Annotated in this window: 47 protein-coding genes and 2 tRNA genes (1 of these 49 running past the window's edge); 28 read left to right on the plus strand and 21 right to left on the minus strand. The window is 70.9% G+C overall.

Features of this window, described 5'->3' with window-relative positions:
• Window positions 1–115: 115 nt before the first annotated feature.
• Window positions 116–3,430 (minus strand): S8 family serine peptidase, encoded by a 3,315-nt coding sequence (locus I5Q34_RS01970; protein ID WP_199890306.1) that lies wholly within the window; start codon window positions 3,428–3,430, stop codon window positions 116–118.
• A gap of 522 nt (window positions 3,431–3,952) precedes the next feature.
• Here I5Q34_RS01970 and I5Q34_RS01975 point away from each other — a divergent pair.
• From I5Q34_RS01975 to I5Q34_RS02005, 7 genes are all read left to right on the plus strand, one after another.
• Entirely contained in the window at window positions 3,953–5,710 is a 1,758-nt protein-coding gene (locus I5Q34_RS01975; protein WP_199890307.1) for a TIGR03767 family metallophosphoesterase, read from the plus strand.
• Window positions 5,711–6,459: 749 nt separating this feature from the next.
• Window positions 6,460–8,025 (plus strand): AbfB domain-containing protein, encoded by a 1,566-nt coding sequence (locus tag I5Q34_RS01980; protein ID WP_199890308.1) that lies wholly within the window; start codon window positions 6,460–6,462, stop codon window positions 8,023–8,025.
• Window positions 8,026–8,081: 56 nt separating this feature from the next.
• Window positions 8,082–8,600 (plus strand): RICIN domain-containing protein, encoded by a 519-nt coding sequence (locus tag I5Q34_RS01985; RefSeq protein WP_199890309.1) that lies wholly within the window; start codon window positions 8,082–8,084, stop codon window positions 8,598–8,600.
• Window positions 8,601–8,631: 31 nt separating this feature from the next.
• A complete protein-coding gene (locus I5Q34_RS01990; RefSeq protein WP_199890310.1) occupies window positions 8,632–9,198 on the plus strand; it encodes an RICIN domain-containing protein in 567 nt (188 codons plus the stop codon).
• Window positions 9,195–10,283, plus strand: a complete 1,089-nt coding sequence (locus tag I5Q34_RS01995) for a hypothetical protein (RefSeq protein WP_199890863.1) — start codon at window positions 9,195–9,197, stop codon at window positions 10,281–10,283. The genes I5Q34_RS01990 and I5Q34_RS01995 overlap by 4 nt, the downstream gene beginning before the upstream one ends.
• A gap of 158 nt (window positions 10,284–10,441) precedes the next feature.
• On the plus strand, window positions 10,442–14,344 hold the full coding sequence (locus I5Q34_RS02000) for a hypothetical protein (RefSeq protein ID WP_199890311.1): 3,903 nt from the start codon (window positions 10,442–10,444) through the stop codon (window positions 14,342–14,344).
• 5 nt (window positions 14,345–14,349) lie between these two features.
• Entirely contained in the window at window positions 14,350–14,613 is a 264-nt protein-coding gene (locus I5Q34_RS02005) for a hypothetical protein (RefSeq protein ID WP_199890312.1), read from the plus strand.
• Window positions 14,614–14,697: 84 nt separating this feature from the next.
• On the opposite strand, the gene I5Q34_RS02010 is transcribed toward I5Q34_RS02005, so the two are convergent.
• Together I5Q34_RS02010 and pepN are read right to left on the minus strand one after the other, a co-directional pair.
• Window positions 14,698–15,726 carry a hypothetical protein gene (locus I5Q34_RS02010; protein ID WP_199890313.1) on the minus strand — a complete coding sequence of 343 codons (1,029 nt, stop codon included), beginning with the start codon at window positions 15,724–15,726 and terminating at the stop codon, window positions 14,698–14,700.
• Window positions 15,727–15,817: 91 nt separating this feature from the next.
• A complete protein-coding gene (pepN, locus tag I5Q34_RS02015; protein ID WP_199890314.1) occupies window positions 15,818–18,424 on the minus strand; it encodes an aminopeptidase N in 2,607 nt (868 codons plus the stop codon).
• Between the two features lie 132 nt (window positions 18,425–18,556).
• On the opposite strand from pepN, the gene I5Q34_RS02020 reads away from it, so the two are divergent.
• Together I5Q34_RS02020 and I5Q34_RS02025 are read left to right on the plus strand one after the other, a co-directional pair.
• The gene (locus I5Q34_RS02020; protein WP_199890315.1) at window positions 18,557–19,207 is read left to right on the plus strand and encodes a DsbA family protein; all 651 of its coding nucleotides are present in this window, start codon (window positions 18,557–18,559) and stop codon (window positions 19,205–19,207) included.
• 238 nt (window positions 19,208–19,445) lie between these two features.
• Window positions 19,446–20,072 carry a hypothetical protein gene (locus I5Q34_RS02025; protein WP_199890316.1) on the plus strand — a complete coding sequence of 209 codons (627 nt, stop codon included), beginning with the start codon at window positions 19,446–19,448 and terminating at the stop codon, window positions 20,070–20,072.
• A 126-nt stretch (window positions 20,073–20,198) separates the two neighbouring features.
• Here I5Q34_RS02025 and I5Q34_RS02030 read toward each other — a convergent pair whose 3' ends face one another.
• From I5Q34_RS02030 to I5Q34_RS02040, 3 genes are all read right to left on the minus strand, one after another.
• The gene (locus tag I5Q34_RS02030) at window positions 20,199–20,840 is read right to left on the minus strand and encodes a superoxide dismutase (protein WP_199890317.1); all 642 of its coding nucleotides are present in this window, start codon (window positions 20,838–20,840) and stop codon (window positions 20,199–20,201) included.
• A gap of 175 nt (window positions 20,841–21,015) precedes the next feature.
• Window positions 21,016–22,431, minus strand: a complete 1,416-nt coding sequence (locus I5Q34_RS02035; RefSeq protein WP_199890318.1) for an amino acid permease — start codon at window positions 22,429–22,431, stop codon at window positions 21,016–21,018.
• Window positions 22,432–22,603: 172 nt separating this feature from the next.
• Window positions 22,604–24,010 carry an amino acid permease gene (locus I5Q34_RS02040; RefSeq protein WP_199890319.1) on the minus strand — a complete coding sequence of 469 codons (1,407 nt, stop codon included), beginning with the start codon at window positions 24,008–24,010 and terminating at the stop codon, window positions 22,604–22,606.
• Window positions 24,011–24,267: 257 nt separating this feature from the next.
• Between I5Q34_RS02040 and I5Q34_RS02045 the strand changes: the two genes are divergently transcribed.
• Window positions 24,268–24,861: a biotin transporter BioY gene (locus tag I5Q34_RS02045; protein ID WP_199890320.1), complete on the plus strand. Its 594-nt coding sequence runs from the start codon at window positions 24,268–24,270 to the stop codon at window positions 24,859–24,861.
• A gap of 273 nt (window positions 24,862–25,134) precedes the next feature.
• Here I5Q34_RS02045 and I5Q34_RS02050 read toward each other — a convergent pair whose 3' ends face one another.
• Window positions 25,135–26,583 (minus strand): amino acid permease, encoded by a 1,449-nt coding sequence (locus tag I5Q34_RS02050; RefSeq protein ID WP_199890321.1) that lies wholly within the window; start codon window positions 26,581–26,583, stop codon window positions 25,135–25,137.
• Window positions 26,584–26,746: 163 nt separating this feature from the next.
• Here I5Q34_RS02050 and I5Q34_RS02055 point away from each other — a divergent pair, with 163 nt between their 5' ends.
• The 4 genes from I5Q34_RS02055 (at window position 26,747) to I5Q34_RS02070 (ending at window position 30,215) form a co-directional block, all read left to right on the plus strand.
• A complete protein-coding gene (locus I5Q34_RS02055; RefSeq protein WP_199890322.1) occupies window positions 26,747–27,235 on the plus strand; it encodes a ribose-5-phosphate isomerase in 489 nt (162 codons plus the stop codon).
• A 93-nt stretch (window positions 27,236–27,328) separates the two neighbouring features.
• The gene (locus I5Q34_RS02060) at window positions 27,329–28,138 is read left to right on the plus strand and encodes an Fpg/Nei family DNA glycosylase (RefSeq protein WP_199890323.1); all 810 of its coding nucleotides are present in this window, start codon (window positions 27,329–27,331) and stop codon (window positions 28,136–28,138) included.
• Window positions 28,139–28,437: 299 nt separating this feature from the next.
• A complete protein-coding gene (locus I5Q34_RS02065) occupies window positions 28,438–29,583 on the plus strand; it encodes a PP2C family protein-serine/threonine phosphatase (RefSeq protein ID WP_199890324.1) in 1,146 nt (381 codons plus the stop codon).
• A 137-nt stretch (window positions 29,584–29,720) separates the two neighbouring features.
• The gene (locus tag I5Q34_RS02070; RefSeq protein WP_199890325.1) at window positions 29,721–30,215 is read left to right on the plus strand and encodes a hypothetical protein; all 495 of its coding nucleotides are present in this window, start codon (window positions 29,721–29,723) and stop codon (window positions 30,213–30,215) included.
• Here I5Q34_RS02070 and I5Q34_RS02075 read toward each other — a convergent pair.
• Window positions 30,133–31,296: an acyltransferase family protein gene (locus I5Q34_RS02075; RefSeq protein ID WP_199890326.1), complete on the minus strand. Its 1,164-nt coding sequence runs from the start codon at window positions 31,294–31,296 to the stop codon at window positions 30,133–30,135. The genes I5Q34_RS02070 and I5Q34_RS02075 overlap by 83 nt on opposite strands.
• A 238-nt stretch (window positions 31,297–31,534) precedes the next feature.
• Between I5Q34_RS02075 and I5Q34_RS02080 the strand changes: the two genes are divergently transcribed.
• Window positions 31,535–31,729 (plus strand): hypothetical protein, encoded by a 195-nt coding sequence (locus I5Q34_RS02080; protein WP_199890327.1) that lies wholly within the window; start codon window positions 31,535–31,537, stop codon window positions 31,727–31,729.
• 67 nt (window positions 31,730–31,796) lie between these two features.
• On the opposite strand, the gene I5Q34_RS02085 is transcribed toward I5Q34_RS02080, so the two are convergent.
• Window positions 31,797–31,867 (minus strand) — tRNA-Gly (locus tag I5Q34_RS02085).
• Window positions 31,868–32,039: 172 nt separating this feature from the next.
• On the opposite strand from I5Q34_RS02085, the gene I5Q34_RS02090 reads away from it, so the two are divergent.
• The 5 genes from I5Q34_RS02090 (at window position 32,040) to clpX (ending at window position 36,818) form a co-directional block, all read left to right on the plus strand.
• Window positions 32,040–32,116: transfer RNA gene (locus tag I5Q34_RS02090), tRNA-Pro, on the plus strand.
• A 141-nt stretch (window positions 32,117–32,257) separates the two neighbouring features.
• A complete protein-coding gene (tig, locus tag I5Q34_RS02095; protein ID WP_199890328.1) occupies window positions 32,258–33,628 on the plus strand; it encodes a trigger factor in 1,371 nt (456 codons plus the stop codon).
• A gap of 357 nt (window positions 33,629–33,985) precedes the next feature.
• A complete protein-coding gene (locus I5Q34_RS02100; RefSeq protein ID WP_199890813.1) occupies window positions 33,986–34,591 on the plus strand; it encodes an ATP-dependent Clp protease proteolytic subunit in 606 nt (201 codons plus the stop codon).
• A 69-nt stretch (window positions 34,592–34,660) separates the two neighbouring features.
• Window positions 34,661–35,329, plus strand: a complete 669-nt coding sequence (locus tag I5Q34_RS02105; RefSeq protein ID WP_277965313.1) for an ATP-dependent Clp protease proteolytic subunit — start codon at window positions 34,661–34,663, stop codon at window positions 35,327–35,329.
• A gap of 199 nt (window positions 35,330–35,528) precedes the next feature.
• A complete protein-coding gene (gene clpX, locus I5Q34_RS02110; RefSeq protein WP_199890330.1) occupies window positions 35,529–36,818 on the plus strand; it encodes an ATP-dependent Clp protease ATP-binding subunit ClpX in 1,290 nt (429 codons plus the stop codon).
• A gap of 287 nt (window positions 36,819–37,105) precedes the next feature.
• Here clpX and I5Q34_RS35435 read toward each other — a convergent pair whose 3' ends face one another.
• From I5Q34_RS35435 to I5Q34_RS02125, 4 genes are all read right to left on the minus strand, one after another.
• Window positions 37,106–37,240, minus strand: a complete 135-nt coding sequence (locus tag I5Q34_RS35435) for a hypothetical protein (RefSeq protein ID WP_267911893.1) — start codon at window positions 37,238–37,240, stop codon at window positions 37,106–37,108.
• Window positions 37,241–37,288: 48 nt separating this feature from the next.
• Window positions 37,289–38,131 (minus strand): hypothetical protein, encoded by an 843-nt coding sequence (locus I5Q34_RS02115; RefSeq protein WP_199890331.1) that lies wholly within the window; start codon window positions 38,129–38,131, stop codon window positions 37,289–37,291.
• Between the two features lie 47 nt (window positions 38,132–38,178).
• The gene (locus I5Q34_RS02120) at window positions 38,179–38,880 is read right to left on the minus strand and encodes a hypothetical protein (protein ID WP_199890332.1); all 702 of its coding nucleotides are present in this window, start codon (window positions 38,878–38,880) and stop codon (window positions 38,179–38,181) included.
• A gap of 68 nt (window positions 38,881–38,948) precedes the next feature.
• Window positions 38,949–39,335, minus strand: coding sequence for a DUF6415 family natural product biosynthesis protein (locus tag I5Q34_RS02125; protein WP_199890333.1), 387 nt, complete (start codon window positions 39,333–39,335; stop codon window positions 38,949–38,951).
• 461 nt (window positions 39,336–39,796) lie between these two features.
• Between I5Q34_RS02125 and I5Q34_RS02130 the strand changes: the two genes are divergently transcribed.
• Together I5Q34_RS02130 and I5Q34_RS02135 are read left to right on the plus strand one after the other, a co-directional pair.
• A complete protein-coding gene (locus tag I5Q34_RS02130; RefSeq protein WP_234428239.1) occupies window positions 39,797–40,885 on the plus strand; it encodes a hypothetical protein in 1,089 nt (362 codons plus the stop codon).
• Between the two features lie 15 nt (window positions 40,886–40,900).
• Window positions 40,901–41,482, plus strand: a complete 582-nt coding sequence (locus tag I5Q34_RS02135) for an N-acetyltransferase (protein ID WP_199890335.1) — start codon at window positions 40,901–40,903, stop codon at window positions 41,480–41,482.
• A gap of 231 nt (window positions 41,483–41,713) precedes the next feature.
• Here I5Q34_RS02135 and I5Q34_RS02140 read toward each other — a convergent pair whose 3' ends face one another.
• From I5Q34_RS02140 to I5Q34_RS02150, 3 genes are read right to left on the minus strand one after another with little or no spacing between them, the layout of a single operon-like run.
• Window positions 41,714–42,637, minus strand: a complete 924-nt coding sequence (locus I5Q34_RS02140) for a hypothetical protein (RefSeq protein ID WP_199890336.1) — start codon at window positions 42,635–42,637, stop codon at window positions 41,714–41,716.
• Window positions 42,638–42,668: 31 nt separating this feature from the next.
• Complete coding sequence (locus I5Q34_RS02145) at window positions 42,669–43,403, minus strand: hypothetical protein (protein ID WP_199890337.1); 735 nt, start codon at window positions 43,401–43,403, stop codon at window positions 42,669–42,671.
• Window positions 43,404–43,410: 7 nt separating this feature from the next.
• Entirely contained in the window at window positions 43,411–44,301 is an 891-nt protein-coding gene (locus I5Q34_RS02150) for a hypothetical protein (protein ID WP_199890338.1), read from the minus strand.
• A 626-nt stretch (window positions 44,302–44,927) separates the two neighbouring features.
• On the opposite strand from I5Q34_RS02150, the gene I5Q34_RS02155 reads away from it, so the two are divergent.
• Window positions 44,928–47,549, plus strand: a complete 2,622-nt coding sequence (locus tag I5Q34_RS02155) for a valine--tRNA ligase (RefSeq protein WP_199890339.1) — start codon at window positions 44,928–44,930, stop codon at window positions 47,547–47,549.
• 201 nt (window positions 47,550–47,750) lie between these two features.
• On the opposite strand, the gene I5Q34_RS02160 is transcribed toward I5Q34_RS02155, so the two are convergent.
• The 5 genes from I5Q34_RS02160 to I5Q34_RS02180 form a co-directional block, all read right to left on the minus strand.
• Complete coding sequence (locus I5Q34_RS02160) at window positions 47,751–48,923, minus strand: hypothetical protein (RefSeq protein ID WP_199890340.1); 1,173 nt, start codon at window positions 48,921–48,923, stop codon at window positions 47,751–47,753.
• Window positions 48,924–49,067: 144 nt separating this feature from the next.
• Window positions 49,068–50,432 (minus strand): glycosyltransferase, encoded by a 1,365-nt coding sequence (locus I5Q34_RS02165; protein ID WP_199890341.1) that lies wholly within the window; start codon window positions 50,430–50,432, stop codon window positions 49,068–49,070.
• 48 nt (window positions 50,433–50,480) lie between these two features.
• A complete protein-coding gene (gene wecB, locus I5Q34_RS02170; RefSeq protein WP_199890342.1) occupies window positions 50,481–51,605 on the minus strand; it encodes a non-hydrolyzing UDP-N-acetylglucosamine 2-epimerase in 1,125 nt (374 codons plus the stop codon).
• 131 nt (window positions 51,606–51,736) lie between these two features.
• Window positions 51,737–52,435, minus strand: a complete 699-nt coding sequence (locus I5Q34_RS02175; protein ID WP_199890343.1) for a response regulator transcription factor — start codon at window positions 52,433–52,435, stop codon at window positions 51,737–51,739.
• The gene (locus tag I5Q34_RS02180) at window positions 52,432–53,610 is read right to left on the minus strand and encodes a HAMP domain-containing sensor histidine kinase (protein WP_199890344.1); all 1,179 of its coding nucleotides are present in this window, start codon (window positions 53,608–53,610) and stop codon (window positions 52,432–52,434) included. The genes I5Q34_RS02175 and I5Q34_RS02180 overlap by 4 nt, the downstream gene beginning before the upstream one ends.
• A gap of 130 nt (window positions 53,611–53,740) precedes the next feature.
• Here I5Q34_RS02180 and I5Q34_RS02185 point away from each other — a divergent pair, with 130 nt between their 5' ends.
• The 5 genes from I5Q34_RS02185 to mreC form a co-directional block, all read left to right on the plus strand.
• The gene (locus I5Q34_RS02185; RefSeq protein WP_199890345.1) at window positions 53,741–55,255 is read left to right on the plus strand and encodes a folylpolyglutamate synthase/dihydrofolate synthase family protein; all 1,515 of its coding nucleotides are present in this window, start codon (window positions 53,741–53,743) and stop codon (window positions 55,253–55,255) included.
• 3 nt (window positions 55,256–55,258) lie between these two features.
• On the plus strand, window positions 55,259–55,609 hold the full coding sequence (locus I5Q34_RS02190; RefSeq protein WP_199890346.1) for a DUF4233 domain-containing protein: 351 nt from the start codon (window positions 55,259–55,261) through the stop codon (window positions 55,607–55,609).
• A gap of 95 nt (window positions 55,610–55,704) precedes the next feature.
• Window positions 55,705–56,118, plus strand: a complete 414-nt coding sequence (ndk, locus tag I5Q34_RS02195) for a nucleoside-diphosphate kinase (RefSeq protein WP_199890347.1) — start codon at window positions 55,705–55,707, stop codon at window positions 56,116–56,118.
• A gap of 285 nt (window positions 56,119–56,403) precedes the next feature.
• Window positions 56,404–57,423: a rod shape-determining protein gene (locus I5Q34_RS02200; RefSeq protein ID WP_004950903.1), complete on the plus strand. Its 1,020-nt coding sequence runs from the start codon at window positions 56,404–56,406 to the stop codon at window positions 57,421–57,423.
• Window positions 57,424–57,537: 114 nt separating this feature from the next.
• A protein-coding gene (gene mreC, locus I5Q34_RS02205; protein ID WP_199890348.1) for a rod shape-determining protein MreC crosses the window boundary here: on the plus strand, window positions 57,538–57,671 show its 5' portion. 802 nt of this gene lie beyond the right edge of the window; 134 of the gene's 936 nt are visible here — the first part of the coding sequence; it begins with the start codon at window positions 57,538–57,540; its stop codon lies off the right edge, out of view.

The raw sequence follows: 57,671 nt of genomic DNA on the forward strand, positions 1-57,671 counted from the left end.
TGGCACGGTTCCCATCATGCGGGGGTACCCGGCCCAAAAGTCCAATCGTTTGTCCAGGGATCGGGACGGGGCGGGCACCCGGTGTCCGGACGCCGCCCCCGCCGTCGTCATCCGGTCAGGAGACGACCTTCTCGATCTTCACGCTGCCGCTGCCGGCCACCGTGCCGCGCTCGTTCACCAGCCGCACCTCGCCGGCGAACGTACGGCCCTCGGGAGCCGCGCCCGCGACCACGACATCGGCCTCGACCTGGGCGGACTCGCCCGCGCCGAGCTTGACCGTACGACCCGCGTCCACCTTCACCTCGCCGAGCGACGGGGCGTAGTAGACGTCGCGGTAGTCGTACGCGGTCTTCCCGGACGGGACCGAGTAGCCGGCGACCTCGACGGTGTACTCGCCCGCGGCGGGGTTGGCCAGCACGACCTGCTCGTCGGAGCCGCCGCTGGTGGAGGAGCCGACCGGCTTGCCGTCCTTGTAGACGACCAGGTCCAGGTCCGCCTTGGCGTCGGCCGTGCCGCCGATCGCGGCCTCGAAGCGGGTGACGCCCGCGCCGAGCGTGACCTTGGCGGTCTGCTTCTGGCCCTGGGTGATTTCCGGCCGCGTGATCTTGGACGAGCCGAGGCGGCCGCCCTGGAGCTTCCCCTCGAAGGGGGCGTAGCCGTTGGTGGCCTTCCAGGTGACCGGGACCGGCGTACCGGCCTTGGCCTCGGCGACCGTGGCCGTCGCGGGCTCGAAGGAGGCGCCCAGCACCGTGGCGGACACGGTGTACGGGTTGTCCAGGAGCGGCGACGTGCGGCGCGACTCGACCTCGATCTCCCACACGCCGGGCAGCGGGTTCGCGTACGAGCGCACGTCCGGGCGGCAGGTGTTCTTGGGGTTGTCGTAGTTCGGGTAGCAGTTGACCGTGGAGGTGGGGTCAACCGGCATGCCGTAGGAGTTGATGGCGATGAAGCGCGTCTGGCTGCCCTTGGCCAGCCCGTCGATCGCGACCTGAAGCGACTTGGCGCCCTTGGGCACGGTCACGAAGTACGAGGTCGTGGCGTTGCGCTGCACCGTGCCGGACTTCTTCACCGCGTACGACGGCTTCGCCAGCGGGTCGGCGACCACGACGGTGGTCATGATCTGCTTGTCGACGCCCTCGGTCCGGTCGTCGTCCACGGAGAGGATCCCGCTGTGGATGCCGGCCGACTTTGCCTTCGCGACGACCTTGACGGTGACCGGCTCGTTCAGCGGCAGCCGCACCTCGTCGGAGCCCGCCAGCTTGAACGTTCCGTCGTTGTTGCGCCACTTCAGCTCGTGCCAGACAGCCTTGGCCGGGCCGGAGGTACGGGTGATCGTGACGTCGTACGTCCGCGACTCGCCCGCCTTGAGGCCGCCCTCGCGGTCGTAGAGGCCGGTGCCGAAGCCGGGGGTCTTGAGCGAGCCCGAAAGCGCCGTGGAGACGGGGGCCTTCACCGCGTACTCATGGGCGGTCGCGCCGTGCCGCAGCGCGTCCCACGCCTCGTTGACGTCGATCAGGCCGGAGCCCTGCTCGTACGCCTGGAAGCCCTTGATCTTCTTCGCCGTGCCGGTGAGCGCCGTGCGCAGATCGGCCGGGGTGAGCTTCATGTGCTTCTGCTTGGCGGCCGAGATCAGCAGCGCGGAGGCGCCGGCGGCCTGCGGGGCGGCCATCGAGGTGCCCTGGAGCATGCCGTAGCCGGGCGGCAGTTCGTAGCCGGACTCGGCGACGGGGGCACCCGGCTCCCAGGTCGGCGTGGTGTTGACCGACGCGCCCGGGGCGGTGACGACCGGGGTGAAGCCGCCGTCCTCGCGCGGGCCGCGGGAGGAGAACGGCATCATCGCGTACTTGGTCCTCACCTCGGACCCGTAGTTGGCCGCCCAGGTCTCCTTGGAGACGGACGCGCCGACGCTGAGGACCTTGTCGGCCAGGCCGGGATCACCGATGGTGTTGGCGCCCGGGCCGCTGTTGCCCGCCGAGACGACCAGCTGCACGCCGTAGGTGTCGATGAGCCGGGTGTAGAGCTCGGAGCGGGCGTTGTTGCCGTCGTTGAGCGCCGGCAGGCCGCCGATCGACATGTTGACGATGTCCACGCCGCGGTTGACGACGAGGTCGATCATGCCCTCGGTGAGCGCGACGTTGGTGCAGCCGCCGCTCCAGGTGCAGGCCCGCGAGGAGACCAGCTTGGCGCCGGGCGCCGCGCCGTTCATCTTCCCGCCGAACAGCCCGTTGGCCGCCGTGATGCCCGCGACGTGCGTGCCGTGCTCCGACTCGATGACGCCGATGTTGACGAAGTCGGCCTTCTTGCCCACCCAGTTGGGGCCGGCCGGGTCCAGCGGCACGTCCTTGCGGATCTGCACCACGAAGGGGATGCGCTCGGCGATCGGGGTCTTCGGGTCGTCCTTGCCGAAGTACCCGACCTGGAAGCCGTCCTTGTACGGCTTCATCTCCTCGTCGTTCCCGAAGTCGCCGTTGTCGTCCAGGTCGACGCGGACCGTGCCCTTGGCCTGGTCGTAGAGGACCGCCCAGGTGTCGGTGGTGTCGCCGTCCCGGTTGAGGTCGCCCTTCATGTCGCCGCCCGCGGTCGCGTTCTCGGCGAAGAGGGCGACGCGGTAGTCGCCCGCGGGGGCCTTGTAGCTGCGGCCGTTGAAGGAGAAGGAGGGGCCCGAGACCTTCTGCGTCACCGGCAGCCAGGTGTCGTCGCCGTCGACCAGCGGGTCCGTCGAGGTCACCCAGTCGACGATCTTCCGCTCGCCGGTGGAGGTCTTCCGCAGCGCCGGGTGGCCCAGGTCCACCCCGGAGTCCAGGATGCCGATGGTCACGCCCCGGCCGTCGGCCTTGGGGTGGTCCTCGACGAAGTCGACGGCACCGGTCTCGAAGGCCGGCTGGTACGGGTTCTTGGCCGGGGTCCGCCTGTCCGGCGCGGGGTACGCGCGCTTCTCCGGGCCCTTGGCACCCGCCACCGCGTCGGCGCGCGGCGTGGGGTCGGGGAGCTTGATCTCCTGCTTGAGGTCGATGCCGTGCACCGACGGGAGCCGCTGCGCCTCGGCGATGGCCGCGTCGGCCCGGTCCGTGGGGACGGTGGCGCGGACGTAGCCGAGCTTGCCGTACTCCTTGCCGACCGAGGCGCCCTTGATGGCGTCCAGCCTGCCGGCGATCTGGCCGGTCTGTCCCGGAGCGGTGGCGATCATCATGGTGACGGTGCGCTCGCCCTTGGACTTGGCCTTGGCGAGCAGCTCCGCACCGTGCGAACCGAGCTTGTTCTTCGGCGACTTGACTGTCCCGGCCGGCTTGACCGGTCCGGGCGACGGGGGCTGCGGCCCGTCGGCGAAGGCGGGAGCGGCGCCCGTGGCGGCGAGGGCGACCGCCGCGGCGGCCGCGACGGCTATTCGGCCGGCACGTCTCGCGCCGCCGCGGGGGGAGGGGGTGGTCATGGAGGTCCCTGGCTCGTTGAGGTAACGGCTGCCGGTGGCAGGTCCGGATATCGGAACCGGATGACGCATCACTTTTATGGAAGTGACGGGCGTTTGGGGAGAGTTGCCGGGACGGGAGAATAAAGATGGCGTAAACCCGCCAGCCTTCGCACCGGGAGGAAGCAGGACGGACACCGTGAACCGGTCGCGACCCGGTTCGCGCACCTTTCCCGCAGCTCAGCCGGGTGGGGCACGGGTAGGGCAAACGGACTACAGCGGGGCCGGCGGGGCCATAGGGTTCCCTGTGCCGTTCCCCGGGCCGTCTTCCCCGTCGGGTGAACGCTGAGTGAGCCTCAGTGCTCGAGGGGACGAGTGATATATGTCGGTTCGCAGTAGCCAAGATCGATGTGAGGTGATCGGCGGCGACCGTTGCCGCCCTGTTCACGCCCAGGTCATTCGCGCTGCCAACGATCCTCGGTGACAGCAGCCGCAGACCGCCTGCACGCCCGTTCGCCTTCGCGTTCGCACTCGGGGAGACCGCCCATGCCCAGCAGATCCGAAAGATCCGCAGCTACGCACCTCGACCGCCGCGGGTTCCTGGCCGCCGCGGGCGCCGTCGGCACGGCCACCGGAATCGGCCTCGCCCTGGGGGCCGCCGCCCCCGCCCTCGCCGGGCAGGTGCCGCCCGGCACCACGGGCGGCGGCACCGGCGACCCCGTCCCCGCCGGCGCCCCGCAGGGCGCCGGGGCCGCGGAGGCGGCCCCGACGGGCGCCGGCACCACCCTCGTCTCCGTCGCCGCCCCGATCGGCGGCAGCGGCTACCGGCGGCTCGGCGACGGCCCCGGCTGGCCGCGGGTCGTCCGCACGGACCTCGCCGACGCCCGGGACGACCGCGACCGCCGCCGTACCACGATCGCCTCGTTCGTGCAGTTCACCGACCTCCATCTGACCGACGTCCAGCACCCCCTGCGCTACGAGTTCTTCCGGGCCGGCGGCGAGGGGGCGTGGCGGCCGCACGAGGCGCTGACCCTGCCCGGCGTCGTCTCCCTGGTCGAGCGCGTCAACAAGCTCCGCCGCGGCCCGGCCACCGGCAGCCCGCTGAAGTTCGTCATCACCACCGGCGACAACGGCGACGAGAACGCGAAGATCGAGGCCGAGTGGTTCCTCACCGCGCTCAGCGGCGGCCGGATGGACCCCAACACCGGTGACCGGCACCGCTACGAGGGCGTCCAGAACAGCGGCCTGAAGCTCTACTGGCACCCCGACAGCTCCCTGCGCGACCAGGACAAGGCCCTCGGCTACCCGCGCATCGACGGCTACCTCGCCGCCGCCGTGCGCCGCGTCCACAGCCCCGGCCTGAACATCCCCTGGTACTCCACCTTCGGCAACCACGACCTGCTGTCGGGCGGCTGTTACCCGGCCGCCGGGTCGTTCATCTCCGACGTCGCGGTGGGCGGCAAGAAGCTCTACACCATCTCCGCCGACGAGGCGAAGTGGCTCATGGACGGCGAGGCGCACGGCGTCGATCCCAGGGGCGAACGCATAGAGGAGCTGCTGCGCAAGCACAAGAAGGAGCTGCGCAGCGTCACCCCGGACCCGCGCCGCGTGCCGCTGACGCAGCGTCAGTACGTGGCGATGCACCTGGAGCGGAGGTTCACCGGGCACGGGCCCGTCGGGCACGGCTACACCAGGGCCAACCTCGACTCCGGCCGCCTCTACTACAGCTTCCGCGTCTCGGACCGGGTCATCGGCATCAGCCTCGACTCCACCGACCCCGGCGGCCACTACCAGGGCTCCCTCGGGACGGCCCAGCTCGACTGGCTGGACCGCACCCTGAAGGCCCACCGGGACGACTACGCCCTCGTCTTCAGCCACCACCCGAGCTGGAGCATGGACAACTTCACCCCCGACCCGAACCGGCCGGACGAGAAGCGGCACGGCGGCGCGGAGATCATCGCCCTGCTCCAGCGCCACCGCAACGTCCTGGCCTGGATCAACGGGCACAGCCACCGCAACCGGATCCGCCCGCGCGGCACGTTCTGGGAGATCGCCACGGCGTCCCACGTCGACTACCCGCAGCTCGCGCGCGTCATCGAGATCACCGACAACCGCGACGGCACGATCTCCCTCTACACGACCCTCGTCGAGTCCGCCGCCCCGCACCGCACCGACTACCACGACCTGTCCCAGACCGGACTGGCCTCCCTCTACCGGGAGTTGGCCTTCAACGCGCCGGGCAAGGACGGGTCGCTGGCGGGTGACGCGAGGGATCGCAATACGGAGCTGTTGCTGAGGCGGTGAGTCCTTCGGGTCCTTCGGGTCCTTCGGATCACGGGTCGGATTCCGGGAACCGGCCTTCCGGGTTTTCACGTCCGGAAGGCCGGTTCCCTTTTGCGCGGGACCGGCCGGACCGGGTGCGCAGGTGACACATTCGGGCCGCGCATTCACCGGGTTCGAGCCCGCCTGTGCCGCCGGGGGCCAGTGGAAGAACTGCGATTCGGCCAGGGCGCGGACCGTTCCGGCCGGTCGGCCGGAACGGCCGTGCGGCCGGAGTTGTCCGACGGGCCAGATCTTCGATTTACCGGGTAACGCCCTTTTCGCTTCCGGTGCTTGGCCGCCTATTTCGATTCCGTTTGTGCGTGAACAATGAATTCCGGTTTTCGGGCGAGGGCCGCGATCCGGCTCCGGAGCGGTGAATTCCAGTGGCGGAAAGACGATCATTGCCGTGGATGTGCGCGGCGGTTAGGTTCTCCGGGGGAACAGCTCCGGCCACATCGGCGGGGCTGGAGGGGGGAAGCGGTGAACCGCACATCTGCGCGCCCGGATGCGACAGCGTCCGTCGGCGTCATGCCGGCCCGTGGGGTGCGGCGTCCGGAGAAGAGCTCCGGCTTATAACCGGGCGCGGCCGTACGGGCCGCCCGGAATGTCATTGCCTTGGACGAACTCGCGGCAATTCGCGTCGCCTTGACGCGCCCATGCCCCTGCGAGTGTTCGCCGCCTGCACACATCACGTCGCCCCCGCGCGACGTCAGAGGGGTTTCGGAACCACCATGCACAAGAGACATCTCGCCTCCGCGCGCGTCCGGAGGATCGTCACACGCGGCCTCGTCACCACCACCGCGCTCGCCGCCGTGACCGGCGTCGTCGCGCAGGACGCCGCCCTCGCCGCGCCGTCGGGCGCCGTCGCCCAGGCGGACGCCATCGGGACCGACGGCGAGCAGCGCGTCGCGGCCGCCGCTGTCATCGACTTCTTCCCGAGCAACGCGAACCTGCAGCTCAGCGACTACGAGTTCATCCGCCTGCTGTGGCAGAAGGCCGGCGAGCCGGGCGAGAAGTGGACCGTGGTGCGCACGGCGGCCGAGGCGGCCATGGCCAGTTCCTCCGCCGAGGACCACGTGCGGTTCATCGTCACGGGCATCGTCGAGGCCGGGAAGACCGACAAGAAGCGCCAGGACGACAAGGCCGAGGCCGACCGCGCGGCCCGCCTCGCCAAGTCCCAGGCGCTGCTGGCCGTCGGCATCCCGAGCACCCCGGAGCTCCTGGGGCTGAGCGACGACAACTTCATCCGGGCCGTTGTGAACCACTCGGCCGCCGGGCCGGAGGTCCGGAAGGCGGGCATCAAGGCGCTGGCCGGGGGTGCCGCCGACTGGCGGGAGTTCATCGTCAACGGCGCCCGGGAGGCGCACGCGCGCGACTGGGCCAACCACCTCAAGGAGCTGGAGGAGAAGGACCGCAAGGAGGCCGAGCGGCGCCGGGAGCTGGCCGCGCGGACGGCCGCCGCGGCGCTCTTCCGCACGGCGCCGACGGAGGCGATGCTCGCCCTGGGCGACGACAACTTCATCCGGGAGCTGCTGCGCACGGCCCCGGACGATCTGCGCGGCAGTGAGCTCTACGCGGCTGCGCAGCGCGCGGTGCTGAGCTCCGACCCGGCGGAGTGGAAGAAGTTCATCCACTCCGGCGCCGAGGAGGCGTACAAGCGCGACGACGAGATCCGTCGGAAGACGCTCGCGGAGGAGAACCGCAAGGCCGTCCTGCGGATCCAGGCCTTGGCGGAGAACGGCGGGCTGAACCCCAACCTGGTGGCCGCCGCGAAGAAGGCGCTGTCCGGTACCGACGAGGAGGTCGCCGAGTTCCTCAAGAAGGACAATCAGTACCGGGCGCGGCGGCAGTCCTTCCGGGTGAGCGGCGGAGAGTGGGCGGGCTGGTACATCCGCCGGTCCGGTGCGGACGGCGACGAGGCGTTCCTCGGTCCGGTGGACTCCGGGAGCAAGCAGGCCGTCCGCGAGGACGCCACCTGGGTCATCGTGCCGGCGCTGGCCAACAACCCGGGGTGCTTCTCCTTCGAATCGGTGAGCAAGTCCGGTCACTACCTGAAGCTCAAGCACGGGACCGACGACGTGCGGGTTTCCCCGGACGACGGCAGCCGGGAATCCCGGGAGGACGCCACGTGGTGCCCCCGCGAGGGCGCCACCGGGTCCGGGAACTCCTTCGTTTCGGCGAGCGATCCGGACAAGTGGTTGCAGTCCCACAAGGGTGTGCTCCACGCGACCGATCGGATCGGCACCGCTTTCGCGGACGCGGCGACCTGGAACGTCTCTTCCCCGCTCGCGCGCTGACCCGCTCCCTCACCGAGTTCACCCCTGAAAGAACGGATGCCACGATGTTCCGGACCATGCGAGCCGCGCTGGCCGTCGGCGCCAGCATCGCCGCGCTGGCCGGCGGTGCGACCACCGCGTACGCAGACCCCGCCGACACCTCCTCCTACGTACGGTTGCGGGCGGAGCACAGCGACAAGTGCCTCACCATCGAGAGCGCCAGGATCGGCGAGGGCGCGAACGCGGTCCAGCAGTCCTGTGCCGACGACTTGGACAACCAGCTCTTCGGGCTGAAGTCCGTCGGCTCGGGGACCCTCTCCGTGCGGGCCAAGCACAGCGGTCGGTGTCTCGGCGCCGGGCAGTCCACCGACTGGGACGTCCAGCAGCTCTGGTGTGCCGACGACTCCTCCAGCCAGCGCTGGCGCGTGATGCTCGTCGAGGTCGGCAAGGGCCTGTACGAACTGCGCCCGGTGGACGCCCTGGAGTACTGCCTGACCATCCCCGGCTACAGCCAGGACGAAGGCGCGAAGGCGTCGATCTACAGCTGCAACGGAGCCTCCTCCCAGCGCTGGCGCATGGTGCCCGCCTCCTCCTGACGCCCACTGTCGATCAGAAACGGATTTCACGATGGCACGGATCATTCGATCCGCACTGGCGCTCGGCGCCGGACTCGTCGCGCTGGCCGGCGCCACGACCACCGCACACGCGCAGGGACGGGCCGCCGCTCCCGCTGCCGCCGCCGGGGACACGGTCGTCCAGATCGAAGCGGGGGACAGCAACCGGTGCCTGGCCATCCCCAGCGACCCCAACGTCAAGAACGGCGGGCGCGCCCACCTCGACTTCTGCGTGGACTGGGCGTGGACGAAGTGGCGCGTGGTCCCCGTCGACAACTCCTCCGTCGAGCTCCGTTCGGTGAAGGACGGCCGGTGCCTGGAGGTGGAGAACAGCGGTACCCAGGTCAAGGCCGTGGTCCAGTCGTGGGACTGCTCCGGGGGCAAGCAGATGCGCTGGCAGATGGACCTCGTCGATCCCGTCCGCCAGCTCTACCAGCTGCGTCCCACGCACGTTCAGGACCGCTGCCTCGACGTGCCCGACGAGGACGTCGTCGAGGGCAAGCCGCTGTGGCAGTGGTACTGCAACCAGAGCTCGGCCCAGCTCTGGCGGATCAAGCCGGTCGCGGAGAAGGCGTCGTGAGAGGCCGGCGGTGGGCCGTACCCGCGCTGACCGTCTGCCTGCTGGCCGGCGGCTCGTTCGCGGGAGCGGCCCCCGCCGGGGCCGCCGCGGCCGCCGGCCAGCAGGCCGAACCGTCCGCGCCCGCCCTCATCTCCGCGGCCGCCGCCGAGGACGCCCGCAACCGGGTCCGCAAGATGGCCATGTCGTCCCTCCCGGACGAGATCCGCAGCTCCGCCTGGCTCGCCCTGCGCAGCAGCCGCGGCGACGCGGCGATCGCCGAATGGCTGGCGCCCGGCGGCGGATTCCAGAAGGCGCTCCAGCGGATGCGCACCACCCAGAACCTGAACCGCGCGTTCTGCGAACGGGTGCTGCTCACCCACCCCGCCTCGTTCTCCCCCGAGGTGCACGCCGCGGCCGAGCGGGCCGTAGCGGGAACGCCCGTCGACCAGGCCGCGTTCGTCAGGTCCGGCTACGACGCGGCCCTGAAGCGCGACCGGGCGGCCCGGGAGGCCGACGAGAAGCGCGAGGCCGAAGTCGCCGCGAGGGACCGGGACTTCGTCCGGAACATCGCGGAGAACGACCCGGGCGAGCAGGTGCGGGTCGCCGCGCGGTGGGCGCTGCGGCCCGGGGCCGGTGACGCGGACGTGGCGGAGTTCTTCGGCTACGGCTGGACCACCGGCGCGACCCTCGACCTCGAGGGCTACCGGATGCGCATCGCGGACGCGGAGGTGGCGCGGCACCACACCCTCTCCCTCCTGCTGGAGAAGGCCACAGCCGCAGAGGAGGCCCTGAAGAGCGCGGCCGACAAGGCCAAGGCCCGCGCCGAGGCCGAACGGGCCTGGGGCGAGGTGGCCGACCACGCCGACGCCGCGCGCAAGGCGTGGCTGGCCGAGCGGGACACGGCCGTGGCGCAGGCGGAGAACTGGCGGAACGTCGCCAAGGCGTCCAAGGACTCGGCCGACCGGCTCTGGAAGAACATCGGCGACGCCGCCGCGGCCAACCAGGACTCCTGGACCGGGGAACAGACGGAGGCGGCCGGTACGGCCGGTTTCTGGAAAGACATGTTCGACCGGGCCCAGGACAGCGAGGACCGCGTGAAGGGCTGACCCGCCCCGCGCCGGTCCCGCTTCAACCCCCCGACCCCTGCCCGCAGATGAAGGGCAGGGGTCTTTCTTTTCCCTTTCATTCCTTTCATTAGGAGGATCCTGTGATGGGTGGATTCCGGCCGAGGGCCGGAAGACCGCGCGGTGGTGTGACCCGCGCGGTGAGAACGGCGGTGTCGACGGCGGTGGCCGTGGCGCTGCTGGGCGGACTGACCGGGCAGGCGGCCGGCGCCGCGGAGAGGCCCGAGCGCCTCTCCGGGATCGCCCTGTCCGCCCCGGCGGCCGCACCGGTACCTCGTCCGCAGGCCGCGTTCGAGCGCCGGGCCGATGACGGCGACCGGCAACTCGTCGAGGTCATGGCCGAGTTCGACGAGGACGAGGAGGTCAAGGCGGCCGCGAGGAAGGCACTGGAGAGCAGCGATCCGAACGCGGTCCGGGAGTTCCTGGAGCACGGCGAGGCCGAGGCCCGCAAGCGGTCCCAGGAGAAGAAGGACGCCGCCGACGCCGGGAACCGGCGCAAGATCGAGGCGATGCGCGGGACCGGCGGTCCGTACTTCGAGCAGGAGGTGGCCCGGGTCCTCAAGGGCTCGGCGCGCGACCGCGCCGACTTCCTGGCGTTCGGCGCGGAGATAGCCCGGCAGCGGGACAAGAAGACCGACGAGAACGACAAGAAACAGGCGGCGGAGAACCGCAAGCGCGTCGAGATGCTGGCCGCCGCCGGCGGGCCGGAGGTCAAGAAGGCCGCCCGGGCGGCGCTGGCCACCGACGACGACAAGGTGATCGCGGAGTTCCTGGAGAAGGGCTACCAGGAGGCCGCGAAGAAGGACGCCGACGCCCGCGCGGCCCACGAGAAGGCCGAGAAGGAGGCGCGGGAGGCCGCCGAGAAGCTCAAGGAACTGGCGGAGAAGTCCGCCCGCGCCGCGGAGGCCCGCACCAAGCTGATCGCGGCCCACGGTGACGCCGTCAAGGCCCTCAAGAACGCGTCCAACGCCATGAGTTCGGCCGCCGCCGCGTCGCGGCAGGCGGACCGGATGCTGGCCGCCGACCGGGCCGGCAAGCGGCTGTCCGACTACGACGGGGTCAAGGCCGAGGTCGCCCGCCAGGTCGGCAACGCGAACGACGCGGCCAAGGCGGCCGAGGTCGCCGCGCGGCAGGCCAAGGCACAGGCCGACGTGCTCGTGGAGACCGGGCTGACGCACGGCGTGCAGTGGTCCGAGGTCGCCCAGGGCATCAAGGCGGCGGCGGACGCGGCCGTCAGGGCGAGCGAGACCGCGCAGCACGCGGTGGACGCCACGGCGGCCGACGCGGCCGGGCTGAACGCCAAGAACGCCACCGAGCTGCACGAGCAGCAGGCCAGGCAGTGGCGGGCCAACGCCGAGGAGCACGCCCGGGCCGCTGCCCGGCTGGCCGAGGCCGCCGGCAAGCAGGCCAAGGTCGCCACGGACGCTGCCGCCCGGGGCAAGCAGGCCCGCGTCGACGCCGAGAAGGCGGAGGCGGAGGCGTGGGACCACGCCCGCAGGACCCGCGAGGCGCGGGTCGAGGCCCAGCGCCAGGCGAAGATCGCCGCCGAGCAGCGGGCGATCGCGGAGCACGAGCGCGCCCTGGCCGCCGAGGCCCGGGCGCGGGCCGAGCGCGAGCGGGACGCCGCCGCGGCGGCGAAGGCACGTGCCGAGGCCGAGGCCCGCATCGCGTCCGCGAAGCGCGCGGAGGCCCAGGCGGCCGCCGCCGACGCGGCCGAGAAGCGCGCCTGGGCGGCGCGGATGGAGGGCAAGGCCGCGAGCGCGGACGAGCGGGCGCGCGGCGACGAGACGAAGGCCCGCGAGGCCCGGGACAAGGCGTACGAGGCCGAGCGCGACCACCGCGCCGAGGAGGCGCGGGCCAAGGCGTCGGAGGCCATGGAGGCCGCTACCAAGGGCACCGAGGATGCCGCCCTCACCCGTTCCTACGCGGATGCGGCGCGGGCCGATGCCAAGGCGGCGGGCGAGGCGGCCGGCCGGGCGCGCGGCGCCGCCGACGCGGCGAGCGGCGCGGCGATGCGGTCGCGTTCGGCGGCCATCGAGGCCGCGGGCGCGGCGGCCAGGGCCCGGGCGGCGGCCGCGGAGGCGAGCGCGCACGCCGCGCGCGCCGACGAGGCCGCGAACAGGGCCGAGTCGGCCGCTTCCGCGGCGAACGCGGCGGCGAACAAGGCCCAGGGCGAGGCGTCCGCCACCCACGCGGCGGCCCGCCGGGCCGACGCGAAGGCCGCCGAGGCCACGGCGCAGGAGGCCCGCGCGGGCCTCGCCTCGCACGAGGCGGCGCGGCTGGCCGGGCTGGCCGCGGTCGAGGCGAGCGGCGCCCTGCAGGCGGCCAACCGCACCAAGGACGAGGCCGGCGGGGCGACCCGTGAGGCCGCCATGGCGCAGCTCCAGGCCACCGTCGCCGTCCAGGCGTCGCTGGCGGCGCGTTCCACGGCGGCCGGCATCGCCGATCCCGCCAACACGGCCATCGAGCTGACCGCGCCCTTCGCGGGCACGGACGTCGACGCCGACTTCGCGGCCGAAGTGGCCAGGGCCGCACAGGAGATGGGCGCGAAGGAGGTCGCGTCCGCCGACGCGAAGGCCGCCGAGGCGGTCAAGGCCGCGGAGGCGGCCGAGGCTTCGGCCCAGCGGGCCAATGAGCAGGTGGCGCCGGCGTTCAAGGCGGCCGCCGCGGCGGCGCGTTCGTCCGCCGACGCCGCTCGCTCCTCGGCGGCGGCCATGAAGTCCGCGGCACAGGCCGCGGAGGAGGGAGTCAAGGCGCGGGCGGCCGCGGCCCGGGCGAAGGACGCCGACGCCCAGGCCCAGGCCGACGCGAAGGAGGCCCGTGAGGCCGCGAACCGCGCGTACGAGGACGCGGCCGCGGCCCGTACGGCGGCCACGCAGGCCGAGGCCGAGGCGGAACGGGCGCGCGGCGCGGCGGCGGAGGCGGAGAACCAGGCCGCCGCGGCCAACAGCGCCGCCGCGCGGGCCGAGAAGGAGGCGGCAACCGCCCAGGCCGCCGCGACCCAGGCGGCGAAGGACGCCGAGGACGCGAAGAAGCTGGCGGACTCGGCGGAGGAGCACGCCAAGTCGGCGGAGGAGGCGTCCAAGAACGCGGACAAATACGCGAAGGAGGCCGACGAGGCGGCCAAGAAGGCCGAGGAGTACCAGCGCGAGCAGGAGCGCAAGGCGCGCGAGGAGGCCGCCAGGAAGGCCGAGCGGCAGGACGGGCCCGAGGGTTCGAACCTGGACGAGGCCCTGGAGGAGTCCGCGCTCACCAAGGAGGAGTACAAGGAGCTTAAGCAGCTCTCGTCGAAGGACCTCCTCGACTACCTCACGGAGAACGGCGCCGAGCTCCTGGTCGAGATGTTCGCCGAGGACATCAAGGAGTGCATCGACGACCCGGACATCCCGACCTGCCTCTGGGCGATCGTCCAGAACATCGGCCCGATCAAGGCCATCAAGATCGGCAGCAAGCTCCCGAAGATCGGGAAGGCCATCTGGGGCATCAACAAGTTCCTCGACAAGACCGCCGCGGCGCGCAAGAAGCTCAAAAAGGTCGAGGAAGCCCTGGAGAAGGTCGAGCGGAGGCTCCCCGCGTGCCTCCGGGAGAAGGTGAAGGACAAGGGCAAGGTCAAGAAGGCCGGGTTCGCCTCGGCGTTCGCGCTGCGGGCGGCCGACGGGAAGCGCGAGGACGACGACTGCCTGAAGGTTCCCTTCTCCATCTTCCGGACCCCGAAGATGGTCGACAAGGACTACGAGCTCGCTCGCGGCCCGAATCCGGCGATGCGCGTCCCGGGCGGCAACGACCTCATCTACTTCGGCGAGTTCAGCGTCGCCCGTGAATATGTGGGCACCGGCAAGGGACCGTACGCGGACGGAATGATCCGGTACGACATGGACGCGACGTTCCTGGCGAAATTCATGGACACCATGGCGCGGTACGATACGCAGGGTCCCGGGGGCTCCCCCCGAATAGAGTTCGAGATCCCGTTCAGCCGGCTCGACGAGTTCAACTCGCTGACGACGAAGCGTACGTGGCTGCCCATGAAACCCAAGGGAAGTTGACAGACATGAGTTTCGTGCTGCATCAAGAAGCCGACGTGACGGTGGTCGCGATTCGCCCCTGGGGGCTGGATGTCGAATCCCGGGACGGAAACCGAGGGTTGATCGACAACACCAAGGATCCGGCGTGGCCTTCGGGCGACCGGTCCGCCGTCGTGGGCAGTGTCCTCCACATCGTGGTGATCGACGACCAGCGCGACCCGGCCCGGCTCAGTGCGCTTGACGTGGATCTCGAAATCGCCCGCGAGCTGAGAGCGGCGGACGGGCGCTGACCGGCGCGCGTCGAGCAGCGGAGGCCCCACCGGATCCCGTCCGGTGGGGCCTCCGTGGTTCCGCGCCGGCCCACGCGGCACCCCTCACCGCGGCACCACCACCACGTACGCCCCCGGCGCCCGCTCCGCCGACGCCACCAGCGTCGCCCGCACCGTGTCCGCCAGTTGCTCCGGGGACTCCCTCAGCTGCTTCGGGGTCACGGCCACCACCGCCAGGCCCAGCTGCTCCAAGTGCTCGTGCTTGCGGGTGACTTCGTCGCGCAGGATGTTGTCGCGGCGGGACCGCGTGCGGGTGTCGATCTCGACGACCACGCCGTGGTCGGGCCAGTACGCGTCCACGGCGCCCAGCGACGGGCCCCCGGGCAGGAGGAGTTCGACGTTCCAGAGCGGGGAGGGCAGGGCGGCCTCGGAGACCATGGCGTACAGGCGGTCCTCGGCGGCGGCGCGGCCCTCGGCCAGGAGGGCGTCCATCACGGCGGCGACGGGCGCGCGGTCCAGCAGCCGGGCGCGGGTGAGTTCGCGCAGCAGCCGGGCCGGCTCGCAGTGGCCGCCGCGGACGGCCTCGGTCAGGAGGCGGCGGACCCGGTCGGGGTCCGTGAGCTGGGCGACCGCGTCCGCGACCGCACGCGGGACGGGCGCGACCGGGATGCCCGTCAGCAGCCGCGGGCGCGGGACGGAGTGGGCGCGGACCGGGCGGACGAAGCCCGTGGCGCGCAGCCGCCGGGTGTGCGGGACGAGGACGTCGATGTGCTCCAGCCGCAGCAGCGGGGGAGCGCTGGTGAAGCGGTGCAGGGCCAGGGCCGCCAGGCCGGTGATCATCGCCTCGCCGTAGGGCGCCTCCGCGCTGCGCGGCGCCTGGGCGGGGATGCCGTGGGCGCGGGCCCGGGTGTACATCAGGGCGGCGTGCAGCCGCTCCTCGCTGGTGGCCGGGCCCCGGTGGAGCAGGTGGACGCCGGGCAGGATCTGCTGCCAGGGGCCGCCGGGACGGCAGCGTCCGCTCACCTCGGAGGCGGGCACGCCGTGTTCGCGCAGCTGACGGGAGGTCATGACGCGGTGGCGGACGTCGGAGAGGTGGTGGAGCGGGCGGGGGGAGAGGGGGGTCTCGTGGTTCATGACCCGCCCATTCCCGCCCCGCGCCCGCTCCCTAACCGCTGTTACGGGTTCGTGGACGACTGCGGACAACCCCGTGGTGATGTACGGCCGTTCAGCCCGCCGCGGTGTCGCACTCCTGCGCCCGCAGGGCGCGCGCGAGGTCGTCGCGCGCCTCCCGGACCAGGCGCCGCAGCGCCGGTGCCGCGTCCGGGTGCTCCGCGAGCCAGGCGTCGGTGAGCTCCAGCGTTTGCCGGTCGTCCTGGAGGACCGGGAACAGCCCGCGCACGATCGCCATCGCGATCTCGATCGACCGCTCGCGCCAGACGCGCTCGAGCGACGCGAAGTAGGGCTCCACGAACGGCTTCAGCAGCTCCCGCTGCCCCGGCTGGTCGAAGCCGGCGACGGTGGCCTCGGTGAGGGCGTTGGACAGGACGTCGGAGTCCACGACCCGCTCCCAGGCCTCGGCCTTGACCTTGGCGTCGGGCCGGGAGACGAGGCAGCGGACCTGGTGGCGGCGGCCGGACGCGGTGTCGTCGCGGGCCAGTTCGGCGTCGACGAGCGCCTCGTCGGCCGCGCCGCCCGCCGCGAGGGCGGCCAGCAGCGCCCAGCGCAGCTCCTGGTCGACCTCCAGCCCGTCGATCCGCGCGGTGCCGTCCAGCAGCCCGCGCAGCAGCTGGAAGTCGGCCTGCGTGACGGCGACCTGGGCCAGGAAGCGCGCCCACGCCAGCTGGTGGCCGCTGCCCGGCTCGGCCAGCCGCAGCTCGGCGAGCGCCGTCCGGGCCAGTGCCGCGGCGCCCTCCGCGCGCCGGGACGGCGCCGCGTAGTGGACGAGGGCGCCCCGCGCGCAGCTGTGCAGCATCTGCAGGACGCCGATGTCGGTCTCGGCGCCGGCGAAGCGCTGGACCAGCTCCAGGTAGTCGCGCGCGGGCATCAGCCCGTCGCGGGTCAGGTTCCACACGGCCGACCAGCACAGGGCGCGGGCGAGCGGGTCCGTCAGGTCGCCGAGGTGCGCGCGGAGCGTGGCCAGCGATGCCTCGTCGAAGCGGATCTTGCAGTACGTCAGGTCGTCGTCGTTGACGAGCACCAGCTCGGGGCGGTCCACCCCGGCCAGTTCGGCGACCACCGTGCGCGGCCCGGCGACGTCCACCTCGGCGCGCGCGTAGCGCACCAGCTCGGTGCCCTGCCGGCGGTAGAGGCCGACGGCCACCCGGTGCGGGCGCAGCTCGGGGTGCCCGGCGGGTGCCTCCTGGAGGACGGCCAGCTCGGTGACGCGGTCCTGCGCGTCACAAGTGATCTGCGGGGTGAGGGAGTTGACGCCGGCGGTCTGGAGCCAGGAGCGGGACCAGGCGGCCATGTCGCGGCCCGAGGTCTCCTCCAGCACGGACAGCAGGTCGGCCAGGCGCGTGTTGCCGTAGGCGTGGCGCTTGAAGTAGCGGCGGGCGCCCTCCAGGAAGGCGTCGCGCCCGGCGTAGGCGACGAGCTGCTTGAGGACGGAGGCGCCCTTGGCGTAGGTGATGCCGTCGAAGTTGAGCTTGGCGTCCTCCAGGTCGTGGATGTCCGCCGTGACCGGGTGGGTGGAGGGCAGCTGGTCGGCCCGGTAGGCCCACGCCTTGCGCTGGTTGGCGAAGGTGACCCAGGCGTTGGTGTAGCGGGTGGCCTCCACCTGCGAGAAGGAGCCCATGAAGTCGGCGAACGACTCCTTGAGCCACAGGTCGTCCCACCACTCCATGGTCACCAGGTCGCCGAACCACATGTGCGCCATCTCGTGCAGGATCACATTGGCCCGGCGCTCGTACGCCGAGCGCGTGACCTTGCCGCGGTAGACGAACTCCTCGCGGAAGGTCACGCAGCCCGGGTTCTCCATCGCCCCGATGTTGTACTCCGGCACGAACGCCTGGTCGTACTTGCCGAAGGGGTACGGGAAGTCGAAGTGCTCATGGAAGAAGTCCAGGCCCTGCTTGGTGACGGTGAAGATCTCGTCGGCGTCGAAGTGCCGGGCCAGGCCCTTGCGGCAGAAGGCGCCCAGCGGGATCTCCAGGGTCGTGCCGTCGGGCAGCGCGCGGCTGTAGTGGTCGCGGACGACGTGGTACGGGCCGGCGACGACGGCCGTGATGTAGGTGCCGATGGGCTTCGTCGGCATGAAGCGGCGCGTCGACGAAGGCACGGCGGCGTCCTCGTCCACCGGCTCGTCCGGCCCGTCCTGCGCGCCGTTGCTGATCACGGTCCAGCCGGCCGGGGCCGTGACCGAGAAGGTGTAGGGGGCCTTGAGGTCCGGCTGCTCGAAGTTCGCGAACACCCGGCGGGCGTCGGCCGGCTCGTAGTGGGTGTAGAGGTAGACCTCGCCGTCCTCGGGGTCCACGAAGCGGTGCAGGCCCTCGCCCGTCCGGCTGTACGCGCACTGCGCGTCCACGACCAGCTCGTTCTCGGCGGCCAGGCCGTCCAGGGCGATGCGGGCGCCGTCGAAGACGGCCGCCGGGTCCAGCGCGCGGCCGTTGAGCGTCACGGCCGTCACGGAGGGGGCGATCAGGTCGGCGAAGCTGGAGGCGCCGGGCTCGGCGCAGCGGAAGCGGATCGTGGAGACCGAGCGGAAGGTGCGCGGGCCGTCCCCGGCGTCCGGGCCGACGGCGGACCGCACGTCCAGGCGCACCTCGTAGCCGTCCACGGTCAGCAGCGCGGCCCGCTGCCGGGCCTCCTCACGGGTCAGGTTCTCACCGGGCACGGCAGGGCTCCCTCGGGATGTCAAAAGTCGGTGACTCTCGGATCATCAGGAATCATGGCATGCGCGCCTTTGTTGAAAGTGTGAACACTTCGTCGTGGGCGCCTCGTCCCACGCTGCTCCCTGGAGAACCACATGAGCACTACCCGCACCGACGCCAGGACCCCCGCCGACTTCTGGTTCGACCCCATCTGCCCATGGGCCTGGATGACCTCCCGCTGGATGTACGAGGTGCAGAAGGTGCGCCCGGTGGAGGTGCGCTGGCACGTCATGAGCCTGGCGGTGCTCAACGAGCCCCGGATGGACGAGCTCCCCGAGGAGTACCGCGAGAAGATCGCCGATGCCTGGGGCCCGGTGCGGGTGTGCGTCGCCGCCGCCGTCGAGCACGGCGAGGAGGTGCTCGGCCGGCTCTACACCGCGCTCGGCACGCGCTTCCACAACCAGGGCATGCCGCGCGAGCGCGCCACGATCGTCGAGGCCCTGAAGGAGGCCGGCCTGCCGGTGTCGCTGGCGGACGCGGCCGGCACCGACGCCTACGACGCGGAGGTGCGCGCCTCCCACAAGCTCGGCATCGAGAAGGTGGGCGAGGACGTCGGCACCCCGGTGATCGCCGTCCCCGGCGAGAACGGCACCGAGGCCGAGGTGGCCTTCTTCGGGCCGGTGGTCACCCCGGCGCCCAAGGGCGAGGCGGCGGGCCGGCTCTGGGACGGGACGCTGCTGGTCGCCTCGACCCCCGGCTTCTTCGAGATCAAGCGCACGCGCACGCTGGAGCCGGTCTTCGACTGAGGGCCATGTGCCGGGGGATGGGCACAGGGCCCGTCCCCCGGAGGGTTGCCGCCGAGCGGCGTGGGCTGCGGACCTCGCCTAGGGTCCGAACCGTGACTCCGCCCCGCCCGGGGGCTTTCGACCCGGGGGTTGCGGTCCGGCCCGGACCGGCCCCTCGCGGGGCGCGAGGAACGCACCACAGGCCAGGGAAGCGATTCCCCCACTGGCCAGAGCCGGTGGTCCCCTCGCTAGGAGACTGATGGGCCAGACCGACCTCTCCCGGCCCCTGGGCCGCGACGGCGGCTGGGCCGACGCCGAGCCGCCGTGCGGCAACGCCGCCTTCGCCGAGCTGCCCGTGCGCCCCTACGACTTCCTCACCCTCGCCGTGTGCCGCGCCCTGCCGCCGCTGTGGTCCCTGTGCCGGCTGCGCAACGCGGCGGGCATGATGCGGCACTACCTGCGGGCCGACGGGACGCCCGTCCGGATCGACGCCGCGGACCTCCTCGCGCTCCCGGCCGTCCGCGCGGCCGCGGACGAACAGCTGGCGCACTGGCGGGCCGAGGCCCTCGACCGCTGGCGCGCGGGCCCCCGGGCACCGGCCGCCTACCCCGCGGACAGCGGCTGGCGCGACGTCCTGATCACCCGCCGGATCAGCGCCGACTGGTGGCTGGCGCTGCGCTGCGCGGAGTTCCGGCTGACCGGCACCGTGCGGGTGGACGGCGACGGCGCGACGGCCGTCGACTACCGCTTCGCCCTGCACAAGGGCTGGAACTTCGACCGGGGCGGGTCGGAGCTGGGCGTTCCGTTCACCCCGTTCGCCCGGCTCCACGAGACGGGCCTGGCCCGGGAGTTCGCCGTGACGGGCGAGGCGTTCGGGCACGCCTGAGCCGGGGCGGTGGGAGCATGGGGAGGGCCCCCGCGCGAGTCGACCGCGCGGGGGCCCTCCGTGTGCCTGCCGCGTGACACGGGTGAGAAGACGATCACGAGCAGGCCGACTGCGGTGTGCCGTGGCTCAGGGGGCGAGCAGCAGCGCGTTGCCGCGCTCCTTGGCGGCGGCGTAACGCTTCGCCACATCCTGCCAGTTGACGACCTGCCACATGGCCTCGATGAAGTCCACCTTCTGGTTCTTGTACTGCAGGTAGAAGGCGTGCTCCCAGGCGTCGAAGACCAGGATCGGGGTGGAGCCCTGGCCGACGTTGCCCTGGTGGTCGTAGATCTGCTCGACGATCAGCTTGCCGCTGATCGGCTCGTAGGCGAGGACGCCCCAGCCGGAGCCCTGGGTGGTGGCCGAGGCCTTGGTCAGCTGGGCCTTGAACTTGGCGAAGGAGCCGAAGGACTCCGCGATGGCGTCGGCCAGCTCGCCCACGCCGTCCTTGTCCAGCGGCTCGCCGCCGCCCTCGCCGGTCATGTTCTGCCAGTAGATGCTGTGCAGGATGTGGCCGGAGAGGTGGAACGCGAGGTTCTTCTCCAGGCCGTTGATCGAGCCCCACTGGTCCTTGTCACGGGCCTCGGCGAGCTGCTCCAGCGTGTCGTTCGCACCCTTGACGTACGCCGCGTGGTGCTTGTCGTGGTGCAGCTCGATGATCTTCGCGTCGATCACCGGCTGGAGCGCCGCGTAGTCGTACGGAAGTTCAGGAAGTGTGTAGATGGCCATGCCGAGCCCTCCGACTGCTTATTGCAATTAACTTGCAGGTAGACGCTACCAGCAAGTGCGCGGCATGCGCCGGGAGAGGGTCCGGATGAGTCATGTCTCGTCCCAAAGACCGAGGCGGGGTCGGCCCTGGTGATCAGGACCGACCCCGCCTCGGGAGGGGGAGGGTGGCGGGACGTCAGCTCCGGCGGGCCGCCGCGACGCGCTGGCGCACGTAGCCGACGAGGGCGAGCGCCGCGGTGAGCCCGGCCGTGGCGTACAGCTGGACGGCGGTGTCCTTCTCGCGCAGCATCAGGCCGAGCGTGCACAGGATGCCCAGCAGGGCGACGACGGTCAGGAAGGGGAACCACCACATCCGGACCACCAGCCGCTCCGGCTGCTCGCGCTCCAGGCGGTGGCGCATCATCAGCTGGGTGACGGCGATGAAGCCCCACACCACCAGCACCGCCGCGCCCGTCATGTACAGCAGCCATTTGAAGACGGTGTCGGGCCACCGGTAGCTCAGCAGCACGGCGACGAAGCCGAACGCGGAGGAGGCCACGACGGTCCGGCGCGGCACGCCGCCCGTGACCTTGCCCAGGAAGCGGGGGCCCTCGCCGCGCTCGACGAGCGAGTGGGCCATGCGGGACGCGCCGTAGATGTTGGCGTTCATGGCCGACAGCAGCGCGATCAGCACGATGACGTTCATGATCTCGCCGGCCGCGGGGATGTCGAGGTGCTCCAGGACGGCCACGTACGGGCCCGTCAGGATCGACCTGTCGGTCCACGGGATCAGGGTGACGACGACGAGCATCGAGCCGACGTAGAAGAGGCCGATGCGCCACATCGCCGTACGGACCGCACTGGCGACGCCCTTGACCGGGTGCTCGGACTCCGCCGCGGCGATCGTCACCGTCTCCAGGCCGCCGTACGCGAAGACGGACGCCAGCAGGCCGGCGACGAGGCCGTCCGTGCCGTTGGGCAGGAAGCCGCCCTGGCCCGTGAGGTTCGAGGTGCCCGGGGCGGAGGTGCCCGGCAGCAGGCCGCAGATGGCGAGTACGCCCAGGACGAGGAAGATGCCGATCGCGGCGACCTTGAGGGCGGCGAACCAGAACTCGAACTCGCCGAAGTTGCCGACCGCCGCCAGGTTCATGCCGCAGAACATGACCATGAAGAGCAGGACCCACATCCACGAGGACGTGGCGGGGAACCACTGGACCATGATGGCCGCCGCGCCGAGCGCCTCCACGGCGATGGCCACGCAGAGCTCTATCCAGAACACCCAGCCGGCGGTGAAGCCCGCCCAGGGGCCGATGGCGCGCTCGGCGTGGACCGAGAAGCTGCCGGACGCGGGGTTGGCCGCCGCCATCTCGCCCAGCATGCGCATCACGAGCATCACGAGCAGCCCGGACACCGCATAGGCGAGCACGATCCCCGGGCCGGCGGCGGCGATGCCCGCCCCCGAGCCGACGAAGAGGCCGGCGCCGATGACCCCGCCCAGGGCGATCATCGACAGATGACGCTGCTTGAGGCCGTGCGACAGGGAGGTGCCGGAGTCCGGCGGCTCTTCGGTGACCGCGCGCTCGGGCGCGGAGCTCGCATCTGTCCGAGTCATGGTCGTGTCTGTCCCCGTGAGTGAAAAGGAGTGGTGATTGTTGAAACAACTCCGAAAAGTTGCCTCAGTGTGGGGGTGATGTTCGCTCAGGACAACACTTGTCACACAGATGTCCGATATTCAGACGCGGCGATGACTCTCCGCATCCGAAATATCGCCAGAATCAGGTTTTTTATCGGCCGGAGCGCTCGGTACGGCGCAGCCGCAGCTCCCGGAGGCCCGCCACCGCCAGCACCGCGCCCGTGGCGGCCGCCGACCACAGCAGCTGCGGACGGGCCCCCTCGTCGCTGATCATCAGGACCAGGACCCCCGCCATGCCGACCAGAGCGGCCCAGGTCAGATAGGGGAAGCACCACATGCGCAGGGTCAGCCGCTCCGGCATCTCGCGCTCGATCCGGCGCCGCAGCCGCAGCTGGGAGGCGGCGATCAGACCCCAGACGAAGAGCAGGACCGCGCCCACCGAGTTGAGCAGATAGCGGAAGATCGAATCCGGCCAGTAGAGATTGAGGACGACCGACGCGAAGCCGAACGCGACCGAGGCCAGCACTGCCCGGACCGGCACGCCGCCGCGCGAGACCGCCAGCAGCGCCCGCGGCGCCTCGCCGCGCTCGGCGAGCGAGAAGACCATCCGCGACGAGCCGTAGAGGTTGGCGTTGAGCGCCGACAGCAGCGCCACGAAGATCACGATCTGCATGATCTGCCCGGCCGACGGCACCCCGATGTGGTCGAGGACCGCCACGTACGGGCTCTCGCCCGGCTTCAGCGACGACCACGGCAGCAGGGTCACGATGACCAGCATCGAGCCCACGTAGAAGAAGAGGATGCGCCACACGGCGCTGCGCACCGCCCGGCCCACCGCGCGCTCGGGGTCCTCGGACTCGGCGGCGGCGATGGTGACGACCTCCAGGCCGCCGAAGGCGAAGGCGACCGCGAGGACGCCGGAGATCACCCCGTGCCAGCCGTTGGGCAGGAAGCCGCCCTGGCCGGTCAGGTTGGCCATGCCCACGGCCTCGGTGTCGGGCAGCAGCCCGAAGATCGCCAGCAGGCTCAGACCGAGGAAGAGGAGAATGGCGCCGATCTTGAGCGCGGCGAACCAGAACTCGAATTCGCCGAAGTTCTTCACGGCGGTGAGATTCGCGGTGGTGAACACCACCATGAACACCAGGACCCAGGCCCACTGCGGCATGCCCGGCACCCAGCCGTGGGCGATCTGCGCGGCGGCCGTGGCCTCCACGGCGAGCACGATCACCAGCAGGAACCAGTAGAGCCAGCCGACCGTGAACCCGGCCCAGCGGCCCAGCGCGCGCTCCGCGTGCACCGAGAACGAGCCCGAGGCCGGCATCGCCGACGACAGCTCGCCGAGCATCCGCATCACCAGCATGGCGAGGGCGCCCGCTATCAGGTACGAGACGATGATCCCGGGACCCGCGACGGAGATCCCGGCCCCCGAGCCCACGAAGAGGCCGGCGCCGATCACCCCGCCCAGCCCGAGCATCGTCAGGTGCCGCTGCTTGAGCCCCGTGGACAGCGGCTCTTTCGCGCCGGCGAGGGACTCGTCGGCGGAGGGTGCGTCGTGCATGGGGCTCGTAACTCTCGGTCGGTGCGGTGCGGGGCCGTGCGCTGGTGCGCGTACCTTGCCCCCATTCTCCCGACCGGGGGGCCGGAACCAAGCCGCCCGGACACTCCCGTGACCAGCATCACTGTCCGGTGAAACCCGCCAAAGCACCCCCGGGCGGCTTTGTGACGCGCGCCCATGCCTATTCGGGCGGGCTGGGCTAACGTCACGGTGTTCTTACGCGTGCCTGATTTCCTGTCCCTTCTTCCAGCGGAGTACCGATGGCCACCGCCGCAGTTGCTGCCCCCCGGACCGGTACGGTCCTCGCCGATCTCCTGCCTGCCTCGTCCGCCCGCGTCCGGGACGCCGTCCTCGTCGTCGGCGGCGCGGCGCTCACCGGCGTCGCCGCCCAGCTGGCCGTCCCGGTCCCGGGCTCCCCGGTGCCGGTCAGCGGCCAGACCTTCGCGGCCCTCCTCGTCGGCACGGCGCTCGGCGCCCGCCGCGGCTTCCTCTCCCTCGCGCTGTACGCCGTCGCCGGCATCGCGGGCCTGCCCTGGTTCGCGGAGGCGAAGTCCGGCGCGGCCTTCCCCTCCTTCGGCTACGTCCTCGGCATGCTGCTGGCCGCCACCGTCGTCGGCGCCCTGGCCCGCCGCGGCGGCGACCGCTCGGTGCTGCGCACGGCCGGGACGATGGCGCTGGGCTCGGCGGTCATCTACGCGGTGGGGGTGCCGTATCTGGCGCTGGCGCTGCACGTCTCGTTCGGCGAGGCGGTCGCGCTGGGGCTGACCCCGTACCTCATCGGTGACGCGCTCAAGGCGGCGCTGGCGATGGGCGCGCTGCCGGCGGCGCGGAAGTGGCTGGAGCGGCGCGGCTGAGCGCGCTCTCGCGCGGCGAAGGGCCCGCACCGTCGTGGTGCGGGCCCTGATTTCTGCCCCTGCCCCGCCCCTTCACCGTTTCCCGGGGAGACCCCGGACCCCGTCCGCCCTTCGGGCGGAGTCCTCAAACGCCGGACGGGCTGAATGATCAGCCTGTCCGGCGTTTGAGGACAGACCGCGCGGAGCGCGTGAGAAACGGTGAAGGGGCGGGGCAGGGGCACAACACAAAGGCCCGCACCACCCAGGGTGCGGGCCCTCGCCATCCGGGAGGCGCTACTTCGCCGCCACGCCGCGGCGCCGCCGCTCCCGCACCAGCCCGATCGCCAGCACGAACACCGCCACCAGCACCGACAGCAGCACCTGCTGCCGGTTGTCGCCGCCGTCGTACACCATGTAGCCGAGCACGAAGAGGATCATGCCGATCGTGGCCCAGGTCAGGTACGGGAACAGCCACATCCGCACCGTCAGCTTCTCCGGCGTCTCGCGCAGGATGATGCCGCGCATCCGCAGCTGGGTGAAGCAGATGACCAGCCAGACGAACAGGGCGACCGCGCCCGAGGAGTTCAGCAGGAACTTGAAGACCGTGTCCGGCCACATGTAGTTGAAGAAGACCGACAGGAAGCCGAAGACCACCGAGCCGAGGATCGCCGCCTTGGGCACCCCGCGCTTGTTGACGCGGGCGAACGCCGCCGGCGCGTCACCGCGCTGACCGAGCGAGAAGGCCATGCGGGAGGCCGTGTAGAGGCCCGAGTTGAGGCAGGAGAGGACGGCGGCCAGGACGATGACGTTCATGACCTGCCCGGCGTGCGGGATGCCGATCGAGTCGAGCGCCGCGACGTAGCTGCCGTCCTTGAGGATCGCCTTGGAGTCCCAGGGCAGCAGGGTGACGACGACGAAGATCGAGCCCAGGTAGAAGACCGCGACGCGCCAGATCACGCTGTTGGTCGCCTGCCGGACCGCGCGCTGCGGGTTCTCCGACTCGCCCGCGGCCAGGGTGACGATCTCGCTGCCCATGAAGGAGAAGACGACCATCAGGACGCCGGTGAGGATCGCCCCGGCGCCGTTGGGCAGGAAGCCCCCGTGGTCGGTGAGGTGGGCCAGCCCGGCCGCCTCGTTGTCCGAGCCCGGCAGCAGGCCGAAGACCGCGAGGCCGCCGATGACCACGAACGCGGCGATGGCGACGACCTTGATGCCCGCGAACCAGAACTCGAACTCGCCGTACGAGCTCACCGAGGCCAGGTTGGTCGCGGTGAGCACGACCATGACGAGCAGCGCCCAGGCCCACTTGGGGACATCGGGGATCCAGCTGTTGAGGATGGAGGCGCCCGCCGTCGCCTCGACGGCCAGCACCACGACCCAGAAGAACCAGTAGAGCCAGCCGATCGTGAAGCCGGCCCAGCGGCCCAGGCCCCGGTCCGCGTAGGCGGAGAAGGAGCCCGAGGTCGGGTTGGCGGCGGCCATCTCGCCGAGCATCCGCATCACCAGGACGACCAGGACGCCCACCAGGGCGTAGGAGACGAGGATGCCCGGACCCGCCGCGGCGATGCCGGAGCCCGAGCCCACGAAGAGGCCGGCGCCGATCACGCCACCGATGGCGATCATGGAAAGGTGGCGGTTCTTGAGCCCGGCCTGAAGGCCGCCACCGTTCTGCGCGGACGTGGCGGCGTCTGCGGGATCACCGGACGTCGACGCCTTTGTCACGGTCGGCGGTATCGCGCTCATGGACAGTTCCTTAGGTTCTCGGGGCACTCGGGTCACGAGTCCCCGCATTAGAACGTCACCCGGCCTTATTTCGGAAGACCCGAATCCATATCGTTGCCTTTACAACCAGTGACCCCGCTGCCCGGTGCCGCGGCCCCCTCCAGGACGTGCCACACTCGGACGCATGCGCGTGTACCTCGGCTCCGACCATGCCGGTTACGAACTCAAGTCCCACCTCGTCGAGTGGCTCAAGGCCCACGGTCACGAGCCCGTCGACTGCGGTCCCCACATCTACGACGCCCAGGACGACTACCCGCCGTTCTGCCTGCGCGCCGCCGAGCGGACCGCGGCGGACGAGGGCAGCCTCGGCATCGTCATCGGCGGCTCGGGCAACGGCGAGCAGATCGCCGCGAACAAGGTCAAGGGCGTGCGCGCCGCGCTCGCCTGGAGCGAGCAGACCGCCGAGCTGGGCCGCGAGCACAACAACGCCAACGTGATCGCCGTCGGCGCCCGGATGCACTCGCAGGAGGAGGCGACCAAGTTCGTCGAGATCTTCCTGGCCACGCCGTACTCCGGTGAGGAGCGTCACACCCGCCGCATCGAGATGCTCAGCCGCTACGAGACCACCGGCGAGCTCCCCGAGATCCCGGCGCACCACCCGCAGCAGGGCTGACCCCTCCCGACGCCCGGGCCCGCCGCATCGCGGCGGGCCCGCACCTGTATCCCAAACCTGTCCCGAACCCGCATGAGGACATAAGGACTTCCGATGCCCGAAGGGCACACGATCCACCGCCTGGCCGCCGACCACCACGCCCTCTTCGCGGACCGGCCCGTCCGGGCGACGAGCCCCCAGGGCAAGTTCGCGGGCGGCGCCGCCCTCGTCGACGGGCGCCCGCTCGCGGAGGCCGAGGCCCACGGCAAGCACCTCTTCCTCGGCTTCGAGGCCGCCGGCTGGATCCACGTCCACCTCGGCCTGTTCGGCAAGTACACCCTCGCCGCCGCCCCCGCGCCCCCGGCGACCGACACTGTCCGGCTGCGCCTGGCCACCGCGGACGCCTACGCCGACCTGCGCGGCCCCACCACCTGCGCGCTGCTGACCGACGGCGAGAAGCAGGCGATACACGACCGGCTCGGCCCCGACCCGCTGCGCGCGGGGGAGGACCCCGAGCCCGCCTGGCGGCGGATCTCCCGCAGCAGGACCAGCGTCGCCGCGCTCCTGATGGACCAGAAGGTGATCTCCGGCGTCGGCAACGTCTACCGCGCCGAGGTCCTCTTCCGGCACGGCATCGACCCCTACCGCACCGGCCGCGACCTCACCCGGTCCGAATGGGACGCGATCTGGACGGACCTGGCCGGCCTCATGCGCGAGGGCGTCCGCAACAACCGCATCGACACCGTCCGCCCCGAGCACACCCCCGAGGCCATGGGCCGTCCGCCGCGCGTGGACGACCACGGCGGCGAGGTGTACGTCTACCGTCGCGCCGGCCAGCCCTGCCACCTGTGCGGCACCGAGGTGCGCACCGCCGGCCTCGCCGCCCGCAACCTCTTCTGGTGCCCCGGGTGCCAGCGGCGCTGATCACCCCGGGGCGCCACCGGGCAGCGCGCGCACGGCAGTTGGCGCGCCGCCCGTGCGTCACGCGCGGGCCCGGGCTCCTATGCGTGGCAGGCCGCCCTCGCCGTCCCTTTCGTCCCCGCGATGGCCGAAGGGCGGCACGGCCTGGCCGATTCCACCGCTGTACAGGCATGCGGACCCGCGTATATCCGATCAGGCGGACGGCTTTCGCATAGGGTTGCTCCCCAGGTGCCCTGCGGGCAGCCGTGTCGGCGCGGCGTGAATCGACGCGCCGCCGAATGGGTGGATAAGGTCCCGAAGCAATGACTGGCGGTGCGGAGACCCCGACGGCCCGGATGCGCAAAGCACTGCACCGGGTCCGCACGAGCGTGCGCAAGGCGGGGGTCGACTACTTCCGCGGCGACGGCTCCGACTGGCTCGCCCTGTCCGCCCTGCTGCTCTCCGTACCCGCCCTCGCCATCGGCACCATCGCCGAGCCCGAGTGGTGCGCCCCCGCCGCCCTCGTCCTGCCGATCGTCGCCGGCGGCCTGCTCCTGCGCCCCGCCAGCCTCCTGGGCCTCTACGCCGCCGCGGCCACCGCCCTCATCGTCGAGTCCGCCGTCCTCGACCCCTACGCCTACGGCGCCGACCGCGTCACCCCCGGCACCATCCTGGTCGTCGCCGCCGTCGGCTTCCTCGGGCTGCTGATCGCCCAGTTCCGCAGCCGCGTCGGCGTGCCCTGGCGGCGCGGCGGCACCATGCTCTTCGACCTCCGCGAACGCATCCGCGTCCAGAGCAAGCTGCCCAAACTGCCGCGCGGCTGGCACCGCGAGATGGCTCTGCGCCCGGCCGGCGGCCAGTCCTTCTCCGGCGACTTCGTCGTCGCCGCACGCACCAACGCCGGCCGCACGCTGGAGGTCGTCCTCACCGACGTCTCCGGCAAGGGCATGGACGCCGCCTCCCGCGCCCTGCTGCTCTCCGGCGCCTTCGGCGGACTCCTGGGATCGCTGCCCCCGCACTCCTTCCTCCCCGCCGCCAACGGCTACCTCCTGCGCCAGGACTGGGACGAGGGCTTCGCCACCTCCGTCCACCTCGTCCTCGACCTCGACAGCGGCGACTACGAACTCTTCTCCGCCGGCCACGTCCCCGGACTCCACCTCAGCGCGGGTTCCGGACGCTGGGAGGAAATGGCCGCCGAGGGGCCGCTGCTCGGCGTCTACGACGGCGCCGAATTCCACTCCGTGAAGGGCAGGCTCCGCCCCGGAGACGTCCTGATGCTCTTCACCGACGGCCTGGTGGAAACCGCCGAACGCGAACTCACCGAGGGCATGGACCGGCTCACCGGCGAGGCCGACCGCTATGTCACCACCGGATTCGCGGGCGCCGCCTGGCATTTGATCGAAGCGGTCGCCAAGGACGTCAACGACGACCGCGCACTGCTGCTCATCTGCCGCGACCGGCGCGACTGAAGCAATTCCCGGGGCCATCGCCCGGATGTGCGATGCGGTCCGCCGCGGTCTATTTTGTAAGGCCGCCGGAACGCCGCACGTATTGCCGTGCGCCGTCCGGCATTTCTCATGCTCGACCGCACGACGGGGGAATTCCTGTGACCACTCCTCAGCAGCCGCAACCGCCCTACGGGGCGGACCCGTATGACCGGCAGCACAATCCGTACGCCCAGCAGCCCGGTGCCCACTCGGCCCCGCCGCAGCACGACAACTGCCGGATATGCGGCGGATTTCCGGCGGTCGACGTCACCATCCGCGGCCACCAGGGCTTTCTCATCCTGATGCGATTCCTCAAGCAGGAAGGCCGGTTCTGCCGCACCTGCGGCACCGCGCTGCGCCGCGATATGACCGCCAAGACCTTCTGGCAGGGCTGGTGGAGCCCCTTCTCGCTGATCTTCTTCACGCCGTTCACCCTGATCTGGAACCTGGTGGTGCGGTCCAAGCTGGGCAGGCTCCAGGCGCCGGTTCCCGGTACGCACAGCGCGCAGCCGGACCCCGGCGCCCCGCTGCTCAGGCGTCCGGTCGCGCTGGTCCTGCTGCTTCCGCTGGGGTGGTGGATCGCGCTGCTGACGCAGATCCTGCTGCACCTGTAGCCGCCGGCGCCGGGCCGCGGAAGGCCCAGTCCATCCGCGGCTCGACGACGCAGCGGAACACCCGCCGCACCGGAGCGGTGCACAGCACGGTGACCAGGGCGACGGCGAGGACCGACACCAGGACCTCGCCCAGCGGGCCCCGGATCCACGCGTACAGGTCGTACCACTCGCGCCAGCGCGAGATCTTGATCACGAAGCCGTGCAGCAGGAAGCCGTACATGGTGCCCGTGCCCAGGACCGTGAACCAGGTCCGGCGGCGCGGCACCCACGCGAGGAAGCCCGCCGTCAGGGCGAGGGCGCACAAGGACAGCGCGAGCACCATCACGGGCCCCGTCCACAGCGGTTCGCCCAGGTCCTGCACGGAGGAATTGCGGTAGAACCAGCCGCTGTCCAGCCGCGGCGCCAGCCAGTACGCGGTCGCCACCGCGCAGGTGAACAGCGGCACCGCCGCGATCCGCACCCAGCGGCGGCGCAGCAGCGCGAAGTGGCGCGGCTCCAATTGGAGCCCGATCACGAAGAACGGCAGGAACTGCATGACCCGCATCACGTCGAACTCGCTGCCGACTTCACGGGTCACGGTCGCCATCACCGCGATCGCGAAGGCCACCGGGACCGGCCACCGGATCGTCCGCCAGATCGGCGTGGTCAGCCGCCAGACGAACAGCGCGGCCAGGAACCAGTTCAGGTACCAGGGCTCCAGCAGCGTGAAGGGATCCGGCTCCGACCCCTCGTCGAAGAGGTGCTGGAACTCGACGTAGGCCAGCTGGAAGACCAGATACGGCACCAGGACGCTCGTGATCAGGCGCTTGAGCTTCGGCGGGCTCAGGTCGAAGCCCCGCGAGAAGTAGCCGGAGATCAGCACGAACGCCGGCATGTGGAAGGTGTACACGGTCAGATAGAGCGCCGTCGCGGCCCGGCTGCTGTGGGTGAGCGGCTCCCACGCGTGACCGAGGACCACGAGGACGATGGCCAGGTACTTGGCGTTGTCGAAGAAGGGATCGCGGGCCTTGGGGACGCCCGGACCCGGCTGGGGAGGGACGGAGGCCACGGAACGTGCCGGGGACGTGGCAGTGGGGGGCATTCGAGGCACCCTAGCCGGGCCTGGCGGGGCGCCGGGTAAAGCGGTGGCAAGGACTCCGGTCCGTCCCGCCCGCCGCCCGGCCGGAAACCGACGGCCCGAAGGGCCGGATCATCACCCGACGAATCGTCACGGCACCTGCCAGGGCGGCCAGTTGATGGCACGATGGTGCGATGGGAGGCCTGCGGGGCGGCGCGTCCGGAGCCGGGCCAGGTGTCTTCGACCGAGGGTGTGATCAGTTGTGGCCATATCGGTGTCAGCGGTGCTGCTCTTGGCGATCATCCTGGTGATGATGATCCGCGGCGGGAAGATCAAGGCCGGCCCGGCGATCGTCGCGGCGCTCTTCGGATTCTTCCTGGCCTCGTCGGGGATGGCACCGTCGATCCACCGCTTCCTCAACTCGATCGCCCAGACGATCAGCGGCATCAAGCTCTGAGCCGTTCCGGCCCGCGAGCCGTCGCGGCAAGCGAAACGCCCCCGGCCGGAGCCGGGGGCGTTGAACGAGCGGGCGACGGGAATCGAACCCGCGTAGCCAGTTTGGAAGACTGGGGCTCTACCATTGAGCTACGCCCGCGCGTGCCGTCCGCACGTTGAGGTGCCCGGCACTGACGTGCATCGTAGCGGGTCGGACGCCCTCACCGCACACCCCGCCCCCGGGCAGCGCCCGCCGAGCGTTCCCCAAGGTCATAGGCCGGTCAAACGTCGGCCGGCACTCCGGCGGGCATGTACCCTACGACTCGCACCGACGGGGTGTGGCGCAGCTTGGTAGCGCGTCCGCTTTGGGAGCGGAAGGTCGTCGGTTCGAATCCGGCCACCCCGACCATCAAGATCACCTTGTGGGGCTCATCCCGCGTGCGGTTACTATGCAGGTTGCGCGTCTGTGTCTCTCTACCGGGCGCGATCCGCTGGACCTCAGCAGAGAGCTCAGCAGAAAACCCGAAGTCAGCCCCAAGGAGACCGAACCGTGAAGAGCGCCGTGGAGACCCTGAACCCGACCCGGGTTCGGCTCACTGTCGAGGTGCCCTTCGAGGAGCTCAAGCCCAGCCTCGACGCGGCGTACAAGAAGATCAACCAGCAGGTTTCCATCCCTGGCTTCCGCAAGGGCAAGATCCCGGCTCGTGTGATCGACCAGCGGTTCGGCCGCGGCGCCGTGCTGGAGGAGGCCGTCAACGACGCGCTCCCGAAGTTCTACACCGAGGCCGTCAACGAGGGTGAGCTGAACCCGCTGGGCCAGCCCGAGGTGGACATCACCGAGCTGAAGGACGGCGAGCTGCTGACCTTCACCGCCGAGGTGGACATCCGTCCGGCCCTGGAGATCCCGGACTACTCCGGCATCGAGGTCACCGTCGACGCCGTCGAGGTCACCGACGAGGACGTCGAGAAGTCCGTCGAGCAGCTGCGTGAGCGCTTCGCCACCACCTCCCCGGTCGAGCGCGCCGCCGCCGAGGGCGACATCGTCACCGTGAACCTCGAGGCCAAGGTCGACGGCGAGGTCCTGGAGGACGGCGTCGCCGAGGGCGTCGACTACACCATCGGCTCCGGCCAGCTGCTGGACGGCATCGACGAGGCCGTCACCGGCCTGGAGACCGGCGGCACCGCCACCTTCACCTCCGAGCTCAAGGGCGGTTCCGCCGAGGGCAAGGAGGCCGAGGTCAAGGTCGACGTCACCGCCGTCAAGGCCCGTGAACTGCCCGCGCTGGACGACGAGTTCGCCCAGCTGGCGAGCGAGTTCGACACCCTGGACGCGCTCAAGGCGGACAGCCGCGAGCGTCTCGCCCGGATGAAGAAGTTCGACCAGGCCACCCAGGCCCAGGAGAAGGTGCTCGAGGAGCTCCTGAAGCTGGTCGAGGTCCCGATGCCCGAGAAGCTTCTCGAGGACGAGATCAACACCCGCAAGCACAACCTGGAGCACCACCAGCTCGGCCAGATGGGCCTGGACCTGGCGAAGTACCTGGAGATCCAGGGCAAGTCCGCCGAGGAGCTCGACGCCGAGCTCAAGGAGCAGGCCGAGAAGGGCATCCGCACCCAGTTCGTCCTCGACGAGATCGTCAACAAGGAGAAGCTGTCGGTCGGCCAGGACGAGCTCACCGAGCACCTGATGCGCCGTGCCCAGACCTCCGGCATGAGCCCCGACCAGTTCGCCCAGGCCGTCGTCGAGCAGGGCCAGGTCCCGATGCTCGTCGGTGAGGTCGCCCGCGGCAAGGCCCTCGCGACGGTCGTCGAGGCCGCCACGGTCAAGGACGCCAACGGCGAGGTCGTCAGCCTGGAGGACGAGGACGAGACCGAGGCCGCCACGGAGGCCGTCGAGGCCGCCGAGGGCACCGAGGCCAAGTAAGGGCCTGCGGCCTTCACCGCACTCACGGACGGGCCCGTCCGCGCCTCCGCCGCCACGCGCGGCGGGGGGCCGCGGCCGGGCCCGTCCGCGCACCCCGGTCCGGCCCCGCCGGGGGCGCCCGCCCCGCCCGCGCGCCGTACACAGCCCGTGCGGCGCCCGGCACCTGCGCTCAGAGCGAACAGTTCCTCATGCGGGATGGCGCCCGCCGACCAGCGCGTTAGGGTCCGTAGATACGAGGGCAGGGGAGACTTGGAGCGAGCCGGACCGTACCGGCCCCGGAGGACCCCCGCCCCAGTGAAGACGCGGAGACGGCCCGTTGCCGTCAGAGACGAGCAGGTGGATCACGTGACGAATCTGATGCCTTCCGCCGCCGGCGGACCCTCCATCGGTGGCGGCCTCGGCGACCAGGTCTACAGCCGGCTGCTCGACGAGCGGATCATCTTCCTGGGCCAGCAGGTCGACGACGACATCGCCAACAAGATCACCGCCCAGATGCTCCTCCTGGCCGCGGACCCGGACAAGGACATCTACCTCTACGTCAACAGCCCCGGCGGCTCGGTGACGGCCGGCATGGCGGTCTACGACACCATGCAGTACATCCCGAACGACGTGGTCACCATCGGCATGGGCCTCGCGGCCTCGATGGGTCAGTTCCTGCTGACCGGCGGCACCCCGGGCAAGCGCTTCGCGCTGCCCAACACCGACATCCTCATGCACCAGGGCTCCGCGGGCCTCGGCGGCACGGCTTCGGACATCAAGATCCAGGCCGAGCAGCTGCTCCGCACCAAGAAGCGCATGGCGGAGATCACCGCCCACCACACCGGCCAGTCCGTGGAAACGATCATCCGTGACGGTGACCGTGACCGCTGGTTCACCGCTGAGGAGGCGAAGGAGTACGGGATCATCGACGAGATCATCACGCACGCCTCCGGCGTTCCGGGCGGCGGCGGCACCGGGGCCTGAGCCCCGGCAGTCCCGCTGACAGCCGAAACCCAGCTGACAGCTGATTCCCAGCCAACGACCGCCATCAGGATGGTGAACACCCGCATGAACAACTTCTCCGGCAGTGGCCTCTACACGGGCCCGCAGGTGGACGCCCGTTACGTCGTGCCGCGCTTCGTCGAGCGCACCTCCCAGGGCGTGCGCGAGTACGACCCGTACGCGAAGCTCTTCGAGGAGCGCGTGATCTTCCTGGGCGTCCAGATCGACGACGCCTCCGCCAACGACGTCATGGCGCAGCTGCTGTGCCTGGAGTCGATGGACCCCGACCGCGACATCTCGATCTACATCAACTCGCCCGGCGGCTCCTTCACCGCCCTCACGGCGATCTACGACACGATGCAGTTCGTGAAGCCGGACATCCAGACGGTCTGCATGGGCCAGGCCGCCTCGGCCGCGGCGATCCTGCTGGCCGCCGGCACCCCGGGCAAGCGCATGGCGCTGCCCAACGCCCGTGTGCTGATCCACCAGCCGTCCAGCCAGACGGGCCGTGAGCAGCTCTCCGACCTGGAGATCGCCGCCAACGAGATCATGCGCATGCGCACCCAGCTGGAGGAGATGCTGGCCAAGCACTCCACCCAGCCGATCGAGAAGATCCGCGACGACATCGAGCGCGACAAGATCCTCACCGCCGAGGACGCGCTGGCGTACGGTCTGGTGGACCAGATCGTCTCGACGCGCAAGTCGTCCGTCAACGTCTGACAACGTCCGACGTGAACGTCTGACGTGACACAGTCCGGGGCCCGGTCCGCACGGGTTCCCGGACACTGTGCCGCCGGTACCCCCCTTGGCCGAGTAGGTGCGAGGGGGGCCCGCACGGGGGGCCCGGCAAGGTACCGTCGATAGGCAAGCACTCGGGTTCGCAGAGCAAGGCGGATCCCAGGCGAAGGGGAAGCACCTCGTGGCACGCATCGGTGACGGCGGCGACCTGCTCAAGTGCTCGTTCTGCGGCAAGAGCCAGAAGCAGGTGAAGAAGCTCATCGCGGGTCCGGGTGTGTACATCTGCGACGAGTGCATCGACCTCTGCAACGAGATCATCGAGGAAGAGCTCGCGGAGACCTCCGAGGTCCGCTGGGACGAACTCCCCAAGCCCCGTGAGATCTACGAGTTCCTCGAGGGGTACGTGGTCGGCCAGGAGGCCGCCAAGAAGGCCCTCTCGGTCGCCGTCTACAACCACTACAAGCGCGTCCAGGCCGGGGACACCGGCGCGCACAACCGGGACGACGGCATCGAGCTGGGCAAGTCCAACATCCTGCTGCTGGGCCCGACGGGCTCCGGCAAGACGCTGCTCGCGCAGACGCTCGCCCGCATGCTCAACGTCCCGTTCGCGATCGCCGACGCGACGGCGCTGACCGAGGCGGGCTACGTCGGCGAGGACGTCGAGAACATCCTGCTGAAGCTGATCCAGGCCGCCGACTACGACGTCAAGAAGGCCGAGACCGGCATCATCTACATCGATGAGATCGACAAGGTCGCCCGAAAGAGCGAAAATCCGTCGATCACCCGGGATGTGTCCGGCGAGGGCGTCCAGCAGGCCCTGCTGAAGATCCTGGAGGGCACCACGGCCTCCGTCCCGCCCCAGGGCGGCCGCAAGCACCCGCACCAGGAATTCATCCAGATCGACACGACGAACGTCCTGTTCATCGTGGGCGGCGCGTTCTCCGGCCTGGAGAAGATCATCGAGTCCCGGGCGGGCGCGAAGGGCATCGGCTTCGGCGCGACGATCCGCTCGAAGCGGGAGATCGAGGCGAGCGACCAGTTCCAGGAGGTCATGCCGGAGGACTTGGTCAAGTTCGGCATGATTCCCGAGTTCATCGGCCGCCTCCCGGTCATCACGTCGGTCCACAACCTCGACCGCGCGGCCCTGCTCCAGATCCTCGTCGAGCCCCGCAACGCCCTGGTCAAGCAGTACCAGCGCCTCTTCGAACTCGACGGCGTGGAGCTGGACTTCGACCGCCCGGCCCTGGAGGCCATCGCCGACCAGGCGATCCTGCGCGGCACGGGGGCGCGCGGCCTGCGCGCCATCATGGAGGAAGTGTTGATGTCGGTGATGTACGAGGTGCCGTCCCGCAAGGACGTCGCTCGTGTGGTCATCACGGCGGACGTCGTCCAGTCGAATGTCAACCCGACTCTGGTCCCGCGCTCGCGCGGTGGCGAGGGGCCGGGGGAGCGGCACGAGAAGAGCGCGTAGGTTTTTGCGTTCCGGAAGGGGCGCCCGGCCTGAACGGCGGGGCGCCCCTTCACGTTTGCGCGCTATGGGATCGTGTCCCGCCGGGTGGTGCAGCCGTCGAGGTGCGGATTGCGGGCGATTTGGTTCTGCGCGGCGGCGTGGCTGCCGGGCCATCACGAACCAAAATGCCCGCAAATCACAGGTCAACGACCACGTGGTCACCGCATCGCACTCAGCACTCTGGCCGCCCCATGACCAGGGGCTGTTGCAGTGATCGCTGCTACACGGCTCGACGGGACGCCACCACGCTACGGGGCGTGGGCCGCCTGCCCGAGATCGAAGGCCATGCGGAACTCGGCGCGCCCGGCCTCCGCTTCGGGCGGTTCGGTGCAGCCCTCAGCGATCTTGCGTTCGCGCGCCGGCTTCCCTTGTGCGTGGTTCAACGGGCGTCTCCCCTGGCGCCGTTGCGGAAGGGGGCCCTCCCGTTGTGCTCAGCCGGGTTGGATCGTGCGGCGCATGGACGCGGCCATGCTCGCCGCGAAGGCGTCCCGGCCGGTCTGGGGCAGCAACTCCAGCGACAGGTACGGATTGAGGTCCTCCAGCTCGACGAGGAGCAGTTCGCCTTCCGGTGTGCGGCAGGCGTCCACGCGCTGGATTCCGTGGTCGATGGTGTTCCAGTCGATGAAGCGCCGGGCGAAGGCGAGGTCTTCCTCAGTGGCCTCGTAGGGTTCCAGGGCCCAGCGGCGGGACGGGTCCGGCGCGTACAGCGCGTACTGGAAGGCGTCGTCGACGAAGTAGAACGACACCTCGTACGTGAAGTGGATGCGGGGCTGGACGAGGATGTTGCCGTCGCCGTAGGGCAGTTGACGGAGCCGGTCCCCGGGGACGAATTCCAGACCTATCGAGTCCGCGCCGAGCTTGGGCTTGACCACGTACTCGGCGACGGCCGGGAGGCGGTCGAGGTCCTCGGCGCGGTCGACGGTCGGGATGACCGGGTATCCGGCGGCGGTGAGGTCGAGCAGGTACTGCTTGCCGGCCATGTCGCCCCGGCCGGTCAGCTGGTTGTAGACGCGCGTGCCCCGGCGGGCGGCCTCGGCGCGGAAGTGGTCGTACGCGGCCTGGTAGTTGAGGACGGGGCCGCTGTTGCGGACGACGACGAGGTCGTAGGCGTCCATCAGCGCGGCCGCGTCCAGGGGGTGGCAGAGCGCGATGTCGAACTCCTCGCGGAGCCGGGCGGTGAGGAAGATGTCCTCGTCGCTGTACCGGCGCCCCTTGGCCTCGTAGGCGAGATCGGTGACGTAGAGGACGCGAGGCTTTTGGGGTGTGGGTGACACGGGTGGCTCCTGGTGGTTCGGTTGCCGGTCAAACTACCGTGCGGGTGTCACTTCTCGGTCTTCACGCGGACTTCCTGGCGGACCCGGGCAGCGGTCTCGGCGGCGGCGTCGAGGGAGGGGGCGCTCCCGCCACGGACGGCCGACGGGTCCACGGTGCCGACCGCGCCGGCGGTGCTGTGGTCGACCCACAGGCAATACGGCATCCTGAGCTCCATCTGCCCGTTGGAGAGCTTGAAGTACTGGCACTTCATCACGGCGCCGCCGTCCAGGCCCTTGGGCGTGACCTTGCGGGCGGTGCCCTCGATGTTCATGCTGCTGTTGCCCGCATTCTTGGCGGGTTCGTCGGCGAGCTTGGAGAACATCTTGTCCAAGGTTCTTTCCGGGTCGGATATCTTGCCCCAGACGCCGTGGAAGAACAGCTTCTTGGGGTTGAAGCCGCTCCCGGCCGTGTAGTCGGAACCGGCATTGTGGGAGTCCACGATGCCGATGTCCTCGTTGTCCTTCCGGTCCGACGCGTCGGTGGGCCCGTCGGCGCTGCCGGGAATCCTCTTGTATTCGCCGAGAAGCGTGCCGGGCGTTGCCAGCTCGTACCGGTCCCGTGCGGAGCCGTCGCCGAAGTAGAAGTAGCCGCCGCCGACGGTGCCGAGCAGGGTGAGCACGCCGACGCCGGCGGCGAGCAGCTTGCCTTTGCCGCGCTTCTGCGGCGGGGACGGGGGCAGGGCGTACGGGAGGGGCTGGTCGGGGCTCACGGCTCTTCCTTCGGATGAGTGATCGACCCGCCAGGATATCCGGGTGGGAATCGCCCCGGACCCACCGGCTACTCGTCCAGGCAGTCCGCCAGGAAGCGGGCGTCGCGGGCGAGGATCTCGAGGTACGCCTGGGCCGCGCACCGGACGGGGCGCTCGGTGCCGGCGCCGAAGTCGAGGTCGGCGAGGACGTGGCTGATGAGAGCGTCCCAGCGGTCGCGAGCGGTGGTGTCGGGCTCCAACTGGTCGGCTCGGTGCTGTGCTTCGGTGAGCATCGCCTTCAGGTACGCGCGGAGCGTGCGGGTGAGTTCGGCGATCTCGTGTGCCGGCGGGCGGAAGGGGCGCTCCTGGAGGGCGCGGCGGATTGTGGTGCGGATGGTGACGAGGTCGAGGGGAGGGGTCTCGCCGGTCATGAGGGTCATGAGAGGCGGGGCCGGATCGCGGCTGTCGGAAGACATGAGGAGGCTCCTGTGCGAGGCGGAAGGCATGCCGGAAGGGAAGCGGTCAACCGCACGCTCTCCGGCGTGGTGTGAGGCAACCACGGCTCAGGGCACGCCAGCGAGGCCATGGGGATGCAAGAACGATGTAAGTCCCTTTCGAAGAGTGAGAGTTAATCGAACAGAGGGCATGAGCCTTCCGGGCGCGGTACGTTCGCTGCGCCCGGTGATGCCTCATGGAGCCACTCGGAGGCGACATGCCACCTGCCCGACGTACCCCCAATCTCCGGCTCCGCGCAGTGCGGGAGCTGGAGTTCCAGATGAGCCGGCAGGAATTCGCGAAGGCCGTCGTTGACGCCGGGCGCGAGATGGGGGAGAACGTCGGCTGCACGAGCAGGCTTGTCGCCGCTTGGGAGGACGGCACTGTCGCCTGCCCACGCCCTGCGTACCGACGTGTCCTTACCCGGATGACAAACCGGTCCATGGCCGAACTCGGCTTCCGCATCGCCCCGATACAACTGACCGTCAACGCCCCGGCCGTTATGGATACTGCCGGGGCGACGGAGGTGAGTGACGTGGAGCGGCGCGCGTTTCTGCTCGACAGCGCTGGTGTGGCGGTCGCGCTGCCTGTCGGCACCTGGCAGCCGGGGCCCTCCAGGAAGATCGGCATGGCCGAGGTGCGGAGCGTGGACCAGTTCGTGCAGGGCATGTACCAGCACGATCACGACCATGGCTCCGCTCAGCTCCGTCGCGCCGCGACCGAGGTTCTGCACAGTGCGTACCGCTGGCTACAGGATGGTGTCTACAGCAAGGAGACCGGGGAAAGGCTGAGGTCTGCTACTGGCTACCTCGCTATCGCCGTCGGCTGGCTTTCCTTCGACTCCGGACGTGCCGCCGAGGCGCGCTCGCTCTACAACGAGGCTTTATCCTCTGCGCGGATCGCGAACGATCGCGGGTTGGAAGCGAAGGCGTTCGGTTCCTTGTCCTTGCTCGCCAGAGCGTCCGGGCACCCCCGCGAGGCGGTGTCCGCTGCCCAAGCCGCCCAGGCCGCTGCCCGAACGCTGGGTTCGCCACGTCTGCTGGCGCTCTTATGGATGCGCGAGGCCGGAGGCTGGGCCCTCGCCGGCGACCGTGCGGCAACCGACCGTGCCATGGTCCAGGCCCACACCCTGTATGCCCAGGGCATGCGAGACGATGATCCCGAGTGGCTGGACTTCTTCCACCCCGGTGAGCTCGCCGGGCTGGAGGCTCTGTACCGTGCCCACCTCGGTCAGCACGACCGTGCCGTTGCCGGTGCCGAACAGGCGGTGCTCCTGCACGGCGAGCGCTTCGCACGCAACCGTGCCTTGTACATCACCGATGTGGCCGTCCAGCATGCTGTCCGGGACCGTCCCGACCCGGAGGCCGCTGTTGAAGCGGCGGGAAGGGCTTTGGCGTTCCTTCCCGAGGTGCGGTCGGACCGTCTGCTTCAGTGCTTGCAGAATGTCGCCGGGGCGTTGCAACGGCACTCCCGTAACTCGGCAGTCGCCGATTGGCTCGAGGAGTACCGAACCGCTGTTCGTTCCGCCTGAGAAGGAGTACGGCCCGTGTACTCGGACAACCGAACCGAAGCCGTGATCCGGTACTACGGCCCCGGGGAGACCTTGCCGCTGCTGGACACGCTCACCGACATCTGGGCGGACGCGCACCCGGAAAAGTTCGGTCCGGGTGTGATCGGGGCCGGGGGCTCACCCATCGAGGCATTCCACTGTCAGGTCACGGGCCATCTGAGGCAGGAGGGCTTCTCTCTCGTCGGCGCTTATGCCAGTGGAACGTTGATCGGTTTCGGTTACGGCTTCCCATGCACACCCGACTACTGGTTCGGCTCCCAACTGATCGACCACGTCCCCGAGCAGGCCCGGTCGACCGACCGTCTCGTCGGCATCTGCGAGTTGGCCGTCCGGCCTCCCTGGCAGTCCCAAGGCATCGGCACTCGCCTGCATGCCGAACTGCTCAAAGCCCTAGATCCCGAGTGGTCCTCGCTCCTCGCCCGCCCGGACAACGAGCGAGGACACGCTCTCTACAGGCGCCTGGGGTATCGCTACGCCGGGCCGTACCGAAATGCCTCCGGCGGTCCGGCCTTCGACCTGCTCCTGTTGCACGTCGCGATAACGACCGATGGTGACTGATCGCAGTGCCTCTCGCGGAACCGCAGACGCGTTGGCGTACGGTCACCAGTGGAGCGCGGGACGCTGCTGGCGCGTCGTCTGCTCCCGCTCAGTGAGGGCCCACGGACCAGCCGGGAACCTGATGAGTGGGAAGCGGGGTAAGGGAATGTACGAGACACGCCGGGGATCGGGGTGCAGCGTTACCCCACATCGGCGGCGGCCGTGTCGGGGCCGGACGGAGCGGAGGGCCGGTTACTTCTTGATCTCGACGCGGATCTCGTTGCGCAGCTTCGTCGCGATCTCCGCGGTCTGATCGACGTTGGCGCTGCCCTTGTTGAAGATCGAGGCCACGTCTATGGACATGACCATCACGGCGGTGCTGTGGTCGGCCCACGCGCAGATGGGCATCTTGATGTCCACGCTCTGCCCGGATGTGCCCATCTTTTCGGAGGTCTTGATGAACTGGCACTTCATGACGGCGTGATCGAGCCCCTTGGGCGTGACCTTCTGAGGGCTGCCCTCGAGTTCGACCTTGTCACCGTCCTTCTTGGAGGCGTCCTTCTCGGCCTTCTTGTGGATGACGGCGAAGAGGCGGTCAAGGGTCTTCTCGGGATCTTTGACCTCCCCCCAGACCCCCTTGAACATCAGCTGCTTCTTGCCGAGGCCGTCACCGGCCCCGTAGTCGGCGCCGCTGGTCTCCGCGTCGGCGATGCCCATCTCCCGGGCCTCGGCCTTGTCCTTCGGCCCGAAGTCGTCATCGCCGCCGCCTGGGTCGTCGGTGTCCTTCTTGTAGTCGCCGAGGACGGTGTCGGGTGCCGTGAGCTTGTAGCGCTTGCCGTCGTCCGGCACCGAACTGCCGCCTCCGTCCTTGAGGTAGAAGAAGCCGCCGAGTAGGGCGCCGATGACGACGGCCGTACCGGCGGTGATGGCGATCGCCTTGCCCGCGCCGCGCTTCGGCTGCGGAGGTATGGGCGGTGGCGCGTAGGGCCCGGGCGGCATGCCCGGCTGGTGGCCGTACGGGGGCTGCTGCGGGAGCGGCGGGGCGCCGTAGGGGCCGGGTTGCTGGCCGTACGGATTCGGCTGCCCGGCGTACGGGTTCGGCGGCCGGGCCGAGGGCGGGTAGCCGTAGCCGGGGCCGCCGCCCTGCGCATAGGGGTTGGGCTGGTCGGAACTCATGGGTCTCCCTCCGCTGTTCCCGCTGTGCTGCCTACTTGGTGATCGCGACCCGTGTCTCGGTGCGTACCTTCGCGGCGATACCGGCCAGTTCGTCCATCGTGGGGCCCTTGCCGGTCACCATGCCCAGAGCGTCCAGCAGCCCCAGCTGCCCGAGGGTGCTGTGGTCGGCCCAGATGCACAGCGGCATCGTCATGACGTCCGCCCCCGGCTTCGAGACGGTTTTGACCTCCTGGCACTTCAGCACGGCACCGTTGAGCCCCTTGGGAGTGAACTTCTGTGGGCTCCCCGCGAGTTCGGATCGCATGCCGTCCTCGTAGCGAGGGTCCTTCCGCTGCTTCTCCTTCAGGCCCGTGAACATGTTGTCCACGACCTCCTCCGGGTCCTTCAGCTCGCCGTAGACGCCGCCGAAGGCCAGCGTCCTCCGTGACGCGTCGGCGGACTTGTAACTCGCGCCCACCTGGTGCGCGTCGCGAACGCCCGCCTTCTTCGCGGCTTCCAGGTCGCGTGCGCTGCCGCTGGACGCGTTGCCGTTCCTCTCGTACGCGCCGCCGACCACAGTCTCCGGCGCGGTGAGGCGGTGGGGCTTGCCATCGTCCGGGGCGGAACTGTCGCTTCCGTTCTGGAAGTAGAAGTAGCCGCCGACGACGGTACCGAGGAGGGCGAGCACGCCGGCCCCCGCGCCGATCGCCTTGCCCCTGCCGCGCTTCGGCGGCGGGTACGAGTGCTGTGGCGGAGGACCGTAGGGGGCCGGCTGGTGGGTGCTCATCGGGGGGTTACTTGACCTCTACGCGGACGTCGTTGCGGACCTTGGCGGTGATGGTCGCGGCGTCGTCCATGGACATGTTCTTGCCGCTCATCATCGAGGCGGCGTCCACAGGGACCACCGTTGCGGCAGTGCTGTGGTCGGCCCAGACGCAGAGAGTGACGTCCATGGTCTTCGTGCCCAGGCTGGTCTTGGCGACCTGGCACTTCATCACGGCGTTCTCCAGCCCGCTGGGCGAAACCTTCTGGGGGCTGCCCTCGAGCTTGCCCGAGCTGGCCTGCTTCTCCGAGTTCTCCTTGGCCTTGGCGAACCAGGCGTCCACGAGGGCCTCGGGGTCCTTGATGTCGCCGTAGATGCCGGAGAACTTCAGCTGCTTCGGCGACAGCCCCGTCCCGGCCTTGTAACTGGCCGATACCTTCTCCGGGTTGGTGACATATGACTTGAGCTCTTCGTCCACGTTTCCCTGCGTGGAGGAGCTCGGGGCGGAGGCGTCCTTCTGGTACTCACCCGCCACCGTCTCCGGCGTCGTCAGCTTGTACTTCTTCCCGTCGTCCGCGACCGTGCTGCCGCCGTCCCCGCCCTTGTTCAGGAAGACCACGGCGCCGCCCACGATCGCGCCCACCAGCACCAGCGCGCCGAGCACGATCGCGACCGTCTTGCCCGCGCCGCCCTTCTGCGGCGGCACCGGCGGCGGGTACGGGCCGGGCATGCCGGGCTGCTGGCCGTACGGGGGCATCGGCGGCTGGCCGTAGGGCTGCTGCGGGGGTGCGCCGTAGGGAGCGGGCTGGCCCGGCTGGGGGTAGCCGTAGCCCGGGGCGCCGCCCTGGGCGTACGGGTTGGGGGCGCCGCCCTGCGGCGGCTGGGGCTGCTGGCCGTACGGACCCGGCTGGGGGTAGCTCATGGTGTGTCTGTGTCTCTCTCGGCGTGGGGGGAACTCGGGCAGCAATCCTCACCGATGGCTTATCCCGGCTTTACCTCGGGCGCGCAACGGTTTCGGAACAGTGGGGAAGAGGAGCGCGGCGGCCGTCAGTTGACGGCTCGTACCGGTACCTGCGGCGGCCCGTACGGCGTGCTGAAGCGCACTGTGTATCCCCCCGTTCGCCCGCTGCCGCGGACGCTGCTTCTCCTGACGAACTTCGCTCCGCACCTTAGCCGTCGCCTCCGACAGCTCCTTCGCCGACATCGCCTTGCCGCCCGGGCCCTGCATCACGCCCCGAGCGCGCTCCGGTCCGCCCGGAGGAGTCGTCGGTGCAGTGGACGATCACGGGCCTGCCGTCGGCGACGCCGAGGTCCGCGGTGTCCTTGTCGTCGAGGTCCGTCCTTCGCGGACTCGTCGAGGAGCGCGTCCGGAAGGACGAAGGACGAGGGACGACCGTGCGGGGCCTCACATCGTCCCCGTCCGGTCCCGGACCGGAGCCGGAGGAAGCCGCCCACGGGCGCGCCGGGCCCGGCCCCGGGAGCACCCCGGCCGCCGAGGGGCGGAATCGCATTCGTGGCCCGCCGCCCCCTCCCCGTAGAATCCGGTCCGTGACCGAGAACACTCAGCAGCCAAACAACAGCACCCCCGAACTGCCGACCCAGTACGCGCCGGCCGAAGTAGAGGGGCCGCTGTACGAGCGCTGGGTAGAGCGGGGCTACTTCACGGCCGACGCGACGAGCGACAAGAAGCCGTACACGATCGTCATCCCCCCGCCCAACGTCACCGGCTCCCTCCACCTGGGCCACGCCTTCCAGCACACGCTGATGGACGCCCTCACGCGGCGCAAGCGCATGCAGGGCTACGAGGCGCTGTGGCTGCCCGGCATGGACCATGCCGGTATCGCCACGCAGAACAAGGTCGAGCAGCAGCTCGCCGAGGAGGGCAAGTCCCGCCACGACCTCGGCCGCGAGGAGTTCGTCGACCGCGTCTGGCAGTGGAAGGAGGAGTACGGCGGCAAGATCCTCGGCCAGATGCGCCGGCTCGGCGACGGTGTGGACTGGTCGCGCGAGCGCTTCACCATGGACGAGGGCCTCTCCAAGGCCGTCCAGACGATCTTCAAGCGGCTCTACGACGACGAGCTGATCTACCGCGCCGAGCGCATCATCAACTGGTGCCCCCGCTGCCTCACGGCCATCTCCGACATCGAGGTGGAGTACCAGGAGGACGACGGAGAGCTCGTCTCCATCCGCTACGGCGAGGGTGACGAGTCGCTGGTCGTCGCCACGACCCGCGCCGAGACGATGCTCGGTGACACGGCCGTGGCCGTCCACCCGGAGGACGAGCGCTACGCCCACCTCATCGGCAAGCTGATCAAGCTGCCGCTGACCGACCGGTCGATCCCGGTCGTGGCCGACACGCACGTCGACCCGGAGTTCGGCACCGGTGCCGTCAAGGTGACGCCGGCGCACGACCCCAACGACTTCGCCATCGGCCAGCGCCACGGCCTGCCGTCGATGACCGTGATGGACGAGCGCGGCAACATCACCGTGCACGGCCCGTTCCTCGGCCTCGACCGCTTCGAGGCCCGCTCGGCGATCGTCGGCGCGCTGCGCGAGCAGGGCCGGATCGTCGCGGAGAAGCGGCCGTACGTCCACTCGGTCGGGCACTGCTCGCGGTGTTCGACGACCGTCGAGCCGCGGCTGTCGATGCAGTGGTGGGTCAAGGTGGGCCCGCTGGCGCAGGCCGCCGGTGACGCCGTCCGCGACGGCCGGGTGAAGATCCACCCCGAGGACATGTCGAAGCGCTACTTCGACTGGGTGGACAACATGCACGACTGGTGCATCTCCCGCCAGCTGTGGTGGGGCCACCGGATCCCGGTCTGGTACGGCCCGGACGGCGAGGTCGTCTGCGTCGGACCGGACGAGCAGCCGCCGAGCGGCGAGGGCTGGCACCAGGACACGGACGTCCTCGACACCTGGTTCTCGTCGGGCCTGTGGCCGTTCTCCACGCTGGGCTGGCCGGAGAAGACGCCGGACCTGGAGAAGTTCTACGCGACCGACGTGCTCCTGACCGGTCACGACATCATCTTCTTCTGGGTCGCCCGGATGATGATGTTCGGCCTGTACGCGATGGACGGCGTCGCGCCGTTCCACACCATCGCCCTCACGGGTCTCGTGCGTGACGAGCGCGGCAAGAAGATGTCGAAGTCCTTCGGGAACGTGGTGGACCCGCTGGACTGGATGGACAAGTACGGGTCGGACGCCGTCCGGTTCACCCTCGCCAAGGGCGCCAACCCCGGTACGGACGTGCCGATCGGCGAGGACTGGGTCCAGGCGTCCCGCAACTTCGCCAACAAGATCTGGAACGCGACGCGGTTCGCGCTGATGAACGGCGCCACGGTCGAGGGCGAACTGCCGCCCGTCGAGCGGCTGTCGGCGACGGACCGGTGGATCCTGTCCCGGCTCAACGCGACCGTCGCCGAGGTGGACGCGTTCTACGAGGACTACCAGTTCTCCAAGCTGTCGGACGCGCTGTACCACTTCGCGTGGGACGAGGTCTTCGACTGGTACGTCGAGCTGTCCAAGACCACGTTCATGGGCGGCGGCGAGCAGGCGGCCGTGTCGGCGCGGGTGCTCGGTGAGGTCCTGGACGTCACGCTGAAGCTGCTGCACCCGGTCGTCCCGTTCGTGACCGAGACGCTGTGGACGACGCTCACGGGCAAGGAGTCGCTGGTCGTCGCCGACTGGCCGGCCGACAGCGGCTTCCGGGACGCGGCGGCCGAGACCGAGATCGAGAACCTGCAGCAGGTCATCACCGAGGTGCGGCGCTTCCGCGCCGACCAGGGGCTGCAGCCGGGGCAGCGGGTGCCGGCCCGGCTGGACCTGAGCGGTACGTCGCTGGCCGCGCACGAGGGTGCGATCCGGCAGCTGCTGCGTCTCCAGCCGGAGGGGGAGGGCTTCTCCGCGACGGCGACGCTGCCGGTGGCGGGGGCGACGGTCGCGCTGGACCTGTCCGGCACGATCGACGTCGAGGCCGAGCGCAAGCGGCTGGCCAAGGCGCTGGCGGCGGCGGAGAAGGACAAGGCGCAGTGCACGGCGAAGCTGGGGAACGAGGCGTTCCTGGCGAAGGCGGCTGAGCAGGCGGTGGAGAAGATCCGGACGCGGCTGGCGAAGGCCGAGACCGACATCGAGCGGATTGCTGCGCAGCTGGCGGCGTTGCCGGGGGCGTAGTCCCTGTGCCGGGAGGGCGGGTCGGGGGTTTTGCCCCTGGCCCGCCCTTTCACCGTTTCTTCCGGGGCTCCGCCCCCTGGGCCCCGGAAACCGCGCTTCGCGCGGTTGTCCTCAAGCGCCGGACGGGCTGAATCGGCCTGTCCGGCGCTTGAGGACGAGCGGCGGAGCCGCGAAAACGGGTTAGGGCGGGCCAGGGGAAACTCACCCTCGCGACCACGGCCTCGTCCGCCCCGGATCCCACATCGGCCCCCACGGGCCCTCCACCGGCTCCCCCTCCACCCGGTCCACCGACCGGTGGCTGTTGCGGTCGCGACGGTCGCGGACCGGGGCGAGGAGCACGTACGCCGTCGACACCGCCACGAACGCCAGCCGCAGCAGCCCCCGCGTCGAGTCGTCCGGGACGACGAAGACGCTGCCGTACAGCACCGCCAGCGCCAGCCAGCTCCACAGCGGCACCAGCCGCCGCTGCCCGCACACGTCCCACAGCAGGGTTCCCAGGAGCACGGACGCCGTGTAGTACGTGTAGACGCTGGGGTCGAGGAGGATGCGGGCGTTGGCGCCCAGCAGGACCACCGCCGCCCAGCGGCCGCGCCACACCGCGACCGAGCCGAGCACGAGGCCGAGCGCGGCCTGCGCGGGGCGGGCCCAGTCCGGGGTCTCCGGCGTGTTGCCGCCGAGCCAGCGCAGCGCCGACGCCGGGCTGTTGGGGATGGTGAATTTCGCGGCCGCGAAGGAGTGCGCGTCCACGAGGAAGAAGGGGAGCCACGCCACCGCGACCAGGCCCGCGCACCACAGGCCCGCCCGCAGCCATCGCTCCTTCGGGAGGGCGAGCAGCAGCGGCAGGAAGGCCAGGGCGGTCGGCTTGGAGTCCAGGGCCAGGGCCATGCAGATGCCGGTGGCCGCCGCGTTGCCGCGCGTCAGGCAGCGGACGGCCAGGGCGGTGAAGAAGAGGGCCAGGACGTCGTCCAGGTGCGCGAAGCGGACGGAGACCTCGATCCACATCGGGATGAAGGCCAGGCCCGCGATGAGGACGCGCCGCCGCAGCCGCTGGTGGTTGGTGCCGGTGCCCAGGAAGTGCCGGGCCGCGCTGCGTCCGGCCAGGACCAGGACCAGCAGGCCCAGCGCCGACATGAACGCCTCGGCGAGCACCTGCCCGACCTCGGCCGGGAAGGGGTTGAACAGGCCCGCGACCAGGAAGCTGATGGGGCCCATCTGGAGCTCGGGATGGCGGGCGTAGAGGTTGAGGCCGCCGTCCTGCGAGCCGTTGTAGATCAGCTCCCCGCCGGTGCGCAGGTAGTGCCAGGAGAAGCCGCCGCTGGGCTCCACCACCAGGAACCACAGCACGGCCCAGGAAGTGAGCAACAGCAAGTGCATCCGACTGCTGAGTACCGGTATCCGCACGACGCTACGACGCTCCCGTTCCATGACCTACGGCACGTGGACCTACACGTGTCACCGGCGGTGAGAGGGTGGAACGGGAGCCGAGGTTGCTTCCTCTTCCGGGAAAGCGGCTGTGATTTACGCCTCGATGGCGGTCGGGCCGGCGGCGGTGCTCTCCGCGTTGCGGCGGGTCTTGGCCCAGCCGTTGCGGCCGCGCAGCATCCGGACGAAGCCGCGGGCGGACGCCGGGAAGAGGTGGTACGCGTACAGCCACAGCGCCAGCCCCCACAGCAGCGCGGTGAGCAGTGAGCGGTCGTCGGCGCGGTCCCGACGGTAGACGGGGCCCCACAGGACGAACGGCAGGACGGAGACCACGGCCAGGCCCAGGACCAGCGGCCACAGGGCGAGCATCCCGCCGAACGCCTCGCCGGCGCCGTCCTCGACGGCGGTCAGGGTCAGGAAGGCGGCCATGACCGCGCACAGCGCGAGGGTGACCAGGTGGGCGACGGGCTGGAGGAAGGTGTAGAGGGTCTCCAGGATCCCCTTGCCGCCGTAGTGGCGCGAGGAGACGATGCGCGGCGCGTAGCGGACGCACTGGAGGTTGCCCTGGGCCCAGCGGGTGCGCTGGGTCAGGAAGCGGCGGCCGTGCGGCAGGCCCTCCTGGGAGACCCAGGTGTCGGCCATGTGGTTGATCCGGTCACCGCTGAGGATCATGTGCAGGCCGAGCTCGTAGTCCTCCAGCAGCGCGCCGCGCTGCCAGGGACGGCGCTCGGCCGCGGCTATCCGGTCCAGGGACGCGAGGCGGGTGAACTGGCCGTTGCCGCCCAGGCCGACGGAGCCGGTGCGGGCGCGCAGCAGCTGCATGCCGGCGTTGGAGACGGAGAACTCCATGTCCTGCATGCGGACCAGGAGCCGGGCGAAGGCGTTGCGGACGCGGCCGTGGTCCGGCAGCGGGCGCTCGTCCTCGGTGTTGCGCATCCGGACGCTGACCTGCACGCCGCCGACCTCGGGGTCGGCGAAGCCGGCCGGGCCGCCGACGATGTCGAGGGCGTTGGGGTCGAGCTGGCCGTCGGCGTCGATGACGCAGACGACGACGCGCTCGCGGTCGGTCTCGCGGGACAGGAACTGGTTCAGCTCGTCGTACGCGGCGTTGAGCGCGGCGCCCTTGCCCTGGCGGGCCTCCGGGCGGTGGCGGCGCACCAGGTGCACGCGCCGGTCGCGCTCGGCGAGTTCGGCGACGATCGCGCCGGTGCGGTCGTCGCTGTCGTCGTCGATGACCCAGACGTGGGCGCGCGGGTGGTCGGCGCGCAGCCGGCCGACGGTGGTCGCGACGACGGCCTCCTCGTCACGGCAGGGCACGAAGAAGTGCCAGTCGAACGCGCCGGGGTCGCCGTGCTCGGCGACGGGACGGCGGGTGTAGGCGTGGCGGGCGCCGGCCCAGTAGAGGAGGAAACAGGCGAGGAGGAAGAAGGGGAAGGCGAGGAGGAGGGGGTTCGAGAACATGCGGGGGTGGTCCTTGGGGCGTTCGGCTGCGGCGGGGGGCGCGTCGGCTCAGGCGGCGGTGGCGAGTTCGGGCGCGGCGATCCGTGCCAGCAGCCCGGCGATGCGGTCGGAGGCGAGGCCGTCGCCGAAGGGGCTGGGCAGGGCGGCCAGGCGCTCCAGGCCGGCCGTGCCCTCGGCGAGCCGGCGGCGCGCGGCGGCGCCGATCTCCGGGCCCGGACCGACCAGGTCCGCGAAGTCGGCCATCGCCTCGGGGCGTTCGGTCGAGCGGCGCACGACCACCAGCGGGCGGCCGAGGACCGTGCACTCCTCCTGGATGCCGCCGGAGTCGGAGACCAGCAGCGCCGCGTGCCGGGCCAGGGCCAGGAACTCGGAGTAGCCCAGCGGCGCGCTCACCGTCAGCGGGGCGAGCAGGTCCGTGAGGCCGGCCGCCTCGACGCGGGCCCGGGTGCGCGGGTGCAGCGGCAGCACGACCGGGCGGTCGGCGGTGGCGAGGGCGGCGAGCTCGGTGAGGATCGCGCGCAGGGCCTCGGGGGAGTCGGTGTTCTCCGGGCGGTGGACGGTGGCCAGGACGTACGCGTCGGCGGTCAGCCCGTGCGTCCGCAGCAGGGCCGCGCGCCCGTCGGCGCCGGGGAGCTGGTTGTGGACAGCCTCGACGACGGTGTTGCCGGTGACCTCGATGCGGGCGTCGGCCACGCCCTCGGCGAGGAGGCTGGCGCGGTTGTCCTCGGTGGCGGCGCACAGGACGTCGGCGATGCGGTCGATGAGGACGCGGTTGTGCTCCTCGGGCATGTTGCGGTCGTGGCTGCGCAGCCCGGCCTCGACGTGCAGCAGCGGGATGCCCCGGGCGTTGGCGGCGAGCGCGCCGGCCAGGGCGGCGTTGGTGTCGCCCTGGACGACGACGGCGAGCGGCGGCTCGACGGTGAACAGCTCGTCGAGCTGGGCGAGGGCCGCGGAGATCTGCACGGCGCGGGGCTTGCCGCCGATGCCGGTGAGGTAGGTGGGCTCCGGGAGACCGAGCTCGGTCAGGAAGCGGCCGGACAGCTCGTCGTCGTAGTGCTGACCGGTGTGGATCAGGTGGGCCTTGGGGCCGAGGAGCCGGATGAGGTCCGTGAGCTTGACGAGCTCGGGGCGGGTGCCGAGGACGAGGGCGATTCGGCTGGTCGGCAGGGTCACGGGGGGCTCCGGGCTGTCTCGGTTGCTGGGGTCAGCACCAGACAGTGCGGGGCGTGGGTTGCGGGGGTGGATGGGAGTTGGTTGTCGGATGGTTGCGATTTGGTCCTGGTGGGAGGGTCCGGGGCAACCCCCTACCCCGGCCGGTCGCCGCCCGCGCGGTAGCGGTAGCCGAGGCCGCGGACGGCCTCCAAGGGGTCCGCGGCGGCATCCCCCGCCGCCTGGCGCAACTTGCGCCGCAACCGCAGCACCGCAAACTTCACCCGCTCCCGCCCCGTCCCGTCCCGGTCGTCCCAGACCCGGTCGAGGAGCTGATCCGTCGTGATCACCCGGCCCCGGTTGCGGACGAGGATCTGGAGCAGGCGGTACTCGATGTCGCTGAGGCGCGCCTCCTGGCCCTGCCAGACCGCCGAGCGGCGTTCCGGCACCAGCCGCAGGCCGTCGTCGAAGGAGTCGCCCGCCCAGCGGGCGGGGGCGCTGCGGCGCAGCAGGGCCTCGACGCGGGCGAGGAGCTCGTCGTTGCCGAAGGGCTTGGGCAGGTAGTCGTCCGCCCCGGAGCGCAGCCCGCGCACCCGGTCCGTCTCCGCGCCCCGGGCGGTGAGCAGGAGGACGGGGAGGTCGCTGAGGTCCCGGGTGCGTTCGAGGACGGCCCAGCCGTCCAGCCCGGGCAGGCCGATGTCGAGGATCAGCAGCGCGGGGCGCTCGGCGAAGAGCAGCCGCAGCGCCTCGCGGCCGTCGTCGGCGGGGACGACCTCGTAGCCGGCGCGGGTCAGCAGGGTGCGCAGGGCGAGGGCGAGGTCGGTGTCGTCCTCGACGACGAGGATCCGGGTCATGGGGAGTCCCCCGGGCCCTCGAACGGGAGGCGGATCAGGAAGACCGCGCCCTCCCCTTCCTCCCCGCCCGCGGTCAGCGTCCCTCCGTGCAGGCCGACGAGCTCGCGGGCGATGGACAGGCCGAGGCCGGTGCCGGGGTAGCCGCCGGTGCGGGCGTTGGAGGCGCGGACGAAGCCGGAGAAGATCTCCTCCCGGGAGCTCTCGGGTATGCCGATGCCGGTGTCGGCGACCTCGATCTCCCAGTGGCCGCCGCGCGGCCGGGCGGTGACGGTGATCCGTCCGTCGGGCGGGGTGAACTTCGCGGCGTTCTCCAGCAGGTTCCCCAGCACGTGCTGGAGCCGGTGCCGGTCGCCGCGCAGCGCGGGCCCGGGTGCGCAGTCCAGCACGGTGAAGACGGGCGGGGGAGCGCCGGGGCCGGCGGTGCACAGGGACTCCAGGACCGCGTCGCGGAGCATGCCCGGCACGTCCACGTCGCCGATCTCCAGCTCCGGCCCGACGGCCCGCATCCGGGTGGTGAACAGCAGGTCGGAGATCACCCGTTGCATGCGCTCGCCGTTGCGGCGGATGGCGTCGACGAAGGAGCGCTGCTCGGCGGTGAGCGCGCCGAAGGCCGGGTCGGTGAGCAGCTCGCCGAAGCTGATGACGGTGGTCAGGGGGGTGCGCAGCTCGTGGGAGGCGGCGGCGGTGAAGGCGTTGCGCTGCCGGGCGAGCTCGGTGAGCGCGACGTTGTCCCGCTCCAGGTCGTGCTCGCGCCGCTTGCGCTCGGTGACGTCGCCGAAGAACCACAGGGCGCCCAGGTAGACGCCGTCGTGGTGCAGCGGTTCGACCTGGCGGCGGACGACGCGCCCGTCGGTGAGGGGGATCTCCGCGACGCGGTGCAGGTGGACGGGCCGCAGGGTCAGGATCTCGCCGGGCCCCGGGCCGGTGTGCCCGGCGGTGCACCAGGCGCGGACGAGCGGGACGACAGGCTGGACGGGGGCGCCGCGGGAGAGGTCCGCCCGGCCCTCCAGGTCGAACATGCGGGCGAAGCTCCGGCTGGCGGCCAGGACCTCGTCGGCGGGGCTCACCAGCAGCGCTCCGGCGGGCAGTGCCTCCAGGACGGCCTGGAGCAGGCCCCGGTCCTGCGAAGTCTGGGAATCCCGTGAAACCTGTGAAACCCGGTCCTCGGAGCCCATGCCTCTCACCCGCTCCCTGGACATAGCCCAATAAAACGGTAGGCCAAAGCGGAACATAACGCTCCCGCCGCCCGTCCCGGCCCTCCGCCCCCGGGCCCTCGGCCGCCCTCCGGCTCCGTAGACTGGGCGCGTGAGCGAGCGCCCCCTGAACGACGACAGCGAGAACCCCGACCGGTTCGAGGAGATCGTCGAAGCCGAAACCGACCGCGACCCCGACCTGGCCGTGATCGAGGCCGGCAGCCGCACCCTGCGCGCCCAGGCCGGGCCGCCGCAGGGCGACGCCGTCCCCGCCCGCCCCGCCGACCCGGAGGTCGACCGGGCCCTGCGCGAGGTGGAGGCGGAGCTCGCCGGCCGCTGGGGCGAGACCAAGCTCGACCCCTCGCTGGTGCGCATCCAGGCCCTGCTGGACATCCTGGGGCGCCCCGAGCGCGCGTACCCCTCCGTCCACATCACCGGCACCAACGGCAAGACCAGCACCGCGCGCATGGTCGAGTCCCTGCTGGCCGCCTTCGACCTGCGCACCGGCCGCTACACCAGCCCGCACGTCCAGTCCGTCACCGAGCGGATCAGCCTGGACGGCGCGCCGATCGACGCCGAGCGCTTCATCGAGACGTACCGCGACATCGAGCCGTACGTGCGCATGGTCGACGAGCGCGAGGAGTACCGCCTCTCCTTCTTCGAGGTCGTCACCGGCATGGCCTTCGCCGCCTTCGCCGACGCCCCGGTGGACGTCGCGGTGGTCGAGGTCGGCATGGGCGGCACCTGGGACGCGACCAACGTCGTGGACGGCAACGTCGCCGTGGTGACCCCCATCGCGCTCGACCACACCGACCGGCTCGGCGCGACCCCCGGCGAGATCGCCCTGGAGAAGGCCGGGATCATCAAGCAAGGCGCCACCGTCGTCCTGGCCCAGCAGCCGGTGGACGCGGCGCAGGCGCTGCTCAAGCGCGCGGTCGAGGTGGACGCCACGGTCGCCCGCGAGGGCATGGAGTTCGGCGTCGTCGCCCGCGAGGTGGCCGTCGGCGGCCAGCTGTTGACCCTGCGCGGGCTGGGCGGCGAGTACCCCGAGGTCTTCCTCCCGCTGCACGGCGAGCACCAGGCGCACAACGCGGCGGTGGCGCTGGCCGCGGTCGAGGCGTTCTTCGGCATCGGCGCGCAGCACGCCCGCACCCTCGATCTCGACGTGGTGCGGCGGGCGTTCGCCTCGGTGACCTCGCCGGGCCGGCTGGAGGTGGTCCGCCGCAGCCCCACCGTGGTGCTGGACGCGGCGCACAACCCGGCGGGCGCCCGCGCCGCGGCCGACTCGATCGGCGAGGCCTTCGGCTTCAGCCGGCTGATCGGCGTGGTGGGTGCCACCGAGGGCAAGGACGTCCGCGGCATGCTGGAGGCCTTCGAGCCGGTCTTCGCCGAGGTCGTCGTCACCCGCAACTCCAGCGACCGGGCCATGGACGTGGACGCGCTCGCCGCGCTCGCCGTCGAGGTCTTCGGCGAGGAGCGGGTGCAGGTCGAACCCCGCCTGGACGACGCCCTGGAGGCGGCCGTCACCCTCGCCGAGGAAGAGGGCGAGTACGCGGGTGCTGGTGTACTGGTGACCGGTTCGGTCATCACGGTGGGCGAGGCCCGGCTGCTGCTGGGGAGGAGCTGACACATGCGGACGCTGTGCGCGAGCACTCTGATCGGTGAATTCTTCATCATCGGCTTCGCGGGACTGGTGGCCATGAAGTCCCCGGACCTCGCGACGGGCACGGTCTGGACGGTCAGCGGCATCGCGATGGCGCTCAGCGTCCTGCTGTGCGGCATGATCACCCGTCCCGGTGGCGTGGCGCTGGGCTGGCTGTTCCAGCTCGGCCTGATCGCCAGCGGCTTCGTGGTGCCGACGATGTTCTTCCTCGGGGCGGCCTTCGGCGGCCTGTGGTGGGCGTCGGTGCACTTCGGACGGAAGATCGACGAGGCCAAGGCACGGTTCGCGGCGGCGGAGGCCGAGGCGGCGCGGGGCTGAGGGCACGGACCGGGTGCGGGGGAGCTCCCGCACCCCTGTACCCTCTGGCCCCACACACCTGATCATCCGCACGATCACCCGCAAGGAGCCGCAGTATGAGCCAGCGCACCCTCGTCCTCCTCAAGCCGGACACCGTCGCGCGCAAGCTCATGGGCGAGGTCATCGCCCGCATCGAGCGCAAGGCGAACTGGACGATCAGCGCGCTGGAGCTGCGCACGCTGGACCGCACTGTCCTCGAACAGCACTATGCCGAGCACGTCGGCCGGGACTTCTACGAGCCGCTGGTGGCCTTCATGTCGTCCGGTCCGGTCGTGGCGATGGTCGTCGAGGGCGAGCGCGTCATCGAGGGCGTGCGGGCGCTGGCGGGGCCGACCGACCCGATTTCGGCCGCCCCCGGTTCCATCCGTGGTGACTTCGGCACCATCACGCGCGAGAACCTCATCCATGCCTCGGACTCGGAGGAGTCCGCCGAGCGTGAAATCAAGATTTTCTTTCCGGGCCTCGTCTGATACTGGGTCAGGCAGGCACCCATTCTGATCAGGGGCGACCGATTTCTTTGTCGGTCGCCCTCTGACATATGCGTGGCGAACGGGGGAACCTCTCACTCCGACACGACGTCACCATTACAGAGGCGAGCTTGTGTTCCGCCGACAATGGCGAAGCATCTGTCGCGTCGCTTTCTGTCCGGCGAGACTACGATGAGAGCTTCCGCGCCCCGCAGCGCACCACCTGCCGACCTCAAGTAAGCAATCGCTCAAGCTGGGAAGGCCAGACGTATCCTCATGGGGAACAACATGTCGTTCATCGGCCGTGACATGGCTGTCGACCTCGGGACCGCCAACACGCTGGTGTACGTCAGAGGCCGCGGGATCGTCCTCAACGAACCGTCCGTCGTCGCCATCAATACGAACACCGGTGGCATCCTCGCGGTCGGCGCGGAGGCGAAGAAGATGATCGGGCGGACGCCCGGCAACATCGTCGCGGTGCGGCCGCTCAAGGACGGCGTCATCGCCGACTTCGAGATCACGGAGCGGATGCTCCGTTACTTCATCCTCAAAATCCACAAGCGCCGCTGGATGGCCCGCCCGCGCGTGGTCGTCTGCGTGCCCTCCGGGATCACCGGCGTCGAGCGGCGCGCGGTCATCGAGGCGTCCACCCAGGCCGGCGCCCGGCAGGTGCACATCATCGAGGAGCCGATGGCCGCCGCGATCGGCTCCGGCCTGCCGGTCCACGAGGCCACCGGCAACATGGTCGTCGACATCGGCGGCGGCACCACCGAGGTCGCGGTGATCTCCCTGGGCGGCATCGTCACCGCGCAGTCCATCCGCGTCGCGGGCGACGAGCTGGACAACGCGATCATCCAGCACATCAAGAAGGAGTACAGCCTCCTGCTGGGCGAGCGCACCGCCGAGCAGATCAAGATCACCATCGGTTCGGCGTACGACCTCGAACAGGACGAGCACACCGAGATCCGCGGCCGGGACCTGGTCAGCGGCCTGCCCAAGACCGTGGTCATCTCCGCCGCCGAGGTCCGCAAGGCCATCGAGGAGCCGGTCAACTCCATCGTCGACGCGGTCAAGACCACCCTCGACAAGTGCCCGCCCGAGCTCTCCGGCGACGTCATGGACCGCGGCATCGTGCTCACCGGCGGCGGCGCTCTGCTGCGCGGTCTCGACGAGCGGCTGCGCCGCGAGACCGGCATGCCGATCCACATCGCCGAGGACCCGCTGGACTCGGTGGCCCTCGGCTCCGGCAAGTGCGTGGAGGAGTTCGAGGCACTCCAGCAGGTGCTGGACGCACAGCCCCGCAGGTGACCCAGCCCTGCGGGGCCGCCCGGCGGAAACAACCTGATATACAGGCACAACGCTGCCGATGACCGGCCCGGGCCCGCAGCCGGCCGGTCCGACGAGAAGGGCATGCCGCCGCACGTGAGGGACACACGAGAGAGCCGGCTGCTGTTGGCGCTGCTGATCGCCGTCGCGTTCGCGTTGATCACGGTCGACATCCGCGGCGGCGACCGGTCCCCGCTCGACGGTGCCCGGCGGGCCGCCGCCACCGCCTT

It is taken from the genome of Streptomyces sp. AV19, from assembly GCF_015999245.1.
Taxonomy (GTDB): Bacteria; Actinomycetota; Actinomycetes; order Streptomycetales; family Streptomycetaceae; genus Streptomyces.

Bases quoted from the DNA above. Each gene is read 5' to 3' on its own strand.
- I5Q34_RS01970 (WP_199890306.1), bottom strand. From the start codon at position 3,430: ATGACCACCCCCTCCCCCCGCGGCGGCGCGAGACGTGCCGGCCGAATA.
- I5Q34_RS01975 (WP_199890307.1), top strand. From the start codon at position 3,953: ATGCCCAGCAGATCCGAAAGATCCGCAGCTACGCACCTCGACCGCCGC.
- I5Q34_RS01980 (WP_199890308.1), top strand. From the start codon at position 6,460: ATGCACAAGAGACATCTCGCCTCCGCGCGCGTCCGGAGGATCGTCACA.
- I5Q34_RS01985 (WP_199890309.1), top strand. From the start codon at position 8,082: ATGCGAGCCGCGCTGGCCGTCGGCGCCAGCATCGCCGCGCTGGCCGGC.
- I5Q34_RS01990 (WP_199890310.1), top strand. From the start codon at position 8,632: ATGGCACGGATCATTCGATCCGCACTGGCGCTCGGCGCCGGACTCGTC.
- I5Q34_RS02005 (WP_199890312.1), top strand. From the start codon at position 14,350: ATGAGTTTCGTGCTGCATCAAGAAGCCGACGTGACGGTGGTCGCGATT.
- I5Q34_RS02010 (WP_199890313.1), bottom strand. From the start codon at position 15,726: ATGAACCACGAGACCCCCCTCTCCCCCCGCCCGCTCCACCACCTCTCC.
- I5Q34_RS02020 (WP_199890315.1), top strand. From the start codon at position 18,557: ATGAGCACTACCCGCACCGACGCCAGGACCCCCGCCGACTTCTGGTTC.
- I5Q34_RS02025 (WP_199890316.1), top strand. From the start codon at position 19,446: ATGGGCCAGACCGACCTCTCCCGGCCCCTGGGCCGCGACGGCGGCTGG.
- I5Q34_RS02030 (WP_199890317.1), bottom strand. From the start codon at position 20,840: ATGGCCATCTACACACTTCCTGAACTTCCGTACGACTACGCGGCGCTC.
- I5Q34_RS02035 (WP_199890318.1), bottom strand. From the start codon at position 22,431: ATGACTCGGACAGATGCGAGCTCCGCGCCCGAGCGCGCGGTCACCGAA.
- I5Q34_RS02040 (WP_199890319.1), bottom strand. From the start codon at position 24,010: ATGCACGACGCACCCTCCGCCGACGAGTCCCTCGCCGGCGCGAAAGAG.
- I5Q34_RS02045 (WP_199890320.1), top strand. From the start codon at position 24,268: ATGGCCACCGCCGCAGTTGCTGCCCCCCGGACCGGTACGGTCCTCGCC.
- I5Q34_RS02050 (WP_199890321.1), bottom strand. From the start codon at position 26,583: ATGAGCGCGATACCGCCGACCGTGACAAAGGCGTCGACGTCCGGTGAT.
- I5Q34_RS02055 (WP_199890322.1), top strand. From the start codon at position 26,747: ATGCGCGTGTACCTCGGCTCCGACCATGCCGGTTACGAACTCAAGTCC.
- I5Q34_RS02060 (WP_199890323.1), top strand. From the start codon at position 27,329: ATGCCCGAAGGGCACACGATCCACCGCCTGGCCGCCGACCACCACGCC.
- I5Q34_RS02065 (WP_199890324.1), top strand. From the start codon at position 28,438: ATGACTGGCGGTGCGGAGACCCCGACGGCCCGGATGCGCAAAGCACTG.
- I5Q34_RS02075 (WP_199890326.1), bottom strand. From the start codon at position 31,296: ATGCCCCCCACTGCCACGTCCCCGGCACGTTCCGTGGCCTCCGTCCCT.
- I5Q34_RS02100 (WP_199890813.1), top strand. From the start codon at position 33,986: ATGCCTTCCGCCGCCGGCGGACCCTCCATCGGTGGCGGCCTCGGCGAC.
- I5Q34_RS02105 (WP_277965313.1), top strand. From the start codon at position 34,661: ATGGTGAACACCCGCATGAACAACTTCTCCGGCAGTGGCCTCTACACG.
- I5Q34_RS02125 (WP_199890333.1), bottom strand. From the start codon at position 39,335: ATGTCTTCCGACAGCCGCGATCCGGCCCCGCCTCTCATGACCCTCATG.
- I5Q34_RS02130 (WP_234428239.1), top strand. From the start codon at position 39,797: ATGGCCGAACTCGGCTTCCGCATCGCCCCGATACAACTGACCGTCAAC.
- I5Q34_RS02140 (WP_199890336.1), bottom strand. From the start codon at position 42,637: ATGAGTTCCGACCAGCCCAACCCCTATGCGCAGGGCGGCGGCCCCGGC.
- I5Q34_RS02145 (WP_199890337.1), bottom strand. From the start codon at position 43,403: ATGAGCACCCACCAGCCGGCCCCCTACGGTCCTCCGCCACAGCACTCG.
- I5Q34_RS02150 (WP_199890338.1), bottom strand. From the start codon at position 44,301: ATGAGCTACCCCCAGCCGGGTCCGTACGGCCAGCAGCCCCAGCCGCCG.
- I5Q34_RS02160 (WP_199890340.1), bottom strand. From the start codon at position 48,923: ATGCACTTGCTGTTGCTCACTTCCTGGGCCGTGCTGTGGTTCCTGGTG.
- I5Q34_RS02165 (WP_199890341.1), bottom strand. From the start codon at position 50,432: ATGTTCTCGAACCCCCTCCTCCTCGCCTTCCCCTTCTTCCTCCTCGCC.
- I5Q34_RS02175 (WP_199890343.1), bottom strand. From the start codon at position 52,435: ATGACCCGGATCCTCGTCGTCGAGGACGACACCGACCTCGCCCTCGCC.
- I5Q34_RS02180 (WP_199890344.1), bottom strand. From the start codon at position 53,610: ATGGGCTCCGAGGACCGGGTTTCACAGGTTTCACGGGATTCCCAGACT.
- I5Q34_RS02190 (WP_199890346.1), top strand. From the start codon at position 55,259: ATGCGGACGCTGTGCGCGAGCACTCTGATCGGTGAATTCTTCATCATC.
- ndk (WP_199890347.1), top strand. From the start codon at position 55,705: ATGAGCCAGCGCACCCTCGTCCTCCTCAAGCCGGACACCGTCGCGCGC.
- I5Q34_RS02200 (WP_004950903.1), top strand. From the start codon at position 56,404: ATGTCGTTCATCGGCCGTGACATGGCTGTCGACCTCGGGACCGCCAAC.